Annotated in this window: 58 protein-coding genes, 1 pseudogene and 1 riboswitch (1 of these 60 running past the window's edge); of the genes and pseudogenes, 31 read left to right on the plus strand and 28 right to left on the minus strand. The window is 56.7% G+C overall.

Annotation, left to right across the window (positions count from 1 at the left end; genetic code table 11):
- Positions 1 to 176: 176 nt before the first annotated feature.
- The 3 genes and pseudogenes from PH7735_RS20870 to PH7735_RS09855 form a co-directional block, all read right to left on the minus strand.
- The gene (locus PH7735_RS20870; RefSeq protein ID WP_199534997.1) at positions 177 to 473 is read right to left on the minus strand and encodes a hypothetical protein; all 297 of its coding nucleotides are present in this window, start codon (positions 471 to 473) and stop codon (positions 177 to 179) included.
- Positions 450 to 1,277, minus strand: a pseudogene (locus tag PH7735_RS09845) (IS3 family transposase); the annotation flags it as partial. The pseudogene PH7735_RS09845 and the gene PH7735_RS20870, both read right to left, overlap by 24 nt.
- 253 nt (positions 1,278 to 1,530) lie before the next feature.
- A complete protein-coding gene (locus tag PH7735_RS09855) occupies positions 1,531 to 3,111 on the minus strand; it encodes an arylsulfatase (protein ID WP_199534986.1) in 1,581 nt (526 codons plus the stop codon).
- 146 nt (positions 3,112 to 3,257) lie between these two features.
- Here PH7735_RS09855 and PH7735_RS09860 point away from each other — a divergent pair, with 146 nt between their 5' ends.
- Positions 3,258 to 4,169, plus strand: coding sequence for a LysR family transcriptional regulator (locus tag PH7735_RS09860; RefSeq protein ID WP_058311228.1), 912 nt, complete (start codon positions 3,258 to 3,260; stop codon positions 4,167 to 4,169).
- A 565-nt stretch (positions 4,170 to 4,734) separates the two neighbouring features.
- On the opposite strand, the gene PH7735_RS09865 is transcribed toward PH7735_RS09860, so the two are convergent.
- Positions 4,735 to 5,631, minus strand: coding sequence for an AraC family transcriptional regulator (locus PH7735_RS09865; protein ID WP_058311229.1), 897 nt, complete (start codon positions 5,629 to 5,631; stop codon positions 4,735 to 4,737).
- Between the two features lie 213 nt (positions 5,632 to 5,844).
- Complete coding sequence (locus PH7735_RS09870; protein WP_058311230.1) at positions 5,845 to 6,261, minus strand: VOC family protein; 417 nt, start codon at positions 6,259 to 6,261, stop codon at positions 5,845 to 5,847.
- 262 nt (positions 6,262 to 6,523) lie between these two features.
- Between PH7735_RS09870 and PH7735_RS09875 the strand changes: the two genes are divergently transcribed.
- A complete protein-coding gene (locus PH7735_RS09875) occupies positions 6,524 to 7,471 on the plus strand; it encodes an SDR family oxidoreductase (RefSeq protein WP_058311816.1) in 948 nt (315 codons plus the stop codon).
- A gap of 53 nt (positions 7,472 to 7,524) precedes the next feature.
- On the opposite strand, the gene PH7735_RS09880 is transcribed toward PH7735_RS09875, so the two are convergent.
- The 6 genes from PH7735_RS09880 to PH7735_RS09905 form a co-directional block, all read right to left on the minus strand.
- Positions 7,525 to 8,334, minus strand: a complete 810-nt coding sequence (locus PH7735_RS09880; RefSeq protein ID WP_058311231.1) for an NAD-dependent epimerase/dehydratase family protein — start codon at positions 8,332 to 8,334, stop codon at positions 7,525 to 7,527.
- Entirely contained in the window at positions 8,322 to 9,233 is a 912-nt protein-coding gene (locus PH7735_RS09885; RefSeq protein WP_058311232.1) for a hypothetical protein, read from the minus strand. Before PH7735_RS09885 ends, PH7735_RS09880 begins: the two co-directional genes overlap by 13 nt.
- 51 nt (positions 9,234 to 9,284) lie before the next feature.
- On the minus strand, positions 9,285 to 10,280 hold the full coding sequence (locus tag PH7735_RS09890) for a substrate-binding domain-containing protein (protein WP_058311233.1): 996 nt from the start codon (positions 10,278 to 10,280) through the stop codon (positions 9,285 to 9,287).
- 40 nt (positions 10,281 to 10,320) lie between these two features.
- On the minus strand, positions 10,321 to 11,313 hold the full coding sequence (locus tag PH7735_RS09895; RefSeq protein ID WP_058311234.1) for an ABC transporter permease: 993 nt from the start codon (positions 11,311 to 11,313) through the stop codon (positions 10,321 to 10,323).
- The gene (locus PH7735_RS09900) at positions 11,310 to 12,884 is read right to left on the minus strand and encodes a sugar ABC transporter ATP-binding protein (protein WP_058311235.1); all 1,575 of its coding nucleotides are present in this window, start codon (positions 12,882 to 12,884) and stop codon (positions 11,310 to 11,312) included. Before PH7735_RS09900 ends, PH7735_RS09895 begins: the two co-directional genes overlap by 4 nt.
- Positions 12,885 to 13,049: 165 nt before the next feature.
- Entirely contained in the window at positions 13,050 to 13,721 is a 672-nt protein-coding gene (locus PH7735_RS09905) for a GntR family transcriptional regulator (protein ID WP_058311236.1), read from the minus strand.
- Between the two features lie 105 nt (positions 13,722 to 13,826).
- Between PH7735_RS09905 and PH7735_RS09910 the strand changes: the two genes are divergently transcribed.
- The 13 genes from PH7735_RS09910 (at position 13,827) to PH7735_RS09970 (ending at position 24,571) form a co-directional block, all read left to right on the plus strand.
- Positions 13,827 to 14,696 (plus strand): SMP-30/gluconolactonase/LRE family protein, encoded by an 870-nt coding sequence (locus PH7735_RS09910; RefSeq protein WP_058311817.1) that lies wholly within the window; start codon positions 13,827 to 13,829, stop codon positions 14,694 to 14,696.
- A gap of 23 nt (positions 14,697 to 14,719) precedes the next feature.
- Positions 14,720 to 15,754 carry a sugar ABC transporter substrate-binding protein gene (locus PH7735_RS09915; protein ID WP_058311818.1) on the plus strand — a complete coding sequence of 345 codons (1,035 nt, stop codon included), beginning with the start codon at positions 14,720 to 14,722 and terminating at the stop codon, positions 15,752 to 15,754.
- Positions 15,755 to 15,842: 88 nt separating this feature from the next.
- Positions 15,843 to 17,369, plus strand: coding sequence for a sugar ABC transporter ATP-binding protein (locus tag PH7735_RS09920; RefSeq protein WP_058311237.1), 1,527 nt, complete (start codon positions 15,843 to 15,845; stop codon positions 17,367 to 17,369).
- Positions 17,366 to 18,385, plus strand: coding sequence for an ABC transporter permease (locus PH7735_RS09925; protein ID WP_058311238.1), 1,020 nt, complete (start codon positions 17,366 to 17,368; stop codon positions 18,383 to 18,385). The genes PH7735_RS09920 and PH7735_RS09925 overlap by 4 nt, the downstream gene beginning before the upstream one ends.
- A gap of 2 nt (positions 18,386 to 18,387) precedes the next feature.
- Entirely contained in the window at positions 18,388 to 19,176 is a 789-nt protein-coding gene (locus tag PH7735_RS09930) for an SDR family NAD(P)-dependent oxidoreductase (RefSeq protein ID WP_058311239.1), read from the plus strand.
- A gap of 28 nt (positions 19,177 to 19,204) precedes the next feature.
- Complete coding sequence (locus PH7735_RS09935; protein WP_058311240.1) at positions 19,205 to 19,699, plus strand: lactoylglutathione lyase family protein; 495 nt, start codon at positions 19,205 to 19,207, stop codon at positions 19,697 to 19,699.
- Positions 19,692 to 20,726: a C-terminal binding protein gene (locus PH7735_RS09940; RefSeq protein ID WP_058311241.1), complete on the plus strand. Its 1,035-nt coding sequence runs from the start codon at positions 19,692 to 19,694 to the stop codon at positions 20,724 to 20,726. The genes PH7735_RS09935 and PH7735_RS09940 overlap by 8 nt, the downstream gene beginning before the upstream one ends.
- A 9-nt stretch (positions 20,727 to 20,735) precedes the next feature.
- Positions 20,736 to 21,425 (plus strand): RraA family protein, encoded by a 690-nt coding sequence (locus PH7735_RS09945; RefSeq protein WP_058311242.1) that lies wholly within the window; start codon positions 20,736 to 20,738, stop codon positions 21,423 to 21,425.
- Positions 21,406 to 22,323: a 2-dehydro-3-deoxygalactonokinase gene (locus PH7735_RS09950; RefSeq protein WP_058311243.1), complete on the plus strand. Its 918-nt coding sequence runs from the start codon at positions 21,406 to 21,408 to the stop codon at positions 22,321 to 22,323. Before PH7735_RS09945 ends, PH7735_RS09950 begins: the two co-directional genes overlap by 20 nt.
- Positions 22,320 to 22,952 (plus strand): 2-dehydro-3-deoxy-6-phosphogalactonate aldolase, encoded by a 633-nt coding sequence (locus PH7735_RS09955; protein ID WP_058311244.1) that lies wholly within the window; start codon positions 22,320 to 22,322, stop codon positions 22,950 to 22,952. The genes PH7735_RS09950 and PH7735_RS09955 overlap by 4 nt, the downstream gene beginning before the upstream one ends.
- Positions 22,949 to 23,653: an SDR family NAD(P)-dependent oxidoreductase gene (locus PH7735_RS09960; RefSeq protein ID WP_058311245.1), complete on the plus strand. Its 705-nt coding sequence runs from the start codon at positions 22,949 to 22,951 to the stop codon at positions 23,651 to 23,653. Before PH7735_RS09955 ends, PH7735_RS09960 begins: the two co-directional genes overlap by 4 nt.
- 11 nt (positions 23,654 to 23,664) lie before the next feature.
- Entirely contained in the window at positions 23,665 to 24,189 is a 525-nt protein-coding gene (locus PH7735_RS09965; protein ID WP_058311246.1) for a 2,4'-dihydroxyacetophenone dioxygenase family protein, read from the plus strand.
- The gene (locus PH7735_RS09970) at positions 24,167 to 24,571 is read left to right on the plus strand and encodes a methylglyoxal synthase (RefSeq protein WP_058311247.1); all 405 of its coding nucleotides are present in this window, start codon (positions 24,167 to 24,169) and stop codon (positions 24,569 to 24,571) included. The genes PH7735_RS09965 and PH7735_RS09970 overlap by 23 nt, the downstream gene beginning before the upstream one ends.
- On the opposite strand, the gene PH7735_RS09975 is transcribed toward PH7735_RS09970, so the two are convergent.
- Positions 24,537 to 25,199, minus strand: coding sequence for a GntR family transcriptional regulator (locus PH7735_RS09975; protein ID WP_058311248.1), 663 nt, complete (start codon positions 25,197 to 25,199; stop codon positions 24,537 to 24,539). The genes PH7735_RS09970 and PH7735_RS09975 overlap by 35 nt on opposite strands.
- 151 nt (positions 25,200 to 25,350) lie before the next feature.
- On the opposite strand from PH7735_RS09975, the gene PH7735_RS09980 reads away from it, so the two are divergent.
- From PH7735_RS09980 to PH7735_RS09995, 4 genes are all read left to right on the plus strand, one after another.
- On the plus strand, positions 25,351 to 26,349 hold the full coding sequence (locus PH7735_RS09980) for a TRAP transporter substrate-binding protein (protein ID WP_058311249.1): 999 nt from the start codon (positions 25,351 to 25,353) through the stop codon (positions 26,347 to 26,349).
- 60 nt (positions 26,350 to 26,409) lie between these two features.
- Positions 26,410 to 26,892, plus strand: a complete 483-nt coding sequence (locus PH7735_RS09985; protein ID WP_058311250.1) for a TRAP transporter small permease — start codon at positions 26,410 to 26,412, stop codon at positions 26,890 to 26,892.
- A 9-nt stretch (positions 26,893 to 26,901) separates the two neighbouring features.
- Positions 26,902 to 28,185: a TRAP transporter large permease gene (locus PH7735_RS09990; protein ID WP_058311251.1), complete on the plus strand. Its 1,284-nt coding sequence runs from the start codon at positions 26,902 to 26,904 to the stop codon at positions 28,183 to 28,185.
- A 93-nt stretch (positions 28,186 to 28,278) separates the two neighbouring features.
- A complete protein-coding gene (locus tag PH7735_RS09995) occupies positions 28,279 to 29,421 on the plus strand; it encodes an alpha-hydroxy acid oxidase (RefSeq protein ID WP_058311252.1) in 1,143 nt (380 codons plus the stop codon).
- Positions 29,422 to 29,477: 56 nt separating this feature from the next.
- Here PH7735_RS09995 and PH7735_RS10000 read toward each other — a convergent pair whose 3' ends face one another.
- On the minus strand, positions 29,478 to 30,227 hold the full coding sequence (locus PH7735_RS10000) for a DeoR/GlpR family DNA-binding transcription regulator (protein WP_058311253.1): 750 nt from the start codon (positions 30,225 to 30,227) through the stop codon (positions 29,478 to 29,480).
- Positions 30,228 to 30,424: 197 nt separating this feature from the next.
- Between PH7735_RS10000 and pyk the strand changes: the two genes are divergently transcribed.
- The 3 genes from pyk to PH7735_RS10015 all read left to right on the plus strand — a co-directional run bounded on the left by pyk (position 30,425) and on the right by PH7735_RS10015 (position 34,364).
- Positions 30,425 to 31,864, plus strand: a complete 1,440-nt coding sequence (pyk, locus tag PH7735_RS10005) for a pyruvate kinase (RefSeq protein WP_058311819.1) — start codon at positions 30,425 to 30,427, stop codon at positions 31,862 to 31,864.
- Positions 31,865 to 31,900: 36 nt separating this feature from the next.
- Complete coding sequence (gap, locus tag PH7735_RS10010) at positions 31,901 to 32,902, plus strand: type I glyceraldehyde-3-phosphate dehydrogenase (RefSeq protein ID WP_058311254.1); 1,002 nt, start codon at positions 31,901 to 31,903, stop codon at positions 32,900 to 32,902.
- Between the two features lie 385 nt (positions 32,903 to 33,287).
- The gene (locus PH7735_RS10015; RefSeq protein WP_058311255.1) at positions 33,288 to 34,364 is read left to right on the plus strand and encodes an acyltransferase family protein; all 1,077 of its coding nucleotides are present in this window, start codon (positions 33,288 to 33,290) and stop codon (positions 34,362 to 34,364) included.
- A 257-nt stretch (positions 34,365 to 34,621) separates the two neighbouring features.
- Here PH7735_RS10015 and PH7735_RS21010 read toward each other — a convergent pair whose 3' ends face one another.
- Positions 34,622 to 34,861 carry a hypothetical protein gene (locus tag PH7735_RS21010; protein WP_233488297.1) on the minus strand — a complete coding sequence of 80 codons (240 nt, stop codon included), beginning with the start codon at positions 34,859 to 34,861 and terminating at the stop codon, positions 34,622 to 34,624.
- Between the two features lie 66 nt (positions 34,862 to 34,927).
- Positions 34,928 to 35,143, minus strand: coding sequence for a hypothetical protein (locus tag PH7735_RS21015; protein WP_233488298.1), 216 nt, complete (start codon positions 35,141 to 35,143; stop codon positions 34,928 to 34,930).
- Positions 35,144 to 35,360: 217 nt separating this feature from the next.
- On the opposite strand from PH7735_RS21015, the gene PH7735_RS10025 reads away from it, so the two are divergent.
- Entirely contained in the window at positions 35,361 to 35,840 is a 480-nt protein-coding gene (locus tag PH7735_RS10025; protein WP_058311256.1) for a GNAT family N-acetyltransferase, read from the plus strand.
- 44 nt (positions 35,841 to 35,884) lie between these two features.
- Here the strand turns inward: PH7735_RS10025 and PH7735_RS10030 are convergent, their stop codons facing one another.
- The 4 genes from PH7735_RS10030 to PH7735_RS10045 form a co-directional block, all read right to left on the minus strand.
- The gene (locus PH7735_RS10030; RefSeq protein ID WP_058311257.1) at positions 35,885 to 36,547 is read right to left on the minus strand and encodes a CatB-related O-acetyltransferase; all 663 of its coding nucleotides are present in this window, start codon (positions 36,545 to 36,547) and stop codon (positions 35,885 to 35,887) included.
- A 164-nt stretch (positions 36,548 to 36,711) separates the two neighbouring features.
- Complete coding sequence (locus tag PH7735_RS10035; protein WP_058311258.1) at positions 36,712 to 37,992, minus strand: tetratricopeptide repeat protein; 1,281 nt, start codon at positions 37,990 to 37,992, stop codon at positions 36,712 to 36,714.
- A 130-nt stretch (positions 37,993 to 38,122) separates the two neighbouring features.
- Positions 38,123 to 39,121: a stealth family protein gene (locus tag PH7735_RS10040; RefSeq protein WP_082645210.1), complete on the minus strand. Its 999-nt coding sequence runs from the start codon at positions 39,119 to 39,121 to the stop codon at positions 38,123 to 38,125.
- A gap of 94 nt (positions 39,122 to 39,215) precedes the next feature.
- Positions 39,216 to 39,662, minus strand: coding sequence for an Lrp/AsnC family transcriptional regulator (locus PH7735_RS10045; protein ID WP_058311259.1), 447 nt, complete (start codon positions 39,660 to 39,662; stop codon positions 39,216 to 39,218).
- A gap of 194 nt (positions 39,663 to 39,856) precedes the next feature.
- Between PH7735_RS10045 and PH7735_RS10050 the strand changes: the two genes are divergently transcribed.
- From PH7735_RS10050 to PH7735_RS10060, 3 genes are all read left to right on the plus strand, one after another.
- On the plus strand, positions 39,857 to 40,294 hold the full coding sequence (locus tag PH7735_RS10050; RefSeq protein ID WP_058311260.1) for a universal stress protein: 438 nt from the start codon (positions 39,857 to 39,859) through the stop codon (positions 40,292 to 40,294).
- Positions 40,295 to 40,303: 9 nt separating this feature from the next.
- Positions 40,304 to 41,857, plus strand: a complete 1,554-nt coding sequence (locus tag PH7735_RS10055) for an alanine/glycine:cation symporter family protein (RefSeq protein ID WP_058311261.1) — start codon at positions 40,304 to 40,306, stop codon at positions 41,855 to 41,857.
- A 181-nt stretch (positions 41,858 to 42,038) separates the two neighbouring features.
- Positions 42,039 to 42,656 (plus strand): trimeric intracellular cation channel family protein, encoded by a 618-nt coding sequence (locus PH7735_RS10060; RefSeq protein WP_058311262.1) that lies wholly within the window; start codon positions 42,039 to 42,041, stop codon positions 42,654 to 42,656.
- On the opposite strand, the gene PH7735_RS10065 is transcribed toward PH7735_RS10060, so the two are convergent.
- On the minus strand, positions 42,653 to 43,450 hold the full coding sequence (locus PH7735_RS10065) for a carbon-nitrogen hydrolase family protein (protein ID WP_058311263.1): 798 nt from the start codon (positions 43,448 to 43,450) through the stop codon (positions 42,653 to 42,655). The genes PH7735_RS10060 and PH7735_RS10065 overlap by 4 nt on opposite strands.
- A 3-nt stretch (positions 43,451 to 43,453) precedes the next feature.
- A complete protein-coding gene (locus tag PH7735_RS10070) occupies positions 43,454 to 44,611 on the minus strand; it encodes a M24 family metallopeptidase (RefSeq protein WP_058311264.1) in 1,158 nt (385 codons plus the stop codon).
- Between the two features lie 201 nt (positions 44,612 to 44,812).
- On the opposite strand from PH7735_RS10070, the gene PH7735_RS10075 reads away from it, so the two are divergent.
- From PH7735_RS10075 to PH7735_RS10095, 5 genes are all read left to right on the plus strand, one after another.
- Complete coding sequence (locus tag PH7735_RS10075) at positions 44,813 to 45,499, plus strand: GntR family transcriptional regulator (protein WP_058311265.1); 687 nt, start codon at positions 44,813 to 44,815, stop codon at positions 45,497 to 45,499.
- A gap of 191 nt (positions 45,500 to 45,690) precedes the next feature.
- Positions 45,691 to 46,452 (plus strand): LamB/YcsF family protein, encoded by a 762-nt coding sequence (locus PH7735_RS10080; RefSeq protein WP_058311266.1) that lies wholly within the window; start codon positions 45,691 to 45,693, stop codon positions 46,450 to 46,452.
- The gene (locus PH7735_RS10085) at positions 46,449 to 47,144 is read left to right on the plus strand and encodes a 5-oxoprolinase subunit B family protein (protein WP_058311267.1); all 696 of its coding nucleotides are present in this window, start codon (positions 46,449 to 46,451) and stop codon (positions 47,142 to 47,144) included. The genes PH7735_RS10080 and PH7735_RS10085 overlap by 4 nt, the downstream gene beginning before the upstream one ends.
- A complete protein-coding gene (locus PH7735_RS10090) occupies positions 47,141 to 48,160 on the plus strand; it encodes a 5-oxoprolinase subunit C family protein (protein WP_058311268.1) in 1,020 nt (339 codons plus the stop codon). Before PH7735_RS10085 ends, PH7735_RS10090 begins: the two co-directional genes overlap by 4 nt.
- Positions 48,161 to 48,438: 278 nt before the next feature.
- The gene (locus PH7735_RS10095) at positions 48,439 to 49,296 is read left to right on the plus strand and encodes a glycosyltransferase family 2 protein (RefSeq protein WP_058311269.1); all 858 of its coding nucleotides are present in this window, start codon (positions 48,439 to 48,441) and stop codon (positions 49,294 to 49,296) included.
- Between the two features lie 25 nt (positions 49,297 to 49,321).
- Here the strand turns inward: PH7735_RS10095 and cobF are convergent, their stop codons facing one another.
- The 7 genes from cobF to cbiE form a co-directional block, all read right to left on the minus strand.
- Complete coding sequence (gene cobF / locus PH7735_RS10100) at positions 49,322 to 50,074, minus strand: precorrin-6A synthase (deacetylating) (protein WP_058311270.1); 753 nt, start codon at positions 50,072 to 50,074, stop codon at positions 49,322 to 49,324.
- A gap of 72 nt (positions 50,075 to 50,146) precedes the next feature.
- Positions 50,147 to 50,827, minus strand: coding sequence for an energy-coupling factor ABC transporter permease (locus PH7735_RS10105; RefSeq protein WP_058311271.1), 681 nt, complete (start codon positions 50,825 to 50,827; stop codon positions 50,147 to 50,149).
- A gap of 65 nt (positions 50,828 to 50,892) precedes the next feature.
- Positions 50,893 to 51,118: riboswitch (cobalamin riboswitch) on the minus strand.
- An 80-nt stretch (positions 51,119 to 51,198) separates the two neighbouring features.
- Positions 51,199 to 51,921, minus strand: coding sequence for a uroporphyrinogen-III C-methyltransferase (gene cobA, locus PH7735_RS10110; protein WP_058311272.1), 723 nt, complete (start codon positions 51,919 to 51,921; stop codon positions 51,199 to 51,201).
- Positions 51,918 to 53,228, minus strand: coding sequence for a cobyrinic acid a,c-diamide synthase CobB (locus PH7735_RS10115; RefSeq protein WP_058311273.1), 1,311 nt, complete (start codon positions 53,226 to 53,228; stop codon positions 51,918 to 51,920). The genes cobA and PH7735_RS10115 overlap by 4 nt, the downstream gene beginning before the upstream one ends.
- Positions 53,229 to 53,313: 85 nt before the next feature.
- Positions 53,314 to 54,108 carry a precorrin-4 C(11)-methyltransferase gene (cobM, locus tag PH7735_RS10120; protein WP_058311274.1) on the minus strand — a complete coding sequence of 265 codons (795 nt, stop codon included), beginning with the start codon at positions 54,106 to 54,108 and terminating at the stop codon, positions 53,314 to 53,316.
- Positions 54,105 to 54,470, minus strand: coding sequence for a cobalamin biosynthesis protein (locus PH7735_RS10125; RefSeq protein WP_058311275.1), 366 nt, complete (start codon positions 54,468 to 54,470; stop codon positions 54,105 to 54,107). The genes cobM and PH7735_RS10125 overlap by 4 nt, the downstream gene beginning before the upstream one ends.
- Positions 54,467 to 55,376, minus strand: partial view of a precorrin-6y C5,15-methyltransferase (decarboxylating) subunit CbiE gene (cbiE, locus tag PH7735_RS10130; RefSeq protein ID WP_199534987.1) — the 3' portion only. 290 nt of this gene lie beyond the right edge of the window; the window shows 910 of its 1,200 coding nt (coding positions 291-1,200); its start codon lies off the right edge, out of view; its stop codon occupies positions 54,467 to 54,469. Before cbiE ends, PH7735_RS10125 begins: the two co-directional genes overlap by 4 nt.

Below are 55,376 nucleotides of genomic sequence, written 5' to 3' on the forward strand. Positions count from 1 at the left end.
CTCGTCAGGCTCATAACCTGAAGGTCGTAGGTTCAAATCCTACCCCCGCAACCAAATCAAATACACTCGTCTCCTAGCCGCCCAAGGGCGGCTTTGTTCGATTCTAGACACGCCCAAGCCCAGCAAGTCCGCTAATTCTCCGACCAGTACGATGGCCAGCTTGCTACCTTCAGGGATTACCGGATCTCCGTCAGCAGGGAACGTATGATGCTGGAGGCTTCTGCTTTGGTGGATTTATCGCCGAGAGCGTTGCTCAGGCTGGCAACTTGATCCCTGTAGACTGCAGCCAAGTTTAGGTGCAGCAGGACAGGTGGGTCCTGATCACTATTGACCTGTTCCGCTTCCAACTCTGCTTTGTGGGCTTCCAGCGCGTCCATCTTCGCCTTCATACTTATATGAAACATCCCCTCAGTTATGGCTTCAAAGATCTTGTCGATCTGTTTGGAGACCTTAGGCGGTGATCCGAAGGCCATAGCCATCTTCAGCGCCCGGATCGCCAAGTCCGCTTCATGCGATTGCGAACCGCCCATCCAATGACACGTCGGGAATGCAGGTCCAGAATCACGGCAAGATACAACCATCCCTCCCGCGTCCAGACATAGCTGATGTCACCCGCCCATTTCTGGTTTGGCAGGTCTGCTGTGAAGTTACAGGCCAGCAACTTCGGCGCGATGTTGAAGTTGTGTTTGCTGTCCGTTGTCACCTTGTGTTTACTAGTTCGCACGCCGGACATGCCATTCTGGCGCATCAAACGTCCAACACGACGATGCCCGACGTTCAGGCCGATCTCTTTCAGCTCTTCCGTCATCCGTGGCCTGCCATAGCTGTCCAGGCTGAGACGGGACTGTTCCCTGATATGCGCTAGCGTGGTCAGATCGGACCACTTTTTGAGAATGGCAGGTCGGTTTCGGAAGGCACGTAGACTGCGTGAACTGACATCCACGACGCGGCACAAACGGTTGGCTGGGAAATCGTCACTGTGTTCTTCGATGAATCTAAAACTCATCGCTTTAGGCCTGCGAAGAACTGGGTGGCCCTTTTAGGATGTCCCTCTCCCCCTTTAGTATGCGGACCTCGCATCGAAGTCGTTCATTCTCTTGTGCGAGGTTCAAATCCTCTTTCGACACCACATCAATGTCTCTATGCGCTGTGATCCATTTGTTCAGCGTCGACAGCTCAACACCTAAATCTGACGCCAACCGCTTACGCGTCAGCCCTCTGGTCAGCGCAATACGCACCGCATCTTGGAGGAATTCGTCCGTGCGTTTCAGTCCCATAGTCAGTCTCCTTTGTTGCAATAAATGCTATCAAAGGAGCGGCATCAAACTGCGACAGGTCTAGGGTCAGCGAAGAATTGGTGGTGTGCGGGAAACATCTACGTTTGCAAAAGTCCCTATCTGCATTCCAAAGACAAGCATATGTCCCTCCCTGACCTGAGCCCCAATAGCGAGACCGAGGCCAGATTGTGTCGGTAGATGTCTTTGTAAAGTCACGGGGGCGGATGTTCTCCGCCCCCGAAACCAGTGCTGATTATTGTGACATCCCGCCTTCGGTGGACGTCTGTTCAATGACATGTGCCTCGTTGGTCACCGCAGTGCCACGTGGCGGGAATTCGGCAAATGTAACCAGATGCTTTTGGACAAGTTTGGCCGCAGGCCCGAATGCCCACATTTTATTTCCCATCCAGCGTGTGTACATCCCGGACTCGTCTGCCGCTTTTTCATAAGGGTCGCGACGCAAATTGAACAACAAAGGCGCGTTCAATTCATCCTTTGGCCCGGCCCAACCGTGGGTCTGGACTGTAAAGTGGGCTTTCCAGTCGTTATAGCGTACGGCCTGCAAATCAGTGCCTTCGTAATAGACGATTTCCTGTCGATTGCTGCCTGTCTCTCCTGTCAGGAACGAGACCTGATTGTAGCCATCAAGGTGCACCTGAAAGCCCTCATACCCTTTGAGCAATGCCTCGGGCAGATTGTCTGGTCCACCGGCGGCTGCCACCAAGGTCGGCATCCAGTCCATGCCGTCAAAAATGCCGTTGCTGACTTTTCCAGCTGGAATTTTGCCCGGCCAACGGACGATCGCGGGCACGCGGAAGCCGCCCTCCCATGTGGTTCCTTTTTCGCCATGGAATGGGGTGGTGCCGCCATCCGGCCACGTCATCGTCTCGGGGCCATTGTCGGAAGTGAAAACGACGATTGTGTTATCGGTAATCTCAAGAGCGTCCAGATGCGCCAACACCTTGCCGACATTATCGTCAAGCTCTCGCATCACAACATCCTGAAGGCCACGCCCGTCGCCCATCAGGGCTTCGTATTCGGGGCTTAGATGCGTCCAGACATGAGCGCGCGCCGGAGCCATCCAGACAAAAAACGGAGTGTCGCTTTCGACTGCGCGGTCGATGAAGTCAAGCGTATGTGCTGTCACCTCGTTATCGAGCGTTTTCTGACGTTCAGGGGGCGCAGGTCCATCATCGACAATGCGCTGTTTGCCAACAGGGCCCCAGCGCGGATCCACGGTCTCGTCAGCCTCTTGGGTTGCATAGGCATGGATGATATTGCGAGGACCAAATGTGTCGTTGAAATGCTGATCCTTGGGCCAGTCAGGATCCGACGTGTATTCCATGGCATTCAAGTGATAGAGCCACCCCCAGTATTCATCGAAGCCTTTGACTGTTGGCAAGAATTTGTTCATGTCGCCGAGATGGTTCTTGCCGAACTGGCCTGTGGTATAGCCGAGCGATTTTAACATGTTCGCGAGTGTTGGATCGTTTGCGTCAAGTCCTTTGTCTGGATCTCCGGGAAGACCCACCGTGTGCATGCCGGTCCTGACGGGATACTGCCCAGTGATGAAGGCGGACCGCCCGGCAGTACAGCTGGGTTGGGCATAGTAATCCGTGAGACGCATGCCCTCGGACGCCAGTTGGTCCAGATTAGGGGTCTCGATGCTTTTGACGCCTTGATGATAGCTTCCGAGACTTGCCCAGCCGACGTCATCGGCCATAATCACCAGAATATTGGGCTGATCTGTGTCTGCATAGGCAAGCACGGGCAACATGCCCGTTGCTACGATCGAAACGAGGGTTGGTATCCAACTGGTTCGTTGAGTGGGCATAACAAGTCCTTTAGGAAAATTCGGAGGCGACAAAACCATGACGCGCGCACTCGATTAAGCAATACTCGCCCCTTTCTAGCAACAGCGCTGGACTAAGTTTTCAGTTCGTGAAAACTAAGGCGTCACAATTGAAATCATGGTGCCCTATGCTGAATGAAAATGCGCTGAACGCGTTCCTGGCCCTCGCCAAAACAGGCAGCTTTCAAGATGCGGCCCGTTTGATTGGCGTTTCGAACGCATCATTGTCGCGCTACATCGTGCAGGTTGAGACTGAAACGGGTCTCACGCTGTTCAACCGATCCCGGAACAACAGCAAACTCACTCGTGAGGGGCAAGAGTATCTGAGCGTTGCGCAAGACCTGAAATCCGATCTCGAGCGATATCAGAGGCGGGTTGTGGATCTTGGGAATACAAATGGCGGTATGCTCCGTATCGGATGCGGGCCTCTGACCACCAGAACCCTGATCCTGCCAGTCCTGAGGAAGGTGCGTGAGGAAATGCCAGACCTGCGTTTTGAGGTCTTGGTCAGCGCCTATGCGCGTCCACTGGATCTGCTGCAAAAGGACCAGTTCGACATTTTCGTTGGTGATCTCACCTATACTCCCGAGGCCGACGACGTCGAAATTTTGGTCGTGGAAAAGCAGCCGGTCGTCTTTATGGCGCATCCCGCGCATGAAATTCATGAACGCGGTCCGCAATCCCTTGGTGATGTTTTCGAGTTTCCTTTTGCCTCGCCCCATCTGCACAAACATTGGAAAGCAACGTTGACCAAAGCCCTCGGAGGGGACGCCCGCGCGGCCCAAAAGGTTGCGGCTCTACCGCAAATCGAGAGCGATGACTACGCGTTTCTGACGTCGTTGCTGGAAAGGCCGGATATCATTGTCGGCGGTATGCGAGGCGCATTTACTGAGTTATTGGCATCTGGGCAGGTCAAGGAAGTCGATGTTATAGCCCCGCCTTTTTGGAACATCTGCGCGTCCCGAAAATCCAATGGCGATTCTGCTGCATTGAACCTGTTCTGGTCGACGTTGGTCGAGTTGAATACGATCAGCCAGTAGTGTCTCGGGTCTGTCTATAGGTATTGGCGCTCATGCTTGCCACGTCGGGTTCTGGTCGCTAACACGGTTTCGGCTTTTCCACGCAGACAACATCAACGCCCCGCGCTTCCGTCCTTCGGCTAAACTAAAATATACATTGTGCTGAAGACGCATGTGTGGATGGCGGCCGAAGAACCGAAACTCAATGTCCGCTTTGGGCTTGGAGCAATCGTCAGACGCTTTCACCACCTATGGCCGGTTTAGGCCGGAAACGGTCAAACCATGCATCGTAACTTAGTTTGACAAAGGCGGTTGCGTGCTCCCGCAACCAAATCTAATAAAACTTCTCACAGCCGGCTAAGGGCGACTTTGTTCGTTTTGGGGTACTGGAAAGATATAGAGAAACGTCTGGATTGGTTCTTGCAAGAACCAAAATGTGCTCAAACCTGTTGCACGCAGTTTCTGAAGGAAAAGGAGCAGTTCAGACTCCTTTGCCCAGACAGTGCAAGCGCGTTTGATGAAGACTTTCACCGATTGCTCTTTCTCGTTTCGTTGACGGTTAGCCCATTCCAACTTCAAGTTAGCTCTATTCGCTTACGCTCAAAGACGTTTTCTGTGTTTCGCCCCATTGCCGTGGGGACAGTCCGTAAAACCGCTTGAATTCACGGCTAAACTGGGACGCGCTGACGTAGCCGACATCCAACGCGGCTTGGCTTACGGTCATGCCTTCGGCAATTTTTGTTGCGGCGTTGTTCAGGCGCATGGATTTCACGAACTGGATGGGTGACATCGACGTTGCCTGTTTGAACTTCCGATGAAACACGGCGCGGCTCATCCCAGCGTGGGCGGCCAATTCGTCGATCGAGACCGGCGTATGCAGGTTTGACGACACATGCGCAATGGACCGTGCGATGGAGTGACCTGCGCCAAAGGCGTGTCGAGCAAAAGGACCGGCTTCTCCTTGAAGAATTGCGAAATAGAGTTCGCGCAACCGCGTATCACCAAGCACAGTTGTATCGGGTTCTTTTCCACCCAATTGCAGCAGCCGGTACAGTGCATCCGAAAAGCCCGCATCCCATCGGGACAGTTTGATCGCTTGTGAGTGAAAGCTGGCGTCTGGCAGGGGGGCTGAGCCGCTTGCGTTTTCCATTTCGAGGGCCAAGGCCCGCATCACGCGCGGGTTGAGCGAAATGTAGACGCCGTAGAGTGGGTTTTCGGGCGATGCATTGGGCGTGCCAGCCTGCACCGGCATGGACATGGGGCACAACATGTATTGGCTGCTGTCATAGGCATAACGCGCGCCATCCAACACGGCCTCTTTGCATCCACTTGTGATCGCAATGACGCTGGGTTCGTAAACCGCTGGGACGCAGGGCATCGCCTGTGTTGCACGAAACAATTGCACGCCTTCCACCCCTGTTTCCAAGAGCCCGTCTTCGTGCATTCTGCTTTGGATAAGCTGTGTGATCTGGTCCTGAGTCATGCAAAGACCATAGGTTGGGCAGGGTGCTTATGACAACCTGCCCGATACGATCAGGCAAGTATTTGAGACTATCCAGACGCTTCTTCACGGGCTGTTCGGCTTTTTGGCTGGGGCCCCTTGCTCAGCAGGTTTTGGTGAATTCTTGGAAACGACCTGAAATTCGATTGCAGGGGATGGGCGCTGGATCCGTAATCTGATCGGTTTTGATCCGCGCTATCCGTCGCGTCCGGGTTCATCGGGATTGCTGGAGAAAAGCGCGATCTTGTTGCCTTGCGGGTCGCGCAGGTAACCAACAAAAAAGCGGGGCCCGTATGTGTGGCGAAATCCGGGTTGACCTTCGTCCCTACCACCAGCGGCAAGGGCGGCGGCATGCAGGTCACGCACCTCTTGTTGGGTGCGCGCTTCAAAGGCAACCATTGTCCCGTTTCCGGCTGATGCAGGGCGCCCATCAAAGGTGGGTTTTACATAGAAATCCGGCAAAACAGGCGATTGGCCCGCTGCGACCGGCAGTGCATAGCTGAGACCTTCCGGCCCTTCTTCAAACCCGTATCCAAGAGCAGGCAGGAAGGCCGCATAAAACTGCTTTGCGCGGGTGATGTCATCTGCGCCGACTGTGACATAGGCAATCATGACCCATGTTCCTTCCTATGGATTGAACGTTTCGATGTGTTTTCTGTTTATCTTAGGCGAACAACCAAATCGGCTCAATAAACCAACGCAGAATAGCGGGCGGTTTTCGCCGTGGGATGTCTTGTGAGCTGCCAATGAGACAATCAGGCAAGTATTCGCGACAATATCGTCTGTTTGGGTGCCGTGTGGTGTCTTATCTACATCTTCAAGACGAAGATGCATGTTGCGTGGCCTTTGGGCGCGCGTTGACTGGAGCAAGATCATGGCAGACACAACATTCGGGCCACAGGGCTGGACGCCGGAGCGCCTCGGGGACCTCAAAGGCAAGACGTTTGTGATAACGGGCGCAAACGCCGGCGCAGGATTTCAAGCCACGCGCATCCTTTTGGCGAAAGGCGCACATGTGGTAATGCTGAATCGCAGCGCGGAAAAATCAGCCGCCGCCGTCAAAGCTCTGAAAGATGAATTTGGCGCGGGTGCCAAGGTGGGCTTTGTCAAAATAGATTTGGCTGATCTTGCGAGTGTGCGCGACGCAGCGGCAGAGGTGTTAAAAACGGTTCCCCGGATCGACGCCCTGATCTGTAACGCGGCGATTGCACAGGTTCCGACGCGGGAATTGACCAAAGACGGTTTCGAAAGCCAGCTTGGCACCAACCATTACGGCCACTTTGTTCTGTGCGGGATGCTTTTTGATCGTCTGGAAGAGGCGCAGGGCCGGATCGTGGTCGTTGCCAGCCAAGGATACAAACTGGGGCTCAAAACGATCCGTTTCGACGATATCAATTGGGACAAAAATTACAGCGCCAACGCCGCGTACAGTCAAAGTAAACTGGCGCAGATGATGTTTGCCTACGAGCTGCAAGACAAAGTCAGGGCAGCTGGGAAACAGGTCGACGTTTTTGTGTGCCATCCGGGGGCCTCTGCAACGTCTCTCATCAAGACCAGTGGTGGGCTTGTCACACGGTTCGTTTGGTGGCTCATGACCAAGTCGCCCATGGTGCAACCCGCAAAACAGGGGGCCTATCCAGAGGTCATGTGCGCCACAGAGAGCGGCCTTGAACAGCGTGCGCTCTATGGGCCGACGGGACGTATGGAGTTTGTGGGTCCGGTTGGGCGGGGATCACTGGAACCCCACGCTTATGATAAAGCTGTCATGTCAAAGTTGTGGGTGCGCTCTGAAAAGGAAACGGGTTTCCGCTGGCCCTTGTAAGGCTAACAAGCGAAGCGGGCGAAGTCGCACACAGACAGCCCGTTCGCTGCATTTTACCAAGATGGAAACCAGCGTTCAAACGTTGAGGGCAGGGTTTGGGTAAAAAGCTTTTTGGCAGCCCCTTTCAAACCAATATGCCACGGCACAACCGCCCTCGCGCCGTCTTGCGGGACATAGGGGATAGTGCGCTTGGTTTCTTCAATGTCCCAACGCATTCCGGGATTGTCAGACATCAGGTTCAGCGCTGCAAAGGACACGTCTTTTGCGACGATTGCGGCCCGCATGCCTGACAGAAAATCCCGATCACTCAGCCACATCTCCTGTCCCCACCGCCCCATCGCCATGTGTGGTCCGGGTTTGTTGTCGTGCGTCCATTGGGTCCAACCGATACGCATGCAGATCACCGAGAGACCATGTGTCTCTGCAAAGTATTTTCCAGTGCGTTCGCAAAACAGTTTGGACATGCCATAGGCATTCACAGGGCCGGGGGGCGTGCCGCTGTTCAGGATATCATCGGTAAAACGTTTGTCGCCGTGCAACCAGTTCGAGCTGGCAAGAACCACGCGCGAGACCCCTTGTTGAGCTGCGTGATGATAGAGCGCAAGGGTGGCATCCATGTTGTTTCTGATGCTCGATGCCCAGGACGCAGTTGGTTCGCGATCGCCTGCGAGATGCACAATCACATCCACCGTTTCAAGATGGCGGGCCCACGTGGGAGAGGCTCCAAAGTCGGCAACATGAATGTCGGGATGATCGACGGGCCTGATATCCAGACCACTGACAGTGAACTGGTCGTCCTCGGACAGGAAATCAAAAAGCTTTCGACCCAGATGGCCGCCGGCTCCGGTGATCAGGACATGCATGATAAAAGCTCCAAATCGGTGAGGGTTGTGTTGGGGGCGGACAAGACGTCTTTTTCACGATGGATTTCAAAGTCTTGTTGGTAGGAGAGGCTCTCATTCGGCATGAGGGTGCGGGCTGGTGAATGCCACTCGGCCTCGCAATAGGCATAGTCGGCCGAGTTGAAGACTTCGAAATCCTTGCCGTGAGCGAAAGAGTCATCCGGGTCGGGTTTGGGCGTCACACAGCTGAGGACATAGGCCCCGACCGGTGTTTCCATACGCATCAGGACGCGCCCCGCCGTGTTCCAGAGACCGGTTTTGAATTCCTGCGGTGCATTGCAATCAAACAGGCAAAACCCGCCATGGCGGCGCACGCGACCTGTCGGATCTCCGAAAACCGTGTTGACGTCGTCGTGTGGGGCCGTTTCCAGTCCGATGCAGGTTGGCCGGTTCAGCATCATCACGGACCAGTTTCCGGTGTAGCGTTCCGTTGCGCCAAGGTTGGTCACGCGGTGACGCAGGGAAAAGCGGTTCGCGCTGGTCAGGCGGATGTCGCGCTCAATCTGCAGGTGGCTGATCGGGCAAATCTGGCTTTGCAGGCCTAGACGCTGCGGGGTGATATGGGTTGTACAATAGGGGCCGCTGTCCAGCACCGGAAACGGCGCGCTGTTCGGCCAGTCGCTATCGGGGGAAATCCAGGTTTTCTCTCCACCCCACAAAGGAAACCCGAATTGTGGCGAGCGTGTCGGTAGGTCGGCGAGTATGTCGAGGTCAACAGGAAGGCCGATCAGATCCTTGTTTTGAAACAAAAAGGACTGACCATCAAATTCGATGTCCCACAGGCGACCTCCGATGCCGGGCAGACAGTGAAGATCGAGTGCCCCCGAAGATATCGTGTGTATGTTCCAAAGATCGGTCATGGTGCAGGTGAAGCGGTCTGGCGGGACGTATCCCGCCAGACCTGCCTCTGTTTAGTGTTTGAACTGTGAAACGTTGTCCTGCGTGATGGCCATCACACCGGTTTCAACGCGCTCGGGCAGGGGGTTCACTCCGGCCGCTTTCCAGTCCGGAAGCACTTTCAGCGCGTCGGTGTTCTGCCAATGCATCATGTGGAAGGCGAGGAAGATCTCGAGATAGGACTTTTGTGCCACCGCGCCCGTGATCGTGCCGTCCTCGATATAGGGCAGCATGTCGTCGTTGCGGTCCATCGCGACAATCTTGATGTCTCCGACACGACCGGCTTCGGTGACCGCAATCGCAGCGCCTTTGCCGCTGTCGCCGTCGGTTCCGCCGATCCCCACGATATCGGGGTGTGCCTGAATGGCTTGAAGATAGGCTGTTGGCGCATAGGAGGGATCTGCCTTGTCGTTCACCACATCGACGACTTCAATCTCGGGGTACTTTTCGGCAAAGACCTGTTTATAACCCTCAACGCGTTCAAGGGTCGACGGGGCAGGGAAGGTGCCAAGAATGACCTTGCCTTTGCCGCCGATTGCCTGCGCCAGCATTTCACCACCAACGCGGCCTGCCTGAACTCCATTGATGCCAAGGAAGGTTGAGCGCGGGCTTTCAGGAACGTCACCGATACAGCAGGTGATCGGAATGCCCGCTTCAACCGCGCGTTCGATGCCGGGGGCCAGAGTGGCGGGGTCACCGGGGAAGATCAGAATACCGGCAGGGCGACGGGCAATCAGCTCGTCCAGTTGACGCGCCTGCGCGGCGGTGTCGAAATCCAGCGGGCCGGTAAAGGTCGCCTTGATCCCCATCAGTTCTTCGAGGTCTTTCATCGCGTTGCGGTAGTCGACCCAGAAGGGCACCTGCGTCACGATTGACAGGAACACGTATTCCTTGCCAGCGGCAGCTGCGCGCGCTTCGCTTGAGAGCGTGGGCAGACCGAACGCGCCGGCCAGACCGGCAACCGTGCCTGCCGTCAGAAGATTCCGGCGATTGATGTTTGAATTGGTCATTGTGACCTCCCTGTTTGGTTTGATTGTTGGTGGTTTGGAATTATCCGCGTCGTCCCCGGATCAGCATGTCGAGAGCAACGGCACTCACGAGCACGGCGCCAATGACGATCATCTGCCAATAGATCGAGACGGCGAGCATGGTCATCGAGTTGTTGATAAGCGCAACAAAGACGACACCCAGAAACGCGCCCAAGATGGTGCCTTCGCCGCCTCGCAAGGACGCACCGCCAATGACCGCTGCGGCCAGAACCTGAAGCTCGATCCCATTGCCGGCGGTCGGGGTGCCGCTCATCAGGCGGGATGCCAGAAGAACACCGGCAAGCGCGGCCAGAACACCGGTCAGGACATAGGCGATGATGCGCACGCGCCCAACATGGATGCCCGACAGCATTGCCGCCTTTTCGTTTGCGCCAATGAAATAAACCTGGCGAAAGAAACGAGTGTGGCGCACGGCGAGATCAAAAATCAGGATCAGGGACAGCGTCAAAAGCACCAGAACCGGAAATCCGCCAAGGCTGGCTTTGCCGATCCAGCCGAATTCCTTGGGAAGACTGGATAGGGAAAACCCTTCGGTCAACACAAGCGCGATACCCCGTGCTATGGACATGGTGCCAAGGGTCGCAATCAGGGGATTGATGCCCAGCCCCGTGATCAGCATCCCGTTGGAAAAACCAACTGCAGCGCCAAGAACAAGGCTGCAGGCCACCGAAATCGGAATGCTGTATCCGGCCAGCATCATCATGGCCACAACTGTCGAAGACAGTGCCATGACCGATCCAACAGACAGATCAAATCCGCCGGATGCCAACAGGATCGCCATACCAATCACAATGATCGCTGTGGGGGCCATACCGACGGACAAGGCCCGAAAATTTGAAACTGACAAGAAATACGGGTTCAGATTGGCCATCACGATAATGATGACAGCGATCATGAACAAAAGGGTCAGTTCGCGGATATCAATGAACGCTTTCAGAATGCGTTGCATCGGATTTTTTGAGACTGCTTTGTCACTGTCTATAGCCATACTCATGGGGCCATTCCTTCTTGGGGGATCTCGTTGGAGGGGCGTGCCGGGGCCGAAAGACCCGCCGCCATTTGCAAAAGGCTGTCTTCGGTTGCATCACGTGCCGCGATGTTCCCCATGACGCGTCCCTCGTGAACCACAAGAATGCGGGTCGACAATGAAACCAGTTCGGGAAAATCTGACGACACCACGATGATGGCCATGCCATCCGCCGCACGTCGCTGAAGTTCGGTGTGAATTTGAAATTTGGCACCGACATCGACGCCTTTGGTGGGCTCTTCGATGATCAAAAGCGCGGGCGCCCGCTCGAGCCATTTGGCGAGCATGATCTTTTGCTGGTTGCCACCCGACAGGGCGCCGATGATTTCTTCCGGACCCGTTGTCTTGACCCGAAAGGCTTTGATCGCGCTTTCGCAAGCCGAGATAACGGACCGCCGCCGCACCAAGCCAAAGCGCGTATGTTTGTCGAGGCTGGCCGCTGCCAGATTGTTGTAAAGCGTGTCTTCCAGAAACAGGCCTTCGGTCTTGCGTTCTTCGGGCACATACCCGATCCCCGCTTGCATCGCGTCGCGCAGGGACCGAAATCCGGTGCTTTCTCCGTGCAGATAAACCGCGCCGGAAAACCCGTGCATCAAGCCGACGAGCGACCGCATGATTTCGCTGCGTCTTGAACCCAGAAGGCCGGCCACCCCTAGGATTTCACCAGCGCTGACGTCAAAAGACACATCATGAAAGTGGTCGTCGTTGGAAAGGTGCTCGACTTTCAGGACAACATCGCCCAGTTGATCGTCGCTGCGTTCGACGTCACCGGGGTGTGCCCCGCCGATCATTTCGCTCACAACCTGTGCTTGGGAGGTCTGGGAAGTTTGGGTTGTGCTAATTTTTTTGCCGTCGCGCAGTACAGAAATCCGGTCTGCGATGGTGAAAATCTCGGTCATATGGTGGCTGACATACACAATGCCGATACCTTTGGCGGTCAGCTTGCGCAGCACCTTGAACAGGGCTTCAACTTCATCTGGTGTCAGGGCCGATGTGGGTTCATCCAACAGCAACACCTGAGAATCCATCGAGATGGCTTTGACGATTTCGACGATCTGGCGCGTGCTGATAGGAAGACTGTCCACCGGTTGGGACACGTTGATCGACAGGTCGAACTCTGCCAGCAGGGCTTCGGCGCGGCGCCGCAATTCCGGCCAGTCCACAACCCCGAAGCGGGAAGGCGCCCGACCGGCAAAAATGTTCTCGGCAACCGAGAGCCCTCCGGCAAGGCTTAGCTCTTGAAAGACGCATCCGATGCCCAGCTCTTGCGCATGCGAGGGGCTCTCGATGCGCACAACATCCCCATTTCGTTCAAGTTTTCCGCCTGTTGGCTGGTGCAATCCATAAAGAAGACCAAGGCAGGTCGACTTTCCCGCGCCGTTTTCACCAACGAGGGCGTGGATTTCACCCGGTTGAAGCTCGAAATCAATTCCATCCAGAACAAGGTTCGAGCCAAAGGCCTTTTTCACGCCTGACAGGGTGAACAGCGCGCGGTGACGCTCCTCCCTTTCGGCAGAGCCGAGAGATTCGTGTTTCATGTATTTCCTCCCGCGCTGATACTGGTGTCTGGTATATCAGATGTCAATATAAACTTCAGGAGGTGGTTTTTGGGCCCTTGGAGAGGGGAGCCCCACCAAAGAAAAACGACCTTTCACAATGTGAGAGGTCGCCTACGTTTCTTTTCAAAGAAGTGTGTGTTCAGGTCATTCGGCGGCCGAAGACTGTCCGCGGTCAATTGCAATTGAATAGGCTTCGCGGGTGCGGTCGATGTGTTCGGCAAGAAGTCTGCGAATTTCCGGCATATCCTTTGTGCGCACTGCGTCAGCCAGTTTGCCGTGTTCCAGATACGAGAGATCCGTGTGCTTTGGTAAGCCTGACAAATGTGTGCGCAGGGCGGCGATCTTGCCAAGATAGCGTTCATAGCTGGATGCCAGATAGGCGTTTCCGGCGTGTTTGAAGATCAACTGGTGAAAAGCGGTATCCAGAGCGAGATACTGCTTTGTGTCCCCGTTCTTGCGCGCGACGGTCATCGCGGCCACGTTGTCTTTCATATCTTTGGCAAGCCCTGCGGGATTCCGTTCAAGGGCAAGCTCGAAAGCCGCAGATTCGATAGCCTGGCGAAAGTCACAGATCTGGGCCACTTCTTCCTCGCTCAGGGTAAAGACACGCACACCTTTCTGGGGTTCGATATTGACGAGCCCCTCGTCGCGCAGCTGAGCCAGTGCCTCGCGAACGGGTGACTTGGAAACGCCAAGATCTTCTGAAATCCCGCGTTCCGAAAGGGTCTGTCCCATCGCGAGCGTGCCATCAATGATGCTTTCACGAAGATGTTCGAGCGCCAGCTCCTTGAGCGATTTGGGACGAGTCAATGCCATCGGGTCACCTAAAAAAATGTTGCAAGGTAAAGAATATCTGATACACCAGTTAAAGCAAGCTGGTATATCAGACACCAGATGATTCTTTTGGAGGGGACCCGTAACATGCGCGCCGATCTCGTTCTTGATTGTAAAAATCAGCACGGTGAGGGGATTTTTTGGAATCCTGCGGACGGGTGTGTCTGGTGGACCGACATCGAAGGCAACATGCTTTGGCAGTATGATCCTGCAAGTGGGGCGCACAGTTCCCATGACATGCCAGACCGCGTTTGCTGTTTCGCGCCATGTGAAAAAGGCGGACTCATTGTTGCTTTCGCCAACCGTGTCTCTTTCTTCGATCTCGAGACGTCCAAAGAAACCAAAATTTGCGACTTTGAAGCAGACAATCCGGAAACTCGCGCAAATGACGGACGTACAGACCGACAGGGTCGGTTCGTTGTCGGCGGCATGAACGAGGTGTCCGGGTCTGCAAATTCTTCAGTCATTTCCATTGATGAAACCTTGGGTGTTACGACATTGATCGAGGGCATTTCCTGTGCCAATTCGATCTGTTTTTCGCCTGACGGAACGACAATGTACTTTGCCGACACCCCCGAAAAAGACGTGCTGGCCTTCGACTATGACACGGGGGCGGGGCAGGTCTTTGGCCAGCGCTCGTTCTCGTCGTTCCGGGGGGAACCCGGTTTGCCTGATGGGTCGTGCGTGGATGCACAAGGCGGGGTCTGGAACGCAGAATGGGAGGGGCGTCGTGTTGTGCGCATCGCCCCAGACGGGACAATCGACACGATTATTGATGTGCCGGTCTGGAAACCCACCTGCTGTGCTTTTGGCGGTGAAAATTTCGACACGCTCTACATCACAACCTCGCGGTTGATGAGCGATGAAAAAACTCTGGAGCAAGAGCCGCTTTCCGGTGGCTTGTTTGCAGTCAAACCCGGGTTCAGGGGCGTGGAGGACGCTCCCTTTCGACATTGAGAATTATGATCAGGGAGGAAAACATGATCAACACTTCTAAAACGTTAGCGCTAGCAGCGGGTCTTGCCGCAGGTGCCTTTGCCGCTCAAGCCGGTGATTATCCAACACCCGTGCCGCTCAAGGACGGTGCGCAGGCCGCAATAAGCTCGATCGCGCCAAAGAACGACACGTTCCGCATTGCGTACATGCCGCCGGCAACCGAGTTCAACTATTACATCGCTGTCGGTGAAGGCATCAAATCCGTCGGCAAAGAGGCCGGTGTGGATGTCTTTATGCTCGCCCCGCAAAGTGGTGCGGATATCAACGGCCAGATGGGCATGATCCAGGATGTTCTGACACAGGACGTGGACGCTATCATCTTTGGAACGCACGATGAATTCGCGGCGGCTCCGTTATTGAAAAAGGCTGTGGATCAGGGGATTGCGGTTCTCATGATCAATTCGGACATTCCGGATTTCCCAACCCCCATTCACGGCGTTGTCGGGTATTCGCAGCGCAATGGCACCCGCGCCATGGCCGATTGGGCGGTGCAGACCTATGGCGATCAAAAGGTCAAAGTCGGCATCATCGAAGGCCAGCCGGGCTATCACTCGACAGAACGGGTCGGCGGTTTCCTTGAAGGGATCGAAGGCAACGACAACTTCGATGTGGTCGTGTCGATTGACGGCAAATGGAATGTCGAAGGCGGAAACACCGCTGGAATGGATATCCTGCAATCCCATCCCGATCTGGATCTGGTCTTCGCAGCCAACGACTACATGATTATCGGTGCATCCTATGCCGCCAAGGCATTGGGGCGAAGCGATCTGGTGATGCTTGGCAATGACGGTGACACCTCTGGTCTTGAAGAAATCGCATCCGGTAACATCACTGCGACGGTAAACACCTCGCCCTATCTCATGGGCAAGGCAGCGATGAGTGCGACGCTTGACGCATTGAACGGCTCTTTCCCGGGCGGTTGGATCGAAACACCGACCTCGATCGAGGATCAGGCAGGTGCGATCAGCGTTTTGCAAGAGCCTGAAAAGCTCTTCCCGCAACCTTCGAAGCAATACTAAGCACGTCTCCCGCTCTTCGGCTGCCCTTATCCGTGGCGGTCGAAGAGCCCCTTAGAATGCACAAACACGTTGGATTGGGTTTGGTTTCATGTCTCAAGGTACACCACCTCTTTGGGAATTCGTCGACATCTGCAAGGCCTATCCGGGTGTGCTTGCAAACGACAAAGTTTGCATAAAATTGCTGGATGGTTCGATCCACGGCCTGCTGGGCGAAAATGGATGCGGAAAGTCGACTCTCATCAAAACGCTTTCGGGTGTGCAACAGCCTGACAGCGGTCAGATCCTCTATAAAGGCAAGGCTGTTCAGATCAGTGACCCACAGGATGCGCGCGACAAAGGTATCGCGACAGTCTTCCAAGAGTTTTCAATTGTTCCAACGCTTTCGGTTGGAGAGAACATCTTTCTGGGGAACATGCCAAAGACGCGCTTTGGCGTGATCGACTGGAAAAAAGTCAATGAATCCGCTGCGGCCGTTCTGGCGGAGATGGATGTCGACATTCATCCCGAGGCCATGACCGGGACGCTTTCGGTCGGCGAGCAGCAACTGGTGGAAATCGCCAAGGCGGTCGCCATGAAGGCCCGAATGATCATCCTTGACGAGCCGACAGCGGCTTTGGGTGAGGACGAGATTGAGCGGCTGCACCAGCTTTTGCGCAAAATGCGCAGTCAGGGCACCGCGATCCTCTATGTGTCGCACCGTCTTGACGAGGTCGAGCGGATTGTCGACGAGGTCACGATCCTGCGGTCGGGCCGCGTTGTTCGGGCCAGCGGTGAAACGGAAATCAATGTCAGCCAGATCGTCAATGCGATGGTGGGCGAGGACATTTCCGAACACTATCCAAAGGAACACAACGCAACGTCCGAAGTGGTGCTGCGTGCCTCTCACCTGTCCACCAAAAACGGCGTGCACGACGCCAGCTTTGACCTGCACAAGGGCGAGGTTCTGGGGCTTGGCGGCGTTTTGGGAAGCGGTCGCACCGAGATTGCGCGCGCCCTGTTTGGCGTCGACGCTTTGACCGGCGGCACAGTGACCCTCAATGGCGCGCCCCTAAAGGTGCGCCACGAGATCGATGCCATCGAGGCCGGGCTGGCGCTTGTGCCCGAAAACCGCAAATTTGACGGCCTGTTTTTCAACTTTCGGGCCAGCGGCAATATCACCGCGGCCTCTTTGGGCGGATTGTCCAAACTGGGCATTCTGGATCTCAAGGCAGAAGACGAAGGGACGCTCAGGCTGATTGAAGAGCTGGAGATTTCCCCACAGGCCGAACAGAAAACGGTGAATTTCCTGTCGGGGGGAAACCAGCAGAAGATCGTGATTGCCCGCTGGCTTTTTTCGGACGCCAAAGTGCTGATTTTCGACGAACCCACGCAAGGCATCGATATCGGTGCAAAGATCGCGGTCTACAAACTTATCAATCTTCTGACGCGCGCAGGAAAATCCATCATTCTCATCAGCTCTGATCATGACGAGCTTTTGGCGATGAGTGACCGGATTGCTGTCGTCCAGCACGGCAGCATCAGCAGAACTGTGCCGGCGTCTGATCTTACCCATGACGACCTTGTACGGGCATCTGCGGCGCAGTTGACCCATGCGGCGACGGAGGAACGCCAATGAAACGTGTATTTGACTCTCAATTGATCGGGCCGTTTGCCGCGATGGTGATTGTTGCCCTTGTGGTCGCCGCCACCACGGACCGGTTTCTCAACCCCGGAAACCTGTCAAACCTGTCCCTTCAGGTAAGCATCGTCGCCCTGATTGCGATTGGATCGACAATCGTCATCATCGCGGCAGGCATCGACCTCAGCGCGGGATCGATGGTCGCGCTCTTGACGATGATCCTTGCCCAGTTCCTCAAGATGGCGGGCATTCCGTTGCTGTTTGCCGTGCCGCTTATTCTGGTTGTCGGAGGTTTGTTAGGCTTGGTGTTGGGCATGATCACGGCCTATGGCCGCATACCGTCCTTTATCACGACGCTGGCTGCACTGATCGCGTTTCGTGGACTGGCGCTGACGTTCAATAACGGCTCACCCATCTTCTCGCTCGATCCGGCGCTTGAACCTTTGTTCTATGGCAAGGTGGCAGGCATTCCGATGCCGTTTTTCTATCTTGTGTTCTTTTATGCGCTTGCCGCATTCACGATGAATTTCACCAAGCTGGGCCGCGAAATCTATGCCGTGGGTGGCAACCCCGCAGCCGCTGTTCTGACCGGTATCAACGTGCGCAAGGTGCAGACGCTGACCTTTGTGATTGCCGGCTTCATGACGGCAGTGGGCGCGGTGCTGATGTCGGCACGCCTGAATTCGGGATCGCCCAACTATGGCCAGACCCTCGAGTTGCAAGCCATTGCAGCCGCAGTTGTAGGCGGAGCCAGCCTTGCGGGCGGACGGGGCAATATCCTTGCCACGCTCATGGGGGCCATGACCATCGTGATCGTTCAGAACGGTCTCAACCTGAATGCGGCGCCGTCGTCGGTTCAAAACATCGTGCTGGGCGCGATCATCCTGCTTGCCGTGGGCATCGACATGTGGCGCGCTGAAATCTCGTCGATCCTTGGGCGTCTGTTTGGCCGCTCCGACCAGTCGGTCAAAACGGCCAGCCCCGCAAAACCTGCTTTGTCAAAGGACGCGTGACCATGGACCTTGGATTGAAAGACAAGCTGGTTTTGGTCACGGGCTCAGGCTCTGGCATCGGCAAAGCGACGGCGCAAACATATCTCGAAGAGGGCGCGCGCGTGATCGTGCATGCCTTGACCCAAACAGAGGTCGACACCGCCGTTGCAGACCTGTCCTCGTTTGGCGAGGTCACTGGCAAAGCTGGCGATCTGACCCGTCTGGAGGACGCCAATGCGCTGTGTGACTTTGCCCTGTCGCAGGGGGACGTGGATGTTCTGGTCAACAATGTCGGCATCTTCTCGGTCAAGGCCTTTGAGGACCTGACCGACGACGATTGGATGACCTATTTCAACATCAATGTGCTGAGTGCCGTGCGCATCAGCCGTGCCATCCTGCCCGCGATGTTGAAGCGGGGCACCGGATCGATCGTGAATCTGGCCAGTGAAGCAGGCGTCAAACCCCTGCCGCAAATGGTGCACTACTCGGTGACCAAAACGGCGATGCTCGGGTTGACGCGGGGCATGGCCGAACTGACCAAAGGCACTAGGGTCCGCGTGAATTCGGTGCTGCCCGGCCCGACATGGACCGAGGGCGTCGAGGCCTATTTCGTCGGTCTGGCCGAGCAAAAGGGCCAGCCGATGGAAGACATCATCGACAACTACTTCAAATCGGATGAACCGACCTCTTTGATCCAACGCTTTGTGCAGGCCGAAGAAGTGGCCCGCACGATTGTCACCGTATCCGCAAACGCTGCGGTCAACGGGGCCGCGCATCGGGTCGAAGGCGGCATCATCCGAAGCATTCTGTAATCAACGAAAACCTAAAAGGAGCGAGCAAATGAGCGCACTAACATTCTCTCACATCGGGATCACGGTTCCGGATCTGGAAAAAGCTGTTGAATTCTATTCCAAAGCGTTTGGCCTTTACGTGATCATGGGCCCGACCGAAGTGCACCATGACGACAGCGCAATCGGCCAGATGTGCGACGATGTCTTTGGCGAAGGCTGGGGCAAGTTTCGCATCGCGCATATGTCGATGGGTGACGGTGTGGGTATCGAACTTTTCGAATTCCCCAACACAGTGGAAGAAGAGCGCCCCTTTGAATACTGGCGTCGCGGCCTGTTTCACTTCTGCGTTCAGGACGACAACGTCGAAGAGCGTGTCAAAATCATCGAGGCGCTGGGCGGCAAGCAACGCATGAGCCAGGTGCGTGAATACTATCCCGGAGAAAAGCCGTACCGCATGGTCTATATGGAAGACCCGTTCGGTAACATCTTCGAGCTTTACAGCCACTCTTACGAGCTGACCTATTCGGCAGGCGCCTATGTCTGATACTGGCGCAACCCCCTTCCGGTCTGACCGCCCCAAAGTCGTGATCACTGATTACGACTATGGGGATGTCGATGTGGAGCGCGCCATTCTTGAAAAAGTGGGCGCGCAAGTCATCGCCTTGCAGGCCAAAACAGAAGCAGACCTGTTCGAGGCCGCCAAAGACTGTGCGGCCATGGTCAACCAGTATGCGCGGATCGGGTCAGAGACCATTTCGCGCATGCAAAACTGCGAAGTGATCGCGCGGTACGGCGTAGGTGTCGATATCGTTGATGTCAAAGCCGCCACCGATCGCAATATCCTTGTCACCAATGTGCAGAACTACTGCACCGAAGAAGTCGCGGATCACGCGATTTCGCTTTGGCTGACGCTGGCCCGCAAGTTGCCGGACTATGATCGCGCCACGCACAAGGGCATTTGGCAATGGCAAAGCGGCAAGCCGATCAACCGGCTGCGTGGTCGCACCATGGGCGTTGTGTCCTTCGGCAAGATTGGTCAGGCGATTGCCGCGCGGGCGCGTGCCTTTGGCGTGAATGTCATCGCGTTTGATCCTTTCCTGCCCGAAGCCGTCGCACAAGAACACGGCGCGGAACTGGTGTCCAAGGCCGATCTATTGGCGCGTTCAGATTACATCCTGATGCAGGCCCCGATGACGCCGGAAACCCGCTATTTCCTGTCAGATGCCGAGTTTGCGGCGATGAAACCGGGGGCGATCCTTGTCAACACGGGCCGTGGGCCGACTGTCGACAACAAGGCGCTGTATCGGGCTTTGACTGACGGGCATTTGTGCTCTGCGGGGCTGGATGATCCCGAGGAAGAACCGGCCAAACGCGCAAGCTGGGATCCGGCGGACAACCCCATTTTCACACTGCCGAACGTGCTCGTGACGCCGCACGCCGCCTACTACTCGGAAGAATCGATCATGGCCGCGCGCACCATCGCTGCGACGCAGGTGGCCAAGGTTCTGACCGGCCAAAAACCCGACTACACCGTCAATGCTCAGGCATTGGCCGCAACAGCTGCACAATAGGAGATAGAAATGCCAGATGTGAGCACGGACCTCAGGGTCTTTAATGATTTTGAACGCAACCCAGAGCTTTTGAAGAAGTTTGACAAGGTGCTGGAAGCTTATTCCGCCGCCGCCATCTTTGCCGACGTTCAATACCGCACCGGCGTGATGGACAGTGCCATCAAACCGGCGTTTCGCGCCAAAGTGACAGGCCAGGCCGTAACGGTTCAGCTGTCAAAAGGCGATCTGGTTGATCCGTTGCGGGCGCTGGAAATGGCCCAGCCCGGTGATGTGATCGTCGTGGATGCAGGTGGTGATGAGCAAACGTCGGTTTGCGGCGGTCTTATGGGTGGTCTGGCCCAGAACCGTGGCATCCGCGGCATGATTGTGGACGGCACCGGCCGTGACACGGACGAACTGGAAGACATCAACTGGCCCATCTGGACCAAGGCGATCACGCCGCGCGGCACCCACACGATGTTCTCGGGCCGCAAGGAAGAGCTGTCGATCAACGTGCCAATCGCCTGTGGTGGCGTTGTTGTGAACCCTGGCGACTTTATCGTTGCCGATCTGATGGGTGTTGTTGTGATCCCGCAAGAGATTGCCGAAGAAACCGTCCGTCTTGCGCAAGAACAGGCCGACCGTGAAGAGGAAACCCGCAAGTGGGTCGCCCAAGGCAAAACAGTTGAGGATTTGCTGAATGAATTCGGTCGCATCTGAAGCTGTCCTGATCGGTCTTGATTGGGGAACGTCCTCGCTTCGGGCGTTCCTCATCGGCGCCGTCGGTGACGTGCTGGATGAAATCTCCACCTCCCAGGGGATTATGCATGTGAAAGGGCGCGATTTCGACGCGGTCTTTCACGGCCTCATTCAGAACTGGCACAGCGCTGCCCCCTTGCCGGTGATCGCCTCTGGCATGATCACAAGCCGCAACGGCTGGCAGGAAACTCCCTATGTGAGTGTGCCTGCCGGCAAGGACGCGCTGGCAAACGCCCTTGTGCCGTTCACTACGTCCAAGGGGATTGCGGTTCATTTCGTGACCGGCATGACCGCGAACCACAACGGGGCGCCGGATGTCATGCGCGGAGAAGAAACGCAGATCATCGGTGCGGCGGCAATGGGCTTGGGGGATGGGCTTTATGTGCTTCCAGGGACCCACAGCAAATGGCTCGTGGTTAAGAACGGCGGCATTGAGGATTACAAGACCTATATGACCGGAGAATTGTTCGGGGCGATCAAAAACCACACGATCCTTGGAACGTTCATGGAAGAGGGGCCCTTCGACAAAGAAGGGTTTGTCATCGGCGTGAACGCAGGTCTCTCGGCCGGCGCCGATCTGCTACATACCTTGTTTCATGTCCGCACCATGCCGTTGTTTGACAAAATCACGCCCGAGATGACGGCGGACTATCTCTCGGGCATGCTGATTGGTGCCGAAATCGCGTCCGGCACCGCGGGCGGTGGGGATCAACCCGTCACGCTTGTGGGACGTGGTGATCTGACGGATCGATACGAAATCGCCTTGTCCATTGCTGGCCGCGAAAGCCGCAGAGCCCCGGAGAACATTTGCGCGCGGGGCCATTTTGAAATTGCTAGATCGGCGGGGTTACTGTCATGAGCCTTTGGGAAAATGCATTGTCTGACAATGCGATGATCGCAATTCTGAGGGGGCTGCACCCCGACAATGCGGTCGAGGTTGCAGATATTCTGATTGAAGCGGGATTTCGGATTATCGAAGTTCCGATGAATTCACCAGAGCCGCTGAAATCAATCGAGGCCATCGCCCGCAAGCATGGCGATACGACGATCATCGGCGCTGGCACGGTTTTGTCCGAGCAGCAAACATCAGATGTCGTGAGCGCCGGAGGCCAAATCATAGTGTCGCCGAATATGAACCCCGCCATCGGGCGTTTGACCGTCGCGCTGGGCGCAAAGTGGTGTCCCGGTGTCATGACGCCGACCGAAGCCTTTGAGGCATTGGAGATCGGGGCATCCGTGCTCAAGTTTTTTCCTGCCGAACTGGTTCCGCCCAAGGCCATTTCCGCGATGCGGGCCGTCTTGCCCAAAGATGCGGTTGTTGCGGCCGTTGGGGGCATAACCCCCGAAACGATGTCGGACTATTACAATGCGGGATCAAACGGGTTTGGCCTTGGGTCGGCACTGTTCAAGCCGGAATATGAGCTTGAGGATCTGCGCCAACGCGCCCAAGCCTTTGTAAAGTCCTATAGAACGTTGGTTTCGTCATGAAGGGGCAGGTCGTTGTCACCGGAGGAACCCGAGGCATCGGGGCAGGGGTGTGCGACGTCCTGCTTCAAAATGGGTATGACGTGATCGCGGCTACGGCGGATCAGGGCGAGATTGACACCTTTCAAGGGTCATCCGACATCCGGTTGCAAAAGCTTGATGTCACCGATGATGGCGCTGTCGCAGACTTTTTTGCAGGCGTCGGTTCCTTGGTCGGGCTGGTCAATTGCGCGGGTATTTTGCGCCGCGCAGATGAATATGACATCGAGGTTTTCAAGAAAGTGATCGATGTAAACCTGACCGGCACGATGCGGTGTTGCCTTGCCGCGCATACCTTGCTTGCCGCCAGCAATGGCGCGATCGTGAATACGGCCTCGATGCTCAGCACTTTTGGGGGGCCGCTTGTTCCGGCCTATTCTGCTTCGAAAGGGGGCGTCGCACAATTGACTAAAGCCTTGGCAGGCAAATGGGCCGATGATGGCATTCGGGTCAATGCGATTGCGCCGGGCTGGATCGAAACCGAAATGACGCAAGGCCTGCGTGACGATACCGCACGCGGAGACGCAATACTTGCCCGCACACCCATGAAGCGCTGGGGGCAAACAAACGAGGTGGGCGAGTTGGTCAATTGGCTGCTGTCGCCCAAAGCCAGTTTCGTGACCGGTGCCGTCTATCCGGTGGACGGTGGCTATCTTGCAATGTGAGGACACCCAGAATGACACTTAAAAAAGACGCCGATCCGCTGACACCGTATCAATTGCCCTTCCCAAAGGACGCATTGGACGAAATCGTTATCCCGCACGCCATTCCCGAAGATGACCGGCTGTGGGTGCCGCAGGCCGAGAACGTCTGGTTTCGACCTTTGTGTCTGAACCGGTCACAGGGGTACTGGGTGAACCTGTTGAAAGTGCGCAAATCGGGTGTGTTGTCGCGCCACCGCCATCCCCAGCCTGTGCATGGGTTTGTTCTCAAAGGCAGATGGCATTACCTCGAACATGACTGGACGGCAGAGGCGGGGGGATATGTCTTTGAACCCCCCGGCGAGACGCACACACTTGTCGTGCCGGATGGTGTTGAAGAGATGATCACGCTTTTTCAGGTCAACGGGGTGATGTGCTATGTCGATCCATATGGCGAGGTTCTGGGATACGAGGACGTCTTTACCAAGATAGACCTGTGCAGAAAACACTTCACAGAAGTCGGACTTGGAGAAGACTATGTCGAACAGTTCATCAGATAAGATCTATCGTGTGGCGCTGGTCGCCCATGACGCGCAGAAAAGCCGCCTGGTCGACTGGGTTGGGGAAAATCAGGATGTCTTTGCCAAGGCCGCGATTTTTTCTACCGGCACGACGGGGGGCTTGTTGCTTACCTCCTATCCCGATCTTGCTGTCACGCCTCTCAAAAGTGGCCCGCTTGGCGGAGATCAGCAGATCGGGGCGCTGATCTGTGAAGAAAAGCTGGACGCCCTTATCTTCTTTACAGATCCATTGTCGCCCATGCCGCATGATGTGGACGTCAAGGCGCTGACGCGGCTGGCGACGGTCTATGATTTGCCAAGCGCCTGTAGCCCGTCAACGGCCAACCTTATTGTGCGGGCGATGCGAGACGCGTCTTTGTGATCTCGTCGATTGCATGGCTGCCGCGATCAATTTGTTCATGCAGAATATTCAAGGCGTCCTCAATGCGGGACGCCTTGAGCATTTGGGTGATCTGGATGTGTTCGCCGTAAGATGTGTCGACACGTTTGGGCGCCAGAGAAAGATAGGTGCGCAGGGTGGCCACTTTGGGGCCGACACTGCCATATCCTTCGCGCAGAAACTGGTTTCCGGCGAATTCGAAAAACGCATCATGAAAATGCCGGTCCAGCTTGAGATACCCAGCAAAATCATGGGTGTCGCGGGCCTTGGTCATGTCTTGGCAAATGGTTTCAAGTCGCAGGATCAGGCCTTCCGGATCAACCTTCATCGCCATACGGACCGCCGCGGTTTCCAGCGTGAACCGGTACACGCACATCTGATGCAACTGGTCCGGGTTCAGGGTGAAAACGCGGGCCCCTTTTTGAGAATCGCCTTGCAGAATGCCTTCCCGCTTGAGCGCAGCGATGGCTTCGCGCACCGGTGTTTTGCTAATTCCGAGAAGTTTGGAAAGCGCATTTTCTGTCAGCGGGTCCCCCAAACGAAAGTCCCCAAGTATAATTGCTTCGCGGATATGGTCGGCGGCAATTTCGCTAAGTGATTGTGGTATCACTATTTTCAGGCTTCCAGGTCTGTCCACTGCGCGTCCTCTCATTGTGGCGGTAACAACAGAGTAGATTAAATTTGTAGACAGCACCACAGTCTATCTAATATACCAGATATCAGATCGTGAAATCGCGATCCTTTTGGAGATAGGAGGAGATATGTTCCAAAAAACTTCACTCGCGCTTGGAGCGGCGTTGTCCTTTGGCATCGCGCTCAGCGCATCCGCAGGGACGGTCATCAAAGTTGGCCACGGCGCAAACGAACAATATCACATGCACCGCGCCTTGCTGCGGTTCGAGGAACTGGTCGAGGCCGGTTCAAATGGTGAAATCGACGTCCAGATTTTTCCGTCGTCCCAAATGGGTCCTGATCGTGAAATGATCGAAGGTGTCCAGACCGGCGTTCTAGAGATGGCGGTGCCACCGTCGTCGTTCTTTGCGGGTTGGGATCCGGCATTTGCCGTGATCGAACTGCCCTATATGTACGCCAGCAAAGACATTGCCCTGGATGTTTTCCACAGCGACACCGGCAGCGATATGCTGTCCCGTCTGGAAAATCAGGGGCTGGTCGGATTGGGCTGGCTGGAAAACGGTCTGCGCCATGTGACCAATAATGTGCGCCCGATTGAATCGCCTGCCGATCTGGATGGGGTCAAGCTGCGCACGATGAAAGTGCCTGCGCACGTGGCAACCTTTCAGGCTTTGGGGGCGAACCCGACCCCGATGAACTTTGGCGAAGTGTATTCCGCGCTGCAACAGGGTGTGATTGACGGTCAGGAAAACCCGATTGCCCTGATCGACTCGCAACGCTTTTACGAAGTGCAGGAACATGTGTCCCTGACCGGTCACGTCTTCACGGTCTACATTCCCGTCATCAGCCAAGCCTTCATGAACAGCCTGTCAGACGACCATCAGGCGTTGATCAGGTCGGCCATGGCCGAGTCCGAGATCTATCAACAGGAGCTCGTCAACGGAGAAGAGGCTGGCCAGCTTCAGAAGATCCGCGATGCGGGCGTGAATGTTCTCGAACTGTCTGCCGAACAGCGTCAGGTCTTTTCGGATGCGACAATGGATGTGCGCGCCGAGTACCGCGACACGGTTGGCGCAGAAGCCTTTGATGCCTGGGTGGCAGCGGTCAAGGCCGCCAGCGCAGAATAAACTGATCAGATGACCGGGGGCTGGCTCAGGCCGGTGCCCGGTCACAACGGGGGAGGGGACATGAATACTCTTAAGTGGCTGGATGCCAATTTTGAACGCCTGTTGGTGGCGTTGCTTTTGGCAGGGATTGTATTGCTGATCACGGCAAACGTTGTGATGCGCTATGTCTTGAACGCCTCGCTGGCGTGGGGAGAAGAGCTGACACTGTGGATCTTTGTCTGGTTTGTCTGGCTCTCGGTCAGCTATGCCTTTCAAAAAGGGGCCCACGTCAGGATCACGATCCTGCGTGATCTCGTGAGCGACAAACACAAACGTTATCTGGATATTTTGGTCGATATTCTTGTCATGGGCTTCCTGATCGTGCTGATTGTCGAATGCCTGACCCTGATGTCTCAGCCCTTTGTGCAAAGTCAAACATCCGTGGTTTTGGGCCTTCCAATTCCCATTTTATATGCCTCGGCGCCGGTTGGCGCGGCTTTGTCCACCTTTCGCATTTTCCAACATCTGCTGCGCACGCTGCGCGGTGACCAGAAACCCGCTTAGGAGCACATCATGATCAGTCTTGTTCTTTTCGCTTCTTTGTTTGTGTTGCTTTTGGTCAGCGTCCCCATTGGCATATGTCTTGGCCTGGCCACGATGCTTGTCATGGTGCTGGTGGATGGCACGCCGCCGATGGTTTTGCTCGCACGTTCGGTTGTCACTGGCGCAGACTCCTTTCCTTTGATCGCGGTGCCACTGTTCATTCTTGCAGGTGACCTGATGCAGCACGGCGGCATGTCACGGCGTCTGGTCGGGTTTGCGAATTCGCTCATCGGGCACATCCGCGCGGGCCTTGCCTATGTGAATGTTCTGGCTTGCGTCTTCTTTGCCGCCATTTCGGGGTCGTCCCCTGCAACCGTTGCGGCGATTGGCTCGAACCTAATTCCCGAGATGGAAAAGGTCGGCTACACCCGACGCTTCAGCAGTGCGCTCACGGCCTCGTCCGGAATGATCGGGGTGATGATCCCGCCAAGCATTCCTTTTATTATCTATGGGGTGACCGCCGAAGTCTCGATCGGCAAACTGTTTCTGGCGGGCGTGGTGCCGGGCATTCTGTTTGCCATCATGTTCATGGTGATCGCCCGTTTGTTGCTGCGCAAGGATCGCGATATCGCGGAATCCACGACCAGTTTTTCCAAAGAAGCCGTCAAGACGAGCTTTCGTGAATCCATCTGGGCGTTGCTGGTGCCGGTCATTATTCTCGGGGGCATCTACAGCGGTGTTTTCACACCCACCGAAGCAGGCGCCATCGCGGTTGTGTATGCATTGCTGGTTGGCCTGTTCGTTTACGGGGATCTGACCTTTTCCGACCTGCCCAAAGTCTTTGCAGACAGCGCCAGAACCAGCGGGTCCATTCTTGTGCTTGTGATTATGGCCACTGCCTTTGGCCGGCTTATCACCATCGCGCGGATTCCGTCGGATATCGCACTGTCCCTGACCAGCCTGTCTGACAATCCAATTGTCATTCTTTTGCTGATCAACCTGCTTTTGCTGGTCATCGGCATGTTCATGGAGACGATCTCGTCCATCATCATCATGACCCCCATCCTGTTGCCGGTCGCTACCGCCGTCGGCGTCGATCCGATCGCATTTGGTGTGATCATCACGGTCAATCTTGCCATCGGGTTTTGTACGCCCCCTCTGGGCGTCAACCTGTTCGTCGCCAGCAGCATTTCCGGGGTGTCGATTGAAAAGCTGAGCAAATCCATTTTGCCGTTTTTCGTGGGGATGCTGATCCTGTTGTTCCTGATCACCTATGTGCCCGCAATTTCGCTAACCCTTCCTGCCTTGTGGTAACCCGCATGCCCCGCAGCGAACCGGACCCACGCGGTCCGGTTCAAATAGAGCTTTCAATGCGCCGAATGGCGATCCCGAACAAAGGTGACTGCAATGGATATTGATCTGTCCCATCCCTCAATCGAAGATTTGCGCCAGAGGGCCAAAAAGCGCATTCCCAAGTTCGCCTTTGAGTATCTGGACAGCGCCACAGGACGCGAAATGGGTCTCAAGGTGAACCGCGACGCTCTGGATGCCATCGGGTTCATGCCGGGTATCTTGCGCGGTCATGTGACGGCCGCGCTTGAAACAACCCTGATGGGAGATACGTATGCTGCGCCTTTCGGGATTGCACCCGTCGGCATGTCTGGTCTGATTTGGGCCGGAGCCGAGCGCAAGCTGGCGCAGGCTGCGGTCGAACATAACATCCCATTTTGCCTGTCGAGTGTGGCGGTGGCCTCGCCCGAAGACGTGGCGTCCAGCATCGGGAACAATGGCTGGTTTCAGCACTATCCGGTGAACTCTGCAGAATTGCGCCGCAAAATGCTGCCCCGGATCAAGGCCGCCGGTTTCGACAAGCTTATCATCACTGTAGATGTCCCCGAAGAAAGCCGCCGCGAGCGTCAAAGGCGGGCCAACCTGACAGTGCCGCCCAAGGTCGACGTGCAAACCGTGTCGTCCATGGCAATGCGGCCCGTATGGTGCCTTGCCCATCTGAGGGAAGGGATCGTTCCGCGTATGCGTTTCTTTGACGACTATATCTCACAGCGCGGGCGCGAAAGCTTTACTCACGCCGGTGCCTTGATACGCGGGTGTCCCGACTGGCAATACCTGCGGGAACTGCGACAGGAATGGGACGGGAAGCTGATCGTCAAAGGGGTGCAACGGCCAGAAGACGCAAAGCAACTTGTCGAGGAAGGCGCGGATTGCCTTTGGATTTCCAACCACTCGGGGCGCCAGTTCGAAGCCGGACCTGCTGTGATTGACCAGCTTCCGAAAATCCGCGAGGCCGTTGGGCCGGACATGCCGCTGATCTACGATTCCGGCGTGGCCTGGGGGCTGGACGTGATGCGGGCGTTGGCAAAGGGCGCGAATTTCGTGATGTTGGGCCGTGCTTTTCAATACGGCGTGGCCGCCTTTGGCAGGAAAGGTATCGACCATGTGATCCACATTCTGCGTGCCGATATCCAGTCGAACATGAGCCAGCTTGGCATTGAAGATATGGACCAGCTTCCGGACCTCTTGCTGGACAGCTGAACAGGGCAATGCGGGGCCTTAGGGCCCTCATTGCGGTCCCGAATTGGACGCGTGGCCTAGCACACAATCATCTCGGTTTCGCTTTCGCTGCAAAGATCGTTAATGGGCAAGGGCAACGGCGCGTCTGTAAACACCTTGGTGACCGAAGCAAGGTTGCCAATGCGCCCCGGCGCAGTGCGCCCGATCTTGGTCTGGTCCGCGACAACAAAGGTGGACTTGGCCTGCCGCAAAATCGCTTTGGTGGCATGGACTTCCTGAAGGTCGAATTCCAGAAGATCACCTTCTTCGTCGATCCCCGCACAGCTGATGATTGCCAGATCAAATTTGAACAGATCCACAACCTGTGTGGTCAGGTTTCCAAGCAGACCACCGTCGGACCGCCTCAGGTTGCCGCCCGCAACGATGATGTCACAGTCGGGATTGGCCGAAAGAATGTTGGCGCTGTTCAGACTGTTTGTCACAATCAAAAGGTTCTTGTGGGACAGCAATTCGCGCGACACCGCTTCGTTTGTTGTGCCGATATTCACAAAGATCGAGGCGTTTTCGGGAACATGCGCTGCACATGCGCGGCCGATGCGGGCTTTTCCTGCGGCATTCAGTTCCTGCCGCTGGATATAGTCCAGATTGACAACCCCGCTGGGCATCACGGCGCCGCCATGCACGCGTTCAAGTTTGCCCGTTTCTGCCAGATCCGCCAAATCCCGCCGGATTGTCTGGGTGGTGACACCAAATCGTTGGGCCAGATCATCAACCAGAACTTTGCCTTCTGATTTCGCGATTTCAAGTATTTCGACAGTTCGAATCATGCCGGTTTCAACAGTCCTTGTTCAAATGAATGTTCAGTAATGTTCATCTTGCAGGGTGAATTGAGGAAAACCACAGGTTTTTCGCGCAAATACAGGAATTTCGGCCCTAAATGAACATTTTTGATTGACCGGAGTGTTCATATTGGTCCAGTTAGCGCTAACATTTGATCGAAATGAAAGAAATGGAACATTCACCGATGCGACAAAGAAAAGTTAAAATCGTCGCGACCCTTGGACCCGCGTCCAACACATACGACGTTATTCGCAACCTCAAGCAAGAGGGCGCAGATGTCTTTCGTCTCAACATGAGCCACGGACAGCAAGCGGATATCGCCAAGCTGCATGGCGCCATTCGCGAGGTCGAGAAAGACCTTGGTGAACCCATTTGTATTCTGGCCGACCTGCAAGGGCCAAAGCTGCGTTGTGGTGAGTTCGACGGCGGCGAGGCCCATCTGCAAGCGGGCGGCGAATTCCGTTTTGATCTGGATACCCGCGCCGGAGACGACACCAGAGTGTGTTTGCCGCATCCGGAAATCTTTCGCGCATTGCACCCCGGTGTCAGCATTCTTGTCAACGATGGCTTGCTGCGCCTGACCGTTCTCGACTGCGCAGCCGACTTTGCCCGTTGCCGAGTGGACGTCGGAGGACGGATTTCGAACCGCAAAGGGGTCAACGTGCCTGATGTGGTTCTGCCGCTTGCAGCCCTGTCGGAAAAAGATCGCAAAGATCTCGAGTTTGTCTGTGAACTGGGCGTGGACTGGATTGCCCTGTCGTTTGTCCAGCGCCCCGAAGACGTGATCGAAGCGCAAGATCTCGTGAAGGGCCGCGCACGCGTGCTCAGCAAAATCGAGAAACCCGCAGCAGTCGCAGCCTTTCAGGATATTCTGACCCAATCCGAAGGGATCATGGTGGCACGCGGTGACTTGGGCGTCGAACTGCCGGTACAGCAGGTCCCTTCGATCCAGAAAAGACTGGTTCGGGAATGCCGCAAGGTGGGCAAACCGGTCATTGTCGCCACCCAGATGCTGGAAAGCATGACGTCGGCCCCCGTGCCGACACGGGCCGAAGTGTCCGATGTCGCCGCAGCGATCTATGAAGGTGCGGATGCCGTCATGTTGTCAGCGGAATCTGCCGCAGGCGATTTCCCGATCGAAGCCGTGCGCACCATGAACGACGTTGCATTGGAAACAGAGCGGGATGCGGGTTATCGCCAGACCATTGAGGCCAGCCGTGTGCCGTGCCGTGATACCATCGCAGGCGCAACAACCGCCGCCGCACGCGAAATCGCGGAAACAACCGAGCTTAAGGCGATTTGTTGCTATACCCAGTCGGGATACACAGCACAGCTTGCGTCGCGCGAAAAGCCGCGCGTGCCCATCATCGCCCTGACACCAAACGTCGAAACCGCCCGGCACCTTGGTCTTGTCTGGGGGTTGACCTGTGTGCCTGTCGCTCGGGGTTCGCGGTTTCGCGACGCTGTTGTGTCGGCGGTCAGCACCGCGCGCCGTATCGGCGTGGCACAGGGTGACGAAAAGATCGTGATCACCGCAGGGGTGCCCCTCAACGTCAAGGGCGGCACCAACATTCTTCGGATCGCGCCCGTGAACGAGACGCTGGAAGCGTCGGAAGATCAGTAGCTCTTATCAAAATCGATCATCTCAGGAGGAGAGATCATGACTGTAAATGTTGCAATTAACGGATTTGGTCGCATTGGCCGTTGTGTCCTAAGATCGCTGGTAGAGGCAGGCCGCAACGACGTGAATATTGTTGCGATCAATGATCTGGGTCCGGTTGAAACCAACGCACATTTGTTGAAATACGACAGCGTGCACGGCCCCCTCAAAACCGAAATCTCGGTTGAGGACAACGCTCTTGTTGTCGGAAGCCAGAGAATTCGTGTCAGCGCCGAACGCGACCCGTCAAAGCTGGCTTGGGGCGACGTTGATGTGGCCTTGGAATGCACGGGCATCTTCACCAAACGCCAAGCCGCGCTTCAGCATCTGGGCAACGGATCGAAAAAGGTTCTGGTCTCTGCACCCGCCACAGGCGCGGATAAAACCATTGTCTATGGCGTGAACCATCTCAGCCTGACAGGTAAGGATGTCGTGGTGTCAAACGCAAGTTGCACGACCAATTGTCTCTCGCCGGTGGCCAAGGTGCTGGACGATGCTTTCGGGATCGAGACCGGCTATATGACCACGATCCATTCCTATACCGGAGATCAGCCCACGCTGGATGCGATGCACTCTGATCTTTATCGGGCGCGGGCGGCGGCTTTGTCGATGATCCCTACATCGACCGGCGCGGCGCGAGCTGTTGGTGAGGTGCTGCCAAACCTGAAGGGACGGCTGGACGGCTCGGCCATCCGCGTGCCAACCCCGAACGTGTCCGCCGTGGATCTGTGTTTCACCACAGCCAAAAGCGCAACGGTTGAGGATATCAACAACGCCATCCGCGAGGCAGCAAACGGCGAAATGCGCGGCGTGCTTGCGATCAACGATGAGCCGCTTGTCTCTACCGACTTCAACCACAACCCGCATTCGTCGATTTTTGCGAGCCAGCAAACGCGCCTGACGGATGGGGGCATGTTCCGTATCCTGAGCTGGTATGACAACGAATGGGGCTTCTCGAACCGGATGCTGGACACGGCCTTGGTCATGGCGCGTGCCTCGTAAAAACGCGGCCTTGGCGGGTCTCGCCTTCTGTAAAAGAGAGAGGCGTCCCAACGATCAAGAAAAGTCCCGTCTCCAGAAAGCGTCTCACCGGACGTGTTGTAAAGCCAGACCCATCGCACGGCGCAACAGGCCCTTGCAACAAACACCCCCCGCAGATTTTTGCGGGGGGTGTTTTGATTTGGGACAGTAACTATGCGGCCGGAGCTGCCGTTGGGCTTGTTTCCAGCAACGGCAACATTCGGCCCAGAGCCGACCTTGATGATCAGTGCGGCGAAGGTCCGGTTTAAGCAAAACCAGAGTGCTCGGACCGCTGCCAATCTGGAAACAGGCTTGCTTGATAACTGCCTAAAACATTAAGTGGTCTGAGCAGTTAGTGGAGCAGCCGATGAGCAACAACCGATTTCTGAGAGAATATGGTGATACAGATTTCATTACCGGCCTCCGTGCACTTGCTGCCACGATGGTTGTAATCATACATACCGGAGCATTTTTAGGCTGGGGCGCGGCTGGTAGCGCGATAACCCACGCGGGTAAATACGGCGTGGACATTTTCTTCGTTATTTCTGGGTTTACGATCGCCAAAACATTCACAGAAGCGAGCAGCTATCGCACATATTTAACAAGGCGAATAATGCGAATTTTGCCGCTCTATTATGTGCTTATTACGTTCGCAATCCTTGTCGTTGCAACTAACCTTATCAGCCCATCGTATTGGATGCTTCAATTTGGAGCTAAGCCTGACTTCTACAATTGGATTATGCATCTTAGCATGTTGAGTTACCTTGATTATCGAGTGGCCAATTCCGTTTTGGGCGTGGAGTGGTCAATACCCATTGAAGTATTTTGGTATGTTGCTCTGCCTTCAATGCTTTTTCTTTCAAAATCTCTCAAAGGAGCCGTCGCAGCAATGTTCGCATTGGCATTCCTTACTGCAACGTTCTCTTACGCGTCAAAGAAGTTTTTGGGTACGAGCCTTCCCATAAAGTGGACGCCCATATCCCAAGGGCATTTGTTCTTTTTAGGGGCTTGGGCTTTCTTTTTTCGTTCGCGTAATGCGGGCGAGCAACAGAAGCATGCCAAAATCTGGATTATGGTTGCTACGAGCGCAATGCTGGTCCCGATGATAGTTGAATTTGGAGGCCGAGGGGAAGTCTTCGCTCTTTCCACGGCAATTTTCATAGCCTTTCTTCAACCTGATCAATTTAGGGTTTTGTGTCGAATTCTAACGGTTCGGCCAATGCTGTTTTTGGGGTCAATAAGTTTTAGCATCTACCTGATCCACCCACTGGTCATACAAGTGTTAGAGGACTTTGGGATGATAAACGAAACAGGTGGCTTTGCGAAGTTTTCTTTAGTCTACGGCATCACCGTGGCATTTTCTTCCTGTACCTATATTTTGATAGAGAAGCCGACTAACAAATTTGGCCGGAAAATGGTCGAAAGAGAAAAGTTGAACGTATAACACTTCACTAACCCCGAGCGAATTCAAAACCTAGTTTATTGGTTTTGCGGTAATTCGGGCAAATCTCAGCGAATGACCGCAGTTCGTCCTTACTTCCAGTTTGCGCAACTTGCAGTATTTGTCATTTTGGGCTCAAACCAGACCTTCGCCATGGATCATCTCGGATGGAAAACGATCATGCGCGGCATTGGCACAAATGCCTAGCTTTGTGTTCTCTTCCAAACTCTGGAGGTTAAGTCGCGCATCAAAGCGAAGTTTCAGAGCTTCCCGCTGAGCAATGGCAAATTGCATTGTGTCGCGTACCCCATTGCGCGTTTTATTCCGGGCAAAAGGGCCGCCCCGTTCATCGCATAACAAATCTCAATCAATCCGGCGTTTCCGAATGCCTGCTGAACCCCTGCGCGCGCTTCAGGGGCGTCTTCGCGGTTCAAGACCACAGCGTCTGCGAGCCGTGCAACGGCGGAAATTTCCTCGGGAAGTTCAGTATAGTCTTTCAATAGCAAAGCCTTGATCAACTTTGGGTCGATGCCAGATGCCTTGGCCAGGTTCGCCTCGGCCTCAATTCACGTCCCACAATCTGCAGCAGCTGCGCCACGTATTCTGGCAGCGTGATAGGCAAGGGGCGGGACATTCTTGTTCGGATCGAGAAAGCCGAAAATCTTTCCGTAGCGGGACATCAGTCCAAAGTCCGTTTTCGCAATCTGGTGCGCATAATCGAGTTCGACACCGATACGTTTTTCCGCCCTGTTTACCAGATGGCGTGCGATAGATTTTAGCATCCTGATCCTCCCTAGGTTCAAAGCAGGCTGACGCGCCCGTCCGGGAAAAGGAAGGGCTGTGGAGACATAGCCGGCATGCGCTCACGACATGCAGTCAACCATGGCCAATGCGGAATGCCAACTTGGGTGCCTGCCGCAGCATGTATGCCTAAGGGCAGGCCCCTTTGCACGGATGGATACCTTGCCATAAGGTTCCCTTCAAAGGACGAGGGCAAACATGGAATTTTGCAACTATTTCCCGCCCGGGGCGCTCGGGGATATCATTGGTCTGCATAGTCGATACTATGCTTCGTCATGGGGCTTTGGCACGTTTTTCGAGGCAAAGGTCGCACGTGAGCTGGCCGGTTTTGCGGATCGGGCATCCGGGACCGATCTGATTCTGATCGCCCATGACGCGGGTGTGGTCAAAGCGTCATTGATACTGGACCTCAATGATCCCCAATCCGGTGCGCGCGGGGCCCATCTGAGATGGTTCATTTGTTCGCAGGACTGTCGCGGCACAGGCGTTGGTCGCAGCTTTATGGCGCGCGCCGTCGCGCATGCCGAGCAGCACAGCGGTGGCCGCATGTGGTTGACGACCTTTGCGGGGCTGCATTCCGCGCGCCACCTTTACGAGAATTTTGGTTTCACACTTGCGGTCGAAGCCCAAGGGGACGCGTGGGGAACCACGGTGACCGAGCAGGAATTTCGCCGGTAAACCGCGCTGGCGCCTTTCCGTTTATCGAGGCAACCCCGTTCCAGTCAGGTGCAGGCCTTGAGTGCCGCAACATCGCCCGCTTCGATCAGCGCGAGGTGCCGCGCGATCTTTTCAGGGGGCCAGTGCCACCATGCGATGTCTAAAAGCGTCTCGATCTCGGCAGGCGTGAACCGCATGCGAATGACCGTCGCCGGATTGCCGGACACGATGGCATAGTCGGGTATTTTGCCGCGTACGACGGCCCTTGCCGCAACGATCACACCGCACCCCAGTTCCGCACCCGGCATCAAAACCGCCTCTCGCCCAATCCAGCAGTCATGGCCGACTATCGTGTCCTTGCCTCGCGGAAGGCTGGCACGAAATGTGCCCATCCTGTCAGGATCAAACACCGCGAAAGGGAAGGTTGAAATGCCGTCCATCGGATGGTTGGCCGTGGCCGTGATGATCTGAACACCTTCTGCAATCTGGCAGAACCGGCCAATGCTCAGATGCTCGGGGGCACCGGCGAACAAATAGGGCGCCAGCGCGCTGGCATAATCCTCTGGCAACGTGCGGTCGTTGTAATAGGTCCAGTCCCCCACATCGATATTGGGGTGGTCTATCACGGCCGACAGAAACACGGTTGCAGGATCGTGCGAGCCATCGGGGAAAACCAACGGGTTTCTGGTCTTTGGGTCTGGCAATTTGGCAAAGGTTTTCTCAACCATGGCCCGCTCCGTATCTGAAAATCTGCGCGCCCGCCGGCCGCCAACATGGCAAGGCACAGGATCTTGGCGCATTCGAACAGACCCTAGCAGATGCAACGGGATGTGACAGACCCTGCGATAACAAAACGGGCGTCGCCCGGCCGCTGGGGGACGGAGGGTTTGCCTTAGTGCATATTGAGAACAGGTGTTGAAATGCTCAGCACTGGCCGTCGCAGTTTGAGTGTGCGGCGGGCTTCTTCTTCGTGTCCTAGCTTCATCAACACGTTGACATAGGCCAGCTCGATCAGATCACGCTGGGCACGGCTTCCGCCAAGGCGTTCTGTCGTTGCCATCACCTCTGACAAATGTTCAAGCGCACCAGACCAGTTCTGGCGCGCGATATCGCCCCATCCCTTGGCCACAGGGCGCACAAGGTCCCCCGCATATCCCTTGGCCGTGTCTGCGATATAGGCAAGGCGTTCGCCGTCCCCCGCCATCGCGTGGCACAGGGCGGCGTGCATATCTGCAAAACTCTGTCCCGTTTCGGGAAAGAAACGGGCAGCATAGGCACTGAGATCCTGCCAGGATTGGGGGTCAACCGTCATCCCCGCAATTTCGGCCCGATACAAAATCGCCGCCGTATCGGTAAGGACATTGATCGGCAGGCTCGAGGAACTTCCCGGTTTGACCCCGTTGTTCACAGCCTGCCACATAGCGGCTTCGTCGCCGTCATGAAGCGCCCAAAGCGCCATATGCCAGCTGATATGCCCGTACAAAACGGACCGGCTGTCATAATCCGTAATCCAGTCACTCAGGTACTCTCGACCGGCAGCGATGTCGCCTGCTTCGTATTGTTCATGCGCCCGAAAATGTGCCGCGTTTGCATTGCGTGGATTAAGCGCCAGCGATCTGTCCATCAATGCCCGCGACGCTGCGATCTGTCCGGTTTCACACAAGGACAGGGCATGCATCGACATCATCCACCAATCGCCCTCGTAATGCGGAATCAAGGCTTCGGTATAGGCCAGCAGTTCGGCTTCTCTGCCAACCTCTCCGGAAAACCCGATCAATCCAAACACGTTGGTACATAGCTGTGCCGCCATCGCGTCGCGCGGGTGATCCCTGACAAGGGCGCGCACGGTGCTGCGGGCCCCTTTGGGGTTGCCTTGGAACAGCGCTGCGAAGGCGGCGACATGGGTTTGTTCCCGGTCGTTGGCGGATGCCACCAGTGTTTCGGCACGTGTGATGGCGGCCTTGGCCTCCGGCATTCGCCCTTCCATCATCAAGGCTCGGGCAAGCGCGGCATGGCCCAGTGCAAAGTCGGGATCAGCCGCAACCGCGGCCGCGAACGCAGCGCCCGCACCAAAGTCCGCCCCAAGGAAAAGCTGCACACCCCGATCATAGTGATCGCGGGCGTCCGCACTGTTTGTCGAGATGGAATTCCCATAGTCGTCGCAAAGTGTCATAGCGTTCATCCTTTTGTCTGGATCAAACCTAAGGGCAATGGCCCTGACAGCCTAACACTTGTTGAAAATGCGACTTCAGGCGAGACGGCGGGTGAGGGGGCGTCACGACGGGCAATACTTGTCTGAGCCCTTATGGGGTAGGGGTCCGAAATCCACCAATGGCGCGTTCCAGCCATGTACGCGCCTCGGGCACGACCTGTTCAAGCTGGGGTAAATCATTGACACAAAGAAACTTTATCTCGGGCGCAAAAACGCTGTCGAGCAAGGCTTCTGTTTCCGACGCTGGATGTCCAACACCCTGACCGCTTTTGATGTGAAGGTGCTCGACACATGTTCGAAGCGTCGCGCCATCCGTCGCAATGCAGGCGTGGTTGTGCAGCGCTTGAGGCAGGAACTGGCTCAGATCCCTAAAGCGATGACCGATGTTGTCGACAAACGCCTCTTTGTGTTGCTCGAACAGTTGCGCCATGACCGAGCGGCGCAAGGGATGAACCACATGCGCAGACGAAAACAGCCGTGTCGCATCAAATCCGGCAAGGCTGGCGGCGTTCAACTGCATAAAGTGGTTGAACTTCGCAGGGTCATTGCGCGTGTCTTCTCCATGCAGAGCGTCGGCGTAATTCACCCATTTTCCTCGCAACACGGGCGCAGACCCGTCAAACACGTCTTCGGGATCAAGGCGCGCGGTTAGAAACACATCGTCGTTGAAATACAAAAACCGCTCGGCAAGCCCGTCAATCCTCCAGAGCATGCTTTCGATCGTCAAAGAATTGAACGTCGGCAAAACACTGGCAAATTCGCCAAAGATATCTGTGTGAAACACAAACTCGACTTTTGCTTTGATCGCTTCGGACAGCCCATCCAGATCAGGCGTCTCTGTGTCGACCACGATCCAGATTTTCCTGATCCAGCTGGCGTGATTGTCAATGGATTGCAGGCAATAGGTGATTTCATCATTGCACGCCCACCGGTGCGGGTTTATCGCGTTCTCGTGCAGTGGGCTTGGCGTGACGGCCATATACTCAAGACGCGCCGCAAGATGGGCCTCTGACGCGCCGTCCACCCACGTGATTACAGCATCGATTGGTGCGGTCTGGTCTTCTTGTGTGGTGGATAACTCGTCTTGCATGACTAACTCGTGCGGTCCCAATCGATGTCTTTCTGCGCCGTTCTTTGGGAGATAGTCTTGAGCGTGCCAAAGTCGCGTTCTTTTTTGCGCTGGGCTATTTCACGGTTTCCATAACGGCAAACGAGTTGGTCTGATGGATGCCGGGCAGCTTGTTTATCTTTTCACCAAGGACATGCCGGAAGTGGGCGATGTCTTTCGTGCGAACGGTCAGCAAATAGTCAAACGACCCCGCCAGCATCAAACAGCTTTCCACTTCCGGAACGCTGTTCACGGCATCATTGAAGGCATCAAGCGAATTGTTGCCTGCGGTCGCGGCAAGCGAAACTTGCACCACGGTCAGGTGCCCCAACCCCAGCTTTTCCATGTTCAAAATGGCGCGATAGCCGCTTATGTACCCGGATCGTTCAAGCCGTTTGACCCGTTCTGAACAGGGCGTGTTGGTCAGATTGACGCGTGCGGCAAGTTCGACAATGGACAATCTTCCGTTTATTTCGAGCTCTTCCAAAATGCGTTGATCGATTCTGTCTAATTCTCTGCTCATTGGGGAAAATGCCTTTCAAAGGGCTAATGTATGCGAATTTTTCCTGTAATATCTCCAAAAAAATGCGCCATGTCTAGTGATTATCACCAATACTAAGGGCGAGAAAAGTTGACCACATTCCCCTTGGTCAACTTTCTCTTATCGGGGGCATCGCCCTCCAAATCGGAAAAGTACGACCCAACACGGAGGACAAAATGACAGTTAAAATTGTTATTGGACTTGACGGGACAGACACTGGTGAACGCGCGCTCACATTTGCAAAGGACCTGGCTTCCAGGATTGATGCATGTGAGTTGCTTGTCATTTATGTCATCGAATGGTCCCCATTCACTTTCCAGACCGCAGAAGAAAACGCGAAACGCCATGTGCGTCGGGAAGAAGAAATTGAACTTGCAACAAAACGTATCGTCGAACCTGCTGTCGCAGCTTTGAAAGAGGCCGGTTACAGCGCAAGCGGTCTTGTGCGCCACGGCGATGTTGCTGAAACACTGAACAAGCTGACGGTCGAAAACGGAGGATCCCAGATCATCGTCGGCCGTGCGTCTTCGGACGGATTTTCCAAGCGCATTTTCGGCAGTTCCACCCAAAACCTTGTGATGCACGCAGACGTGCCTGTCACGGTCGTCGGATAGGATCGCATCATGAAAAATTTGTCTAAAATTTCCCTGCTGGCGACTTTGTCCGCTCTCGTTTCAAGCCCGCTTGCCGCCCAAGAGGCGATGGGCATTGACGAAAAAGTCAATCAGGTTTTTGCAAACCTGACCGGTCCGTTTGTTGGCCTGATCTTTGCGCCTTTTCCCGGAACAAGCTTTCCTTGGATTGTGATGTGGCTGGTGATCGCGGCGACGATCTTTACCCTGTATTTCGGTTTTGTTCAGTTCCGCTTTTTCAAGCACTCGATCCAGCTTGTTAAAGGGGATTTCTCCGATCCCAGTGACGCAGGCGAGGTCAGTCACTTTCAGGCGCTGGCAACGGCTCTTTCGGGCACGGTTGGTCTTGGTAACATTGCGGGTGTGGCTGTTGCTGTCGGGATCGGTGGTCCGGGCGCGACGTTCTGGATGATCCTTGCAGGTCTTCTGGGCATGGCGTCCAAGTTCACGGAATGTACGCTTGGCGTGAAATATCGCAACGAATACCCCGACGGCACCGTCTCTGGTGGTCCGATGTACTACATCTCCAAAGGGTTTAACGAACTGGGTCTTCCCGGCGGTAAAATCCTTGCCGTGCTGTTCTCGGTGTTCTGTATTCTGGGTGCGCTTGGCGGCGGAAACATGTTCCAGGCCAATCAGGCACATGCGCAGATTTCGGGAATCGTGGGCGATTATCCGGGCTGGATCACAGGCATCATCTTTGCGGGCGTCGTTTTCGCAGTGATCGTCGGTGGTATCAAATCCATCGCGAACGTGACCGAAAAAGTCGTCCCCTTCATGGGCATCCTCTATGTTGGTGCGGCGTTGATCATCCTGTTGGTGAACTATGACCAAATCGGCTGGGCCTTCGGTCAGATCTTTGCCGGTGCCTTTACAGGCCTTGGTGTTGCTGGCGGTATGGTCGGGGCTCTGATTCAGGGCTTCAAACGGGCGGCCTTCTCGAACGAAGCGGGCGTTGGCTCTGCTGCGATTGCGCACTCTGCGGTGAAAACCAAAGAGCCGATCACAGAAGGCTTTGTGTCGCTGCTCGAGCCACTGATTGATACCGTGGTAATCTGTACGATGACCGCATTGGTGATCGTCATTTCGCAACAGCTGATCATTGACCCTGCAACTGGCAACTACATGCTGAACGAAGCAGGCTCGGCAATTGCGACTGTTGATGGCAACTCGGGCGTGTCTCTGACATCTGCGGCGTTTGCATCGGGCATCAGCTGGTTCCCTTATGTGCTTGCTATTGCGGTTGTGCTGTTCGCGTTCTCGACAATGATCTCTTGGAGCTATTACGGCTTGAAGGCTTGGACCTATCTGTTCGGCGAGGGCAAAACCTCGGAACTCGTGTTCAAGATTATCTTCTGTATCTTCATCGTGATCGGTGCCGCAGCCAGCCTTGGTCCGGTTATCGACTTCTCGGATGCTGCAATCTTTGCGATGGCTGTTGTGAACATCTTCTGCCTCTACTTCCTGATGAAGCTGGTGAAGAAAGAACTTCAGTCTTACGCGGCGCGTTTGCAAAGCGGTGAGATCAAGAAGTTCACCCACTAAAAACCGGCTCCGACGCAACTGGCTTGCGTCGGAGCATTTTCTGTTTGGGGCCGGTCCACACGGCGCGGCCCCGAAACACCCCCCCGAAATCTCTGACATCGCATTGGCCTTTGACGGTCTCATCCCTTTCATTTTGCTGCGTCTTCAGCGATTGTGAGACCGAAAACAGAGACGAGGCCCGATGTCTGCACCCCTACTTTTCACAATCCTCAATGTGCTTGGCACCTTCGTCTTTGGTCTTAGCGGCGCCATGGTCGCGATCCGGCACAGGTTCGATATCTTTGGTATCCTTGTTCTTTCGGTTGCAACCGGTGTGGCCGGTGGCATGACCCGTGATCTGTTGTTGGGCGCAGCCCCGCCAGAAGCGCTGACAACGTTCTGGCCCATGGCGGTTGCCAGCCTTGCAGGTGTCACCGCGTTCTTTTTCACCTCCGCTATCGAACGGTTCAACCGTCCGGTCATGCTTATGGATGCGGTGGGGCTTGGTGTTTTTGCTGTTGCGGGCTGTCGCAAGGCCCTGCAATTCGGGCTTGACCCTCTGGGGGCGATCCTGTTGGGGATGATCACTGCAATCGGGGGCGGGATCGTGCGCGATATTATGGCCACGGAAACCCCGCGCGTCTTGCACGAAGACGTCTATGCGCTGGCCGCTTTTGCAGGGGCGGCGACCTATGCCGTGGCGCTTGCTGCGGGTGTGCCGGAAACCGCTGCCGCCTCGGGAGCAGTGTTGCTCGCGGTCAGCCTGCGACTGGCCAGCGTGCGTCTTGGCTGGAAACTACCGCGCCCGCCACGATCCTAGGGTTGTGTAACCCAGGGCAATTCCGACCGGTCAACCAGATAAGGCAGCCGCGCCTGTGCCTTTGCAACGGCGTCTTTCTCAAGGGTGGCTTGCAACAGGTCCGGCGCTGCACCGCCCCTTGCCAGCGCGACCCCATCGGGCGCAATGATGCAGCTGCCCCCGTAATAATCGAGGCCGTTCTCGTGCCCGCAATAATTCGCGTAGCAAAGGAAAACCCCGTTTTCAAAGGCGCGCGTGGGCGCAACGCATTCGGACACGACGCCCCAGTTTTTCGCCAGCGCGGTCGGGACAACCATAATCTCGGCGCCTTGCAAGGCCGCGTGACGCAGGTTTTCGGGAAACTCCATGTCATAACAAATCAGGAAAGCCACCGAAAACCCGTTCAGCTGAAACACGTCACAGCGTGACCCCGCCGCGAAATGATCGCCCTCAAATCCGGGGGGCAACAAAAGCTTGCGATGATGGCCAATGTGGTGCCCGTTTTTGTCGAGACACAGCGCCGCATTATACAGCGTCTCTCCTTGCCGTTCCGCGAACCCGAAAGCGATGGCGGTGGCATGCGTTTTGGCCAACGCAGCAATCGACGCGGCAAAGGGGCCGTCTCTTGCCTCGGCGCACTGTGAAACGGCCTCTGCAATATGATACCCGCATTGAAACAGCTCTGGCAGCACAACAAGGTCAAGAGGCGGCCCTGCGTGATCATCCAAGGTCTGAGACAGCCAATCCAGCCGCGCCGCGGGGCCTCCGAGATGTGCGGGGCACTGGCCAATGGCCACTTTGAGCGTCGCAGACATGGCTTACCCTTTGCTCAGCAAAATCTCGCGGGGGTATTGCGTGATATAGTCCACGCCCGTTTCCGTCACCACGATGGAATCCCCGATGCGCCCCGCCGTAAGACCATCCACCGAAATGCCCCCGTCCACTGCAAAGGTCATGCCGGGGCGCAGAACAGTCTTGTCACCCGCTTTCAATTCGGGCGCCTCAAGATAGGCCACGCCGATGGAGCGTCCCGTACGATATCCTGTGGAATACCCGCGCGCCCGATAGACCTCGTTCGCGACGGCGGCAACGTCTTCGGCAACAACGCCGGGGCGTATGGCGGCAATGGCCGCCTGTTGGGCCTCGATCGCGGCCAGCTGGACATCGCGGTCTTTGTCTTTGACATCACCGATATGGAACATCCGATCAAACCCGAGCTTGTACTGCTTGAATTGCGCCATGTTGCAGAAACAGAAATAGACCGGATCAAACTTCTGATATGCCTTCACCGAGGCACGCCTGTGCACCATCGACGCGTCCGCTCCGCTTTGCAGGATTTGCAGGTTGTGGATCATCGGCGAGACAAAGCGGTCCCATCCTTTATCGGTCAAAAACTGTGCGGCTTTGCGCGATCCGGCGTCGATGACGGCAAGGGCGGATTCGTATTCCTGCGCGCCGGCTTGCAGGCTGTCATGGGCCGCGCCCATCATGGCGCCCGCGATTTGGCCCGCTTCTTTCATGATGCCGATCTCGAAGGGCGTCTTGATGGTACGCATCGCCCCCAAGACCGGTGAGATATCCCTGAGCGGCACACCGGGATAGGTGTCGTCCAGATGGTTGCGCACGATCGCCGGCAGCGTGCCTTTTTCAACCCAGATGTCCTTTGGGGTCTGTCCAAGTGCGCCAGCCAGTGCCTTGCCCCATGTGCGCTCGCCCATGTCTTCCCAGACACGAATGTCCTCGACCCACGTCATGGCCCCAACCATCTCGGATTCCATCAAGGGCGTAATGACAACCGGCGCGTCGTCGACATCGACAACCAGCATGGTCGGGCGGCCAAATTCAATCCCGAGATAGCCCCAGAAACCGGCCAGATAGGCAATAGAGCTTTCGTCGGTAAACACGGCTTTGCGGATGCCGTCGTCTTTCATGCGCTCCTGAAGAATACGGGTGCGTTTCTTGGCTTCGTCTAGCATGAGAACCTCCGTTTGGTGTGGGACTTTCCGGCCCGTAGCCGAAAGCAGGCTGCCTTTCGATACGGGTCCTTTCTGGCTAAGCTGTGTCCAGCAGGCTTGTCAATTATTGTTTTTCGGCTTGTTAGGGTGAAAAATGGGTGTATCTGTATACAGCATGGCAATGCAGTAACGTTTGAGGGCAAAACAGTGCAAGACAATCGAATGGACCTGCAAGATGAAAAAACCCCTGTTGAATCCATTCAGCTTGAGATCATCCGGCGGATTTGTTTTCTTGATTATCCGCCCGGTTGCCAGCTGAAAGAGGCAGAGCTTGCCGTTGAATTCGGCGTAAGCCGAACCCCCGTGCGGGACGCGATCAGCCGTATCAAACACCTTGGTCTGGTTGAAACACGCAATGGCGTTGGAACGGTTGTAACCGTATTGCCCAGACAGCAGATCGAACAGGTCTATGAAATGCGGCTACAGCTTGCGACGCTGATCGGCACCGTGTCGCCCCACGCGATTACGCAACAGGATCTGGCGCGGATGGATGCGCTGCTTGACGACGCCATTGCATTGCAGGCCGCGTTCGATGCGCGACGCTATGTCGAGCTGAATGACCAGCTGCAGATCCTGATCGCCGATCTGATTGGCAATGCGCTTTTGCGATCCTTCTGGCGTCAGGCGTATTTTCAGGCCGCCAGCACATGGTACGGTGTCGCCTCTCGCGCAGGCGACGGGGTCGCGGCCTCTTTGGTGCAGGAAATACAAGAGATGAAACGCGCGATGGAGCGCGGCGATATCGCCGCTGTCGGGTTTATCCAGCGTGTTCATATCGGATATGGCTACAATCGCATCATTGAACATCTCTTCGCAGAGGAAGACACCTCGGTCGCGTCGGGGACCTAGTCAGCCCAAGATCGGGCAGGGGGCTGCGATGCGGATATGACGTCGGTGTTTTGAACGTTTGGGCACCTGTCCTTTCTTGCCATCGGGGATGCGTCGTATATCACTTGCAAGACAGGCACCCCTCGCGGGCAACGCGTGGCACGGAACCTGTTGCAGAAACACCTGATGATCTTCGAGGATTGGAGACCGGCATGCAGATTGATCTGAATTCGGACCTTGGCGAAAGCTTCGGCCCCTGGACGATGGGGGACGACGCCACAATGTTGTCTCTGGTCAACAGTGCAAACATCGCCTGTGGCGGCCATGCCAGTGATCCGGAAACCATGTATAAAACGCTGTCATTGGCCAAACAGCACGGCGTCATGGTCGGCGCACATCCCGGCTATAATGACCGCGAAGGCTTTGGCCGCAGGGTGATCCCGATGGCGCCGGACGAAATCGGACGCATGGTGGCGGCCCAGATCGGCGCGCTTGTCTCCGTTGCGGCCCTTGTTCCGGTCAAGGTGCGATATGTCAAACCGCACGGCGCGCTGGGCAACCTTGCAGCCAGAGATCCGGACGTGGCCTGCGCCATTGCGGGGACAATCCTCAAAATCGATCCTACCCTTGCGGTCCTCGCGATCTCGGGCACCTGTCTTGAGCACGCGGCCAGCGACGCAGGCCTGACCGTATTTTCCGAGATTTTTGCAGACCGTGGATATCTCAGCACCGGACAGCTTGTCCCGCGTGGCACACCGGGCGCAATGATTCACGATGCCGAGGAAGCCGCCGCGCGTCTGCTTGCCTTCCTCAAAAGCGGCAAAATGCCTGTCATCGACGGAGATCCAATCCCGCTTGCCGCACATTCGATCTGCGTGCACGGCGACGGCCCCGCAGCGGTGGCAATGGCGCGTGAAATCCGTCAAAGGCTTGAGGCGGACGGCGTGACGGTCTCGGCGTTCTTGAATCCATGACATCGATCTTCCCGTCTTTTACAGCAGTCGCAGATCACGCGCTTCTTGTGCAGTTGGGGGATGACATCTCCGAAGAGTTAAGCGCGCGCGTGCTGCAACTGGATCAGGCGATTGCCGCTGCGCCGCCCTCCGGTCTGCGAGAGACGATCCCCGCGTTCGTGAATGTGCTTGTCGAATTTGATCCCTTGGTAACCGATCATATCGAGATGGAAACAGCGTTGCGCGCGCTGTTTGACGCCGATGCGGCACCGGCCTCTGAAGGTGTGGTTCATGATGTGACCGTTTGTTACGATACGGACCTGTCGCCGGATCTTGACGCCGTGGCGCAGGCCACGGGGATGAGCACGGACGCGGTGATCGCCATGCATCTGGCAGGGGAATACAGGGTTGGCATGTACGGGTTCGCCCCCGGATACGCCTATCTGTCCGGTGTACCAAAGCCGTTGCAGCTGCCACGGAAATCAACCGCAATTCGTGACATTCCCGCAGGCAGCGTTCTGATCGCAGGGCCTCAATGCCTTGTCACAACACTGAAAATGCCGACGGGCTGGTCCATCATCGGGCGTTCGACCACACAAATCCTGCGCGAGGCATCGGACCGTCCGTTTCTGTTTGATGTCGGGGATCGGGTCCAGTTCAGGCGCATTGACCGCGCCACCTTCGAAAGCCTTTCCAGCAGAGGTGCGTCATGACAGATGCCAGATTGCGGGTGTCGTTTGCAGGCCCGCTTGTCACATTTCAGGACGCAGGCCGCCCCGGCCACATGCGCTTTGGTGTTTCGGCCTCTGGTCCGATGGACAGGCTCTCCCATACGGCGGCGAATGTTGCCTTGGGCAACGCGCCCGACGCCACCGCAATCGAGGTATCGATGGGCGGGCTTGTGCTCGAATGTCTGGATGGCGAGGTGTCCCTGTCACTGACCGGCGGCGCGTTCACCGTCGACCGCTCTGGCGATATGTTCGACAGCTGGAGCATCTTCTCACTCTCGGCTGGTGAAAAAGTCACGATCCGCCCCGGTGCATCGGGCAGTTGGGCCTATCTTGCCTTTGCCGGCACGATTGAGGCGCGTCGCTGGCTGGGTCACACGGCCACCCATTCGACGTCGGGGTTTGGCGGCGGTCAACTTGTGACCGGCCAGACAATCGACATCACAGATGCATCCCTGCGTGAGGACCGCCACGGGACAATCGACAGGCCGGGGTTTCTGGAAACCGGGGCCAAAATGCGCGTGGTCCTTGGCCCGCAGGATCAACATTTCACGCCAGAAGCCGTTGAAGCCTTCCAATCTTCCCCCTTTGCCCTGACCGATGCATTTGACCGTATGGGCGTGCGCCTTGCGGGGCCAACACTCGATCTCAAGGCGGCGCTGTCTTTGCCATCCGAGCCCGTCACGCGCGGTTCGGTACAGGTTGCGGGTGATGGCGTGCCCACGGTGTTGCTGGCGGATCACCAGACAACAGGGGGATATCCCAAGATCGCGACCCTGATCTCGGAAGACATCGACCGGATCAGCCAGCTGCGGGCGCGCGATCCCGTCGCATTCACCGCCATCACTCCGGCCGAGGCCATTCAGACCACCCGCGCCACCGCAGCCGTGCGAAACGGATATCTCGACGCGATCTCGCATCCCAAAGGCACCTTGAGCCAGCGTTTGCTGCGCGAAAATTTGATCAGCGGCGTCATCACAGGAACAGATCCGGATACCTAGGGGCGGCGTGTGTCAAAGCCTCTTTGCCGGACGGGCCAACAGGGCAGGTCGGGCCATCTCAGAATCAGAAAGCCCACTGGAGATGGGCATTTTCGGCTCTGGCAAAGTGGCGGACACTCATGACGTCGCACAAATGTGATGCGCATTAGCGACATCTCGTGGCGTTTCCGCATGTCGCACAGAAACAATCTTTGGGTCCCGCGCGGACCTCCAGCCACACATGGAAACAATGCAATTTGTTCTTTGCATCCTGATGCCGATTACGTCACCATGCACACATGAGAATTGCTGCTATTACAATGGTCTACCGCGATTACTGGGCTCTGGCTCAGTGGTATCGGCACTATGCCGCCCAGCTTGGCGCGGCCAATCTTTACATCGTCTCTCATGGCAGCGACCCCAAAATTTCCGAGCTTTGCCCCGGCAGCAGTGTCATCACGATTCCGCGTGAATCCTTTGACGGGTTCGACCGCGAACGCAGCGAAATGCTGAATGCTTTCCAACTCGCGCTTCTCAAGGTTTATGACTGGGTTCTGCGCACGGATGCGGATGAATTGATCTGTTGGGACCCGCAACGCTATGACGGGCTGGCGGATGTATTTGCGCAGAATGCAGAGTTTCCGGTTCTGACGGCATTGGGCATGGATCTGGTTGCCATGTCCCCCTCGACGGTGGGGGAACCTTTTCAGGACGTGCGCGATGCCGGATTTTCCGGCCATTACAGCAAAGCCTTCGCTTTACGCATTCCCGCAGGGTTGAATTTGCATGGTGTCAAAGTGGCCCCGCGGAATTTACAGAGGTTCCCGTTTCATATGCCCAAGGGTCTGTTTCTGGTGCATTTGAAATACGCCAACCGCGAAGCGCTGTTTGATGCCAACACGGTTCGCCATCAGGTCGCGACAAGCAAAGGCATCGGGCTGCCCGGCACCGCTTGGAAAGAAGCCTATGCCGAAACCGAGAATTTCTTTGAAACCTTCGAAAACAAAGAGCTGTTGCCTTGGGATGACGCAGAAGAGCAGGCACATGCGTTTTTTTCGGACAAACCCAGCCGCATCGAACGCTATAGCGTGATCAAAACGCGCGTCCGCAAATGGCCTTATCGCACAGTGTTGCCTAACTGGTTCGCGACCCTATAAACCCCTTTTTTGGGGGGGCGGCAGGTCAGACGCGCCGGATCAGATAGATATCCATGATCCAGCCATGCTGCGCGCGCGCGGCGGCACGGGTCTCTTCAATCTGTGCCTGCATGTCCGCCAGGGGACCTTCCAGCAAAATCTGGTCGGGCATACCGACATAGGCCCCCCACCAGATATGAAACCCGTCGGGCGGCAATGACGTGAACGAGCATTCTCCGTCCAGCATGACCGCAATCGTATCCACGCCCTCGGGCCAGCCGTGGTCGCGCAAACGGCGCCCCGTTGTGATCTGAACCGGCGCCCCAAGGGTGTTGAGCGGAATGGCATGCGCGGCGGTCAGCATCTGAAGGCTGGTGATGCCGGGCACCACATCTACCGCAATTTCAAAACCGCGCGCCAACAGACGGTCGGCAATGCGCAGGGTGCTGTCATAAAGGGACGGATCGCCCCAGACCATCAATGCCACCGTGCCGTCTTTGGCAACGTTCTTCGCGATCAGCTCGCCCCAGATGGTCGCCAGCGCGTCGTGCCACGTGTTCACGCCATCCAGATACTTGGGCGTGCTGGCGTCGCGGACTGGATAGTCGAATTCAAGAATGTCGGGCTGTGTCTTGAGGATATCGGACGCAATCATGCGCCGCAGGTCGGCGAGTTCGGATTTGTCCTCTCCCTTCCGGGGCAACAGGATCACATCGGCGCCTTCCAGCACCCGAATGGCCTGCAGGGTAAGATGCTCGGGGTTGCCGGACCCAATACCAACCAGAGAAAGCTTGATCATGTTCTTGTCCTTCAAGACGAATACGGCCCCCGAAAACCACGGGGGCCGCGTTTTTGCAAGGCCGTGGCGACGTTATGCAGCGCCCTTAAAGACGCGGTCACTGACCAAACCAGAGCCTTCCAGACGGTGCAGCGCCTTGGCCGCGGCCAGAACACCCAGATCGGCAAGGGGTTCGATCACGACAACCAGCATGTAAGCCCCGCCAAAGGCCATGATGTTGGCCATGTTTTCGGCGCCAAAGCCCTGACCATAAACGGCCCAGAAGGCGACCCACAACACGACGCCCCCTTGATAGGCGGTCGAAAGCGCCAGTGCCTGACTGTATTTCAGATCAACATAGGCCGTTTTCGGCGCGATGATCCGCTTGGCCAGTGCCGATACGGCAAAGAGCGGCACCAGAAGGGTCGTGACGTTCATGAAATACTGCGGCAGGTCGATGGGGGCAAAGAACAGCCCCTGCATCAACAGCCCCGCAGCCAATCCAATGGCGGTTGGACCAGCCCCGAAAATCAGGAAAAGCGTCGAGCCAAGGATGAAGTGGACCTCGGAAACACCCACGGGATGTTTTGGCAAAACCTCGAAAAAGATAAAGACCGCAACGGTCGCCAACAGGGCGCGCACGGCAAAGGCCGCAACATCCCGCGCAGGAGTGGTTTTGATGATTTCTTTAACAAGAAAAGTGGCCGCAGCCGCAGCTGTGGCGTAAGACAGCGCAATTTTAGCGCCGGTGACAACACCGGGTTCGATATGCATGTGTGATGCTCCTGTTATACCGTGCAGTCCCCGCACGGCAGGATGATAAGGGACGGACCATTGGCCCGCAGTTTATGCGTCTGGCCGGTCTCCGGGCTTGCGAGCTGGGCGTCCCTTCCCACCTGTCTCCGCCTTCCCGCGCGATTCGTGCGCAGTGGCTTTATGGAGCAGTGTCTCGCCTACCGTTGCGGGGGCAGCGCCGGACTGGACCCAAATGGGCCGTCACCGGCTTCCCGTTTCATTCCCTTGCCGCCAAAGCGGCGCGGGAACACCAAATGCTCGCGTACTTAAGAACGACTCGCAGGTTGAGGCAAGTCCGAAAACGACCCATTCGGTCTGGTTTTGACGGATTCTCTGCGGGTCTGCCCGCCTCAGGGCATTTCGGCCAGTTCACCAAAAAGGATCAGGCCGGGCGCTGTCGAGATTTCGTTTTTCAACTGGCCAGCAAGCTCTTCCATCGTGGTGCGTTGCAAGGTCTGCTCGGGGTGGCTCACATTCTCGGCCAAAAGAGCAGGGCAATCGCGCCGCAAGCCCGTTTGAAACAGCTTTTCCGCCAGTTCGGGGAAGGTGCGTTTGGGCATAAACAGAACCGTAGTCGCGCCGGGGTCTGCAAGGGACTGCAGGTTCAGATCACCGGGTAGGGCGCCCGCCACATCGTGACCCGTCACAAACTGAACACGGCGCGCCACAAGACGGCGTGTCAGGGGAATTTGCGCAGCGGCCGCAGCGGCACAGGCCGATGTCACGCCGGGAATGATCTCGAACCCGATGTCATGGGCACGCAATTCGGTCAGCTCTTCTTCGAGACGACCAAAAATACCGCTGTCGCCGGATTTCAGGCGCACAACCTTGGCACCCGTCTGGGCATAGTCTACCAACAGGCGGCTGACGTGGTCTTGTTTGGGTGACGGGCGGCCTGCGCGCTTTCCGACGCCGACAAGATCGGCCTCTGGCGCGGCAAACTCGAGGATTGGCCCCGAGGACAGGTCATCAAACAGGATGGCATCGGCATTTTTGATGCGATCCACAGCCTTAAGCGTCAGCAGCTCGGGATCACCGGGACCCGAGCTGACAAAACTGACAAATCCGCTCATACGCTTGCCTCTGCAATCAGGTGAAAGAACGTTCCGGTGGTGTGGCCTTTGATCGATCCGGTTTCCGGCACCGGATTGCCATCAGCGTCGCCCACCTGCGCCAGCGGCGCATCAGGTTCTTCCAGAATGGTGGAATAGTGGAATTCATGACCGCGCAGTTTCGCGCCCGCTTCAAAACCGGGCATCGGTGCCTGGAGGGTCGCCTGACGATAGCCCAGATGGAATTTGCGCTTTTCGTATGAGGTGACAAGCCCCAAGAGGCCTGCCATTTGGTGGCGTGTGCCCTCTTTGTCGATCAACACGTCCCCAAGGGCCATATAGCCCCCGCATTCGCCGTGCACGGGCTTGGTCTCGGCATGTTTGCGCAGGCCCGAAAGATATGTCGAGGCCGCCGCAAGCGTGCCCGCATGCAGTTCGGGATATCCGCCGGGCAGCCAGACCAGATCCGCGCTTGCATCCGGGGCTTCGTCGGCCAGAGGCGAGAAAGGCAGGATTTCCGCCCCCGCATTGCGCCAGCCTGTCAGGACATGGGGGTAGGTAAAGCTGAAGGCGGCATCCTGTGCCAACGCAATACGCTGGGCCGGCGGTTTGGGCAGCGCGCCGGTGGCCGCAGGTCCGGCTTTGGCTGCGGTCTTGATGGCCTCGAGATCGACATTGTCGCGCAAGAAGGATGCATAGCCTTTGATCGCGGCCTCAAGATCGGGGTGTTCAACCGCCTGAATAAGCCCCAGATGGCGTTCGGGCAGGGCAAGGTCTCCGCGGCGGGGCAGCACGCCCAGCACATTGATACCGGCCTGATCCATGCCCAGACGGGCCAGACGTTCATGGCGAGGTGAGGCACAGCGGTTCAGGATCACGCCTGCAAAAGGCACGTCGGGATTATAGGTCTTGAACCCAAGCGCGGTTGCGGCGGCGGACTGGGCCTGACCGCCCACGTCGATCACCAGCACCACGGGCCAGCCCATCTTCAGGGCCGTTTCGGCAGAAGATCCAAAGCCGGATTCGCCGCGTGTGGCGACACCGTCAAACAGCCCCATCGATCCTTCGGCAACGATGATGTCGGCGCCGTGGGATTGTTCCGAGATGCCCCCAATCAGCGTGTCATGCATCGCCCATGTGTCGATGTTGAACGACAGGCGTCCTGCGGCCGCACGGTGGAAGGCCGGATCGATATAGTCGGGGCCGGATTTGAACGGTTGCACGTTCAGCCCGTCTTCGGCCAGCGCCCGCAACAGCCCGAGCATGACCGTTGTCTTGCCTGTGCCGGAGGACGGGGCGGAGATCAGGATGCCGGGGGCGGTTGTCATGGTCTGGTTTCCTTATGCTTTGAGCATTGGGGGCGCTGCCCCCAAACCCCCGGGATATTTGGGGCCAGAAGAAGTTTCGGGTCAGTTAGTCGTCGCCGTGTTGCCAGCTTGACCACGGGCTTTCGGCCGTTTGCGGTCGATAGCGGCGGTCATAATGGCTGGCATATAGGCAGCTTTCGTCAAAGCCTTCGCCCGCGAGGGCCGGCCCGACAAGGATCAGGGCGGTTCGGGTGATGTTTTCGCTCACGTCTTCTTTGAGGTTGGCGAGGGTGGTGCGGATAATCTGCTGGTCGGGCCAGCTGGCGCGGTAAACCACGGCAACGGGGCAATCGGCACCATAGGCCGGTGTGAGGTCGGCAATGACATTGTCCAGATTGCCGATCGACAGGTGGATGGCCAGCGTGGCCCTCGTGGCGGCAAAGTTGGTCAGGGTTTCGCCTTCGGGCATGGTCGAGGCGCGTCCCGGTGTGCGGGTCAGGACGACGGACTGCGCCAAGCCGGGCAGGGTCAGTTCGGTTTCCAGAGCGGCAGCGGCGGCGGCAAAGCTGGGCACGCCGGGGGTGACCGAAAACGGGATGCCTTCGGCGCGCAAGCGGCGCAGTTGTTCGCCGAGTGCGGACCAGACCGAGAGGTCGCCCGAATGCAGGCGCGCCACGTCTTGACCGGCGTTTGTGGCCTGTTTGCATTCGGCGACAATGGCCTCCAGATCCATCGGGGCCGTGTTCAGGATTTTGGCACCGTCGGGGCAATGCGACAGCAGCGCCTCGGGGACCAGCGATCCGGCGTAGAGGCAGACAGGGCAGGACGCGATCAGGTCGCGCCCGCGCAGGGTGATCAGGTCGGCGGCACCCGGTCCGGCACCGATGAAATGTACGGTCACGTGCTGTCTCCAATGGCAAGGGCACAGGTCGCCATACGGTCATGGGAAATGTGCCGGGTCGTGAGTAGCGCCGCTTTTGACCCAGCAGCGACCAGAGCGCAAGCCTCGGCCACGCTGCCGGTGCCGCGTTTTTCAAGGACGCGTTCGGCTTGGGTCGGGGTTTGCACCGATTGCAGGGCATTGGCTGTCACGGGCACGACCTTTGTTCGTGTTTCAGCGGCAAAGGCCACAAAGGCCGGTGTCCTCGCCTTGTCATCGGGAACGGCATAGGCATCCGGCTGCGGGCCGTCCGTTTGGGCAAGCGCGTCGCGCAGTGACGCGACGGTGGCCGCACCGCGAAATCCAAATCCGGCGACGATCATTTGGTGACGCTCCATTGCACGATGGGATAGGCGGATTTCCAGCCGCGTTTGCGCCCCAGAGGTTTGGACTGTGCCAGTTCAATCCGCATCAGGTCGCCACCTTTGTCGCCGTGCCAGTTGGCCAGCAGAACCTCTGCCTCAAGCGTGACGGCATTGGCCACAAGACGCGCGCCTTGGGGCAGGGTGGTCCAGACGGTCTCCAACATTTCCTGACTGATCCCGCCGCCGATAAACACCGCGTCAGGTGGGGCAAGACCTTCCAAAGCCTCAGGCGCGCCGCCTGTCACAACGGTCAGGCGGTCTACGCCCAGACGCGCGGCATTGGCTCGGATGCGTTGGGCGCGATCCGGATCAATTTCAACGGCCGTGGCTTGCGTGGTGGGATGTGACCACAGCCATTCGATGCCGATCGATCCCGATCCACCGCCGATGTCCCAAAGGTGTTCACCCGGTTTCGGGGCCAGTGCCGACAGGGTCAGCGCACGCACGGGGCGTTTGGTGATCTGCCCATCGTTGTCGAACAGCGCATCAGGCCGTCCCGAGGCCAGCGGGATCACCGCGCCATTTCCTGCAACCTCGATGCCGATGCTGACAGGGTGCTGGATGTCGTCCGGCTGGGGGGCTTCTGCCTGCGTGGTGCGAATCCGTTCGCGCTGCCCGCCGAGGGCCTCGAGGATATGCAGCGTGGACGCGCCAAATCCTTCGGCGCGCAGCCAGTCAGCCAGCTCTGCGACCGCCGCGCCATCGCGCAGGGTTGCCAGAATCCGCGTTCCGTTGAACAGGTGGGGTTTCAGCCGCGCATAAGGCGCCGCGTGCAGGCCGGTTGTATAGGTCTGCTCCAAGGGCCAGCCCAAAGCCGCCGCCGCGAGCGCCATGGTCGAGGGCACGGGCAGCGCCCGCCATTCA

Origin of the sequence: Shimia thalassica (genome assembly GCF_001458215.1) — a bacterium.
Lineage (GTDB): Bacteria > Pseudomonadota > Alphaproteobacteria > Rhodobacterales > Rhodobacteraceae > Shimia > Shimia thalassica.

Excerpts from the sequence above, each read along its gene's own strand:
- PH7735_RS20870 (WP_199534997.1), bottom strand. The coding sequence starts at position 473 with ATGGCCTTCGGATCACCGCCTAAGGTCTCCAAACAGATCGACAAGATC.
- PH7735_RS09855 (WP_199534986.1), bottom strand. The coding sequence starts at position 3,111 with ATGCCCACTCAACGAACCAGTTGGATACCAACCCTCGTTTCGATCGTA.
- PH7735_RS09860 (WP_058311228.1), top strand. The coding sequence starts at position 3,258 with ATGCTGAATGAAAATGCGCTGAACGCGTTCCTGGCCCTCGCCAAAACA.
- PH7735_RS09865 (WP_058311229.1), bottom strand. The coding sequence starts at position 5,631 with ATGACTCAGGACCAGATCACACAGCTTATCCAAAGCAGAATGCACGAA.
- PH7735_RS09870 (WP_058311230.1), bottom strand. The coding sequence starts at position 6,261 with ATGATTGCCTATGTCACAGTCGGCGCAGATGACATCACCCGCGCAAAG.
- PH7735_RS09875 (WP_058311816.1), top strand. The coding sequence starts at position 6,524 with ATGGCAGACACAACATTCGGGCCACAGGGCTGGACGCCGGAGCGCCTC.
- PH7735_RS09880 (WP_058311231.1), bottom strand. The coding sequence starts at position 8,334 with ATGCATGTCCTGATCACCGGAGCCGGCGGCCATCTGGGTCGAAAGCTT.
- PH7735_RS09885 (WP_058311232.1), bottom strand. The coding sequence starts at position 9,233 with ATGACCGATCTTTGGAACATACACACGATATCTTCGGGGGCACTCGAT.
- PH7735_RS09890 (WP_058311233.1), bottom strand. The coding sequence starts at position 10,280 with ATGACCAATTCAAACATCAATCGCCGGAATCTTCTGACGGCAGGCACG.
- PH7735_RS09895 (WP_058311234.1), bottom strand. The coding sequence starts at position 11,313 with ATGAGTATGGCTATAGACAGTGACAAAGCAGTCTCAAAAAATCCGATG.
- PH7735_RS09900 (WP_058311235.1), bottom strand. The coding sequence starts at position 12,884 with ATGAAACACGAATCTCTCGGCTCTGCCGAAAGGGAGGAGCGTCACCGC.
- PH7735_RS09905 (WP_058311236.1), bottom strand. The coding sequence starts at position 13,721 with ATGGCATTGACTCGTCCCAAATCGCTCAAGGAGCTGGCGCTCGAACAT.
- PH7735_RS09910 (WP_058311817.1), top strand. The coding sequence starts at position 13,827 with ATGCGCGCCGATCTCGTTCTTGATTGTAAAAATCAGCACGGTGAGGGG.
- PH7735_RS09915 (WP_058311818.1), top strand. The coding sequence starts at position 14,720 with ATGATCAACACTTCTAAAACGTTAGCGCTAGCAGCGGGTCTTGCCGCA.
- PH7735_RS09920 (WP_058311237.1), top strand. The coding sequence starts at position 15,843 with ATGTCTCAAGGTACACCACCTCTTTGGGAATTCGTCGACATCTGCAAG.
- PH7735_RS09925 (WP_058311238.1), top strand. The coding sequence starts at position 17,366 with ATGAAACGTGTATTTGACTCTCAATTGATCGGGCCGTTTGCCGCGATG.
- PH7735_RS09930 (WP_058311239.1), top strand. The coding sequence starts at position 18,388 with ATGGACCTTGGATTGAAAGACAAGCTGGTTTTGGTCACGGGCTCAGGC.
- PH7735_RS09935 (WP_058311240.1), top strand. The coding sequence starts at position 19,205 with ATGAGCGCACTAACATTCTCTCACATCGGGATCACGGTTCCGGATCTG.
- PH7735_RS09940 (WP_058311241.1), top strand. The coding sequence starts at position 19,692 with ATGTCTGATACTGGCGCAACCCCCTTCCGGTCTGACCGCCCCAAAGTC.
- PH7735_RS09945 (WP_058311242.1), top strand. The coding sequence starts at position 20,736 with ATGCCAGATGTGAGCACGGACCTCAGGGTCTTTAATGATTTTGAACGC.
- PH7735_RS09950 (WP_058311243.1), top strand. The coding sequence starts at position 21,406 with ATGAATTCGGTCGCATCTGAAGCTGTCCTGATCGGTCTTGATTGGGGA.
- PH7735_RS09955 (WP_058311244.1), top strand. The coding sequence starts at position 22,320 with ATGAGCCTTTGGGAAAATGCATTGTCTGACAATGCGATGATCGCAATT.
- PH7735_RS09960 (WP_058311245.1), top strand. The coding sequence starts at position 22,949 with ATGAAGGGGCAGGTCGTTGTCACCGGAGGAACCCGAGGCATCGGGGCA.
- PH7735_RS09965 (WP_058311246.1), top strand. The coding sequence starts at position 23,665 with ATGACACTTAAAAAAGACGCCGATCCGCTGACACCGTATCAATTGCCC.
- PH7735_RS09970 (WP_058311247.1), top strand. The coding sequence starts at position 24,167 with ATGTCGAACAGTTCATCAGATAAGATCTATCGTGTGGCGCTGGTCGCC.
- PH7735_RS09980 (WP_058311249.1), top strand. The coding sequence starts at position 25,351 with ATGTTCCAAAAAACTTCACTCGCGCTTGGAGCGGCGTTGTCCTTTGGC.
- PH7735_RS09985 (WP_058311250.1), top strand. The coding sequence starts at position 26,410 with ATGAATACTCTTAAGTGGCTGGATGCCAATTTTGAACGCCTGTTGGTG.
- PH7735_RS09990 (WP_058311251.1), top strand. The coding sequence starts at position 26,902 with ATGATCAGTCTTGTTCTTTTCGCTTCTTTGTTTGTGTTGCTTTTGGTC.
- PH7735_RS09995 (WP_058311252.1), top strand. The coding sequence starts at position 28,279 with ATGGATATTGATCTGTCCCATCCCTCAATCGAAGATTTGCGCCAGAGG.
- PH7735_RS10000 (WP_058311253.1), bottom strand. The coding sequence starts at position 30,227 with ATGATTCGAACTGTCGAAATACTTGAAATCGCGAAATCAGAAGGCAAA.
- pyk (WP_058311819.1), top strand. The coding sequence starts at position 30,425 with ATGCGACAAAGAAAAGTTAAAATCGTCGCGACCCTTGGACCCGCGTCC.
- gap (WP_058311254.1), top strand. The coding sequence starts at position 31,901 with ATGACTGTAAATGTTGCAATTAACGGATTTGGTCGCATTGGCCGTTGT.
- PH7735_RS10015 (WP_058311255.1), top strand. The coding sequence starts at position 33,288 with ATGAGCAACAACCGATTTCTGAGAGAATATGGTGATACAGATTTCATT.
- PH7735_RS21015 (WP_233488298.1), bottom strand. The coding sequence starts at position 35,143 with ATGCTAAAATCTATCGCACGCCATCTGGTAAACAGGGCGGAAAAACGT.
- PH7735_RS10025 (WP_058311256.1), top strand. The coding sequence starts at position 35,361 with ATGGAATTTTGCAACTATTTCCCGCCCGGGGCGCTCGGGGATATCATT.
- PH7735_RS10030 (WP_058311257.1), bottom strand. The coding sequence starts at position 36,547 with ATGGTTGAGAAAACCTTTGCCAAATTGCCAGACCCAAAGACCAGAAAC.
- PH7735_RS10035 (WP_058311258.1), bottom strand. The coding sequence starts at position 37,992 with ATGACACTTTGCGACGACTATGGGAATTCCATCTCGACAAACAGTGCG.
- PH7735_RS10040 (WP_082645210.1), bottom strand. The coding sequence starts at position 39,121 with ATGCAAGACGAGTTATCCACCACACAAGAAGACCAGACCGCACCAATC.
- PH7735_RS10045 (WP_058311259.1), bottom strand. The coding sequence starts at position 39,662 with ATGAGCAGAGAATTAGACAGAATCGATCAACGCATTTTGGAAGAGCTC.
- PH7735_RS10050 (WP_058311260.1), top strand. The coding sequence starts at position 39,857 with ATGACAGTTAAAATTGTTATTGGACTTGACGGGACAGACACTGGTGAA.
- PH7735_RS10055 (WP_058311261.1), top strand. The coding sequence starts at position 40,304 with ATGAAAAATTTGTCTAAAATTTCCCTGCTGGCGACTTTGTCCGCTCTC.
- PH7735_RS10060 (WP_058311262.1), top strand. The coding sequence starts at position 42,039 with ATGTCTGCACCCCTACTTTTCACAATCCTCAATGTGCTTGGCACCTTC.
- PH7735_RS10065 (WP_058311263.1), bottom strand. The coding sequence starts at position 43,450 with ATGTCTGCGACGCTCAAAGTGGCCATTGGCCAGTGCCCCGCACATCTC.
- PH7735_RS10070 (WP_058311264.1), bottom strand. The coding sequence starts at position 44,611 with ATGCTAGACGAAGCCAAGAAACGCACCCGTATTCTTCAGGAGCGCATG.
- PH7735_RS10075 (WP_058311265.1), top strand. The coding sequence starts at position 44,813 with ATGGACCTGCAAGATGAAAAAACCCCTGTTGAATCCATTCAGCTTGAG.
- PH7735_RS10080 (WP_058311266.1), top strand. The coding sequence starts at position 45,691 with ATGCAGATTGATCTGAATTCGGACCTTGGCGAAAGCTTCGGCCCCTGG.
- PH7735_RS10085 (WP_058311267.1), top strand. The coding sequence starts at position 46,449 with ATGACATCGATCTTCCCGTCTTTTACAGCAGTCGCAGATCACGCGCTT.
- PH7735_RS10090 (WP_058311268.1), top strand. The coding sequence starts at position 47,141 with ATGACAGATGCCAGATTGCGGGTGTCGTTTGCAGGCCCGCTTGTCACA.
- PH7735_RS10095 (WP_058311269.1), top strand. The coding sequence starts at position 48,439 with ATGAGAATTGCTGCTATTACAATGGTCTACCGCGATTACTGGGCTCTG.
- cobF (WP_058311270.1), bottom strand. The coding sequence starts at position 50,074 with ATGATCAAGCTTTCTCTGGTTGGTATTGGGTCCGGCAACCCCGAGCAT.
- PH7735_RS10105 (WP_058311271.1), bottom strand. The coding sequence starts at position 50,827 with ATGCATATCGAACCCGGTGTTGTCACCGGCGCTAAAATTGCGCTGTCT.
- cobA (WP_058311272.1), bottom strand. The coding sequence starts at position 51,921 with ATGAGCGGATTTGTCAGTTTTGTCAGCTCGGGTCCCGGTGATCCCGAG.
- PH7735_RS10115 (WP_058311273.1), bottom strand. The coding sequence starts at position 53,228 with ATGACAACCGCCCCCGGCATCCTGATCTCCGCCCCGTCCTCCGGCACA.
- PH7735_RS10125 (WP_058311275.1), bottom strand. The coding sequence starts at position 54,470 with ATGATCGTCGCCGGATTTGGATTTCGCGGTGCGGCCACCGTCGCGTCA.